Raw genomic sequence first — 57,671 nt, 5'->3', positions numbered from 1 at the left:
GCGCGGGAAAATCAATCATGCTGGGCGCGCTTGGGTTGCTGTTAGGCAATCGCGCTGATACCAAAGTTCTTTATAACGCTACCGAAAAATGCGTTATTGAGGGGACATTTGACATTTCCGGCTATATCATTGAAAATATATTCGAGGAAGAAGATCTGGATTATGAGCAAACCTGCGTAGTTAGGCGTGAAATTAGCACAACCGGCAAAACAAGAGCTTTCATCAATGATACGCCCGTCAACCTGGAGACGCTCCGACGCGTGACCAGCCAGATGATGGACATTCACTCCCAGCACGATTCTGTTCTGCTGGGATCCAATGATTTTCAGTTACAGATTGTCGATACCTACGCGCAAAATGACGAATTATTGCGTCAATATCGCGTTGATTACCGGGCATACCGCCAGAAACAGGAAGCCTACGACCAGTTGCTGAACGAGGCCTCCCAGATGAAGAAGGAGTTTGACTACAACAATTTTTTGTACGAAGAACTCGCTAAACTAACGCTACAACCCGACGAGCAGGAACAACTCGAGCAGGAATTGAATGTCCTCGAAAATGCCGAAGTGATTCGGGAGCGCCTTCAGCTATCTTATGATTACCTGGACAATGCCGAGCAGTCGGTGGTTGTTTACCTCAAAAGCGTAGTTAGCAACCTGAATTACATAAGCCGCTTATCGGATCAATTTGAGCAATTGCGCGACCGTGCTCAAAGCTCACTGATTGAATTAAGGGATTTAGCCGGTGAAATCAGCACAGAGCAAGAGGGCGTTGAGACCAATGAAACCCGCGCCGAAACCGTCCGCGAACGCCTGAATCTGGTCTATAATTTACAGACAAAACACCAGGCAAAAACCGTTCAGGAATTGCTTGCCATTCAGGCCGAACTGGAGCGAAAGGTTAGTAAAGTATTAAATCTGGATGACGAAATCGCCGCGGCCAAAGCCAGTGCGGACGATGCCTTACAACAATTGACTCAAAGTGCGCAAACGCTGTCGAACTCACGTAAAGAGGTGTTGCCACTAATTGAAAAAGAAATTGGCAGTTTGCTGAATGATCTGGGCATGCCAAACGCCTCTTTGGCTATCTCGTCGGAAACAGGCAAGCCGACAACCAACGGAATCGATACTATTTCGTTTCTTTTCAGCGCGAACAAAGGCGTAAAGCCCCAGCAGCTCAAAAATGTTGCCTCTGGAGGTGAATTCTCCCGCTTGATGATGGCGATTAAATACATTCTCGCTAGCAAACGCTCGATGCCAACCATTATCTTTGACGAGATCGATACTGGCGTGTCCGGTGAAATCGCGATCAAAATGGGAAATATGATGCAGGATATGGCGCACAATCACCAGATTATTGCCATTACGCACCTGCACCAAATCGCCGCGCAGGGTGCGGCTCACTATTTTGTTTACAAAGACCATTCTGGCAATAAAACAGTTAGCCAGATTAAAAAACTGAACTTCGACGAACGGGTTCAGGAGATTGCGCAGATGATTGGCGGAAACAACCCCTCGAAAAAAGTCATCAGTAACGCGCGTGAAATTTTGTCAGCCGCCCCTAAAACGCGCTGACGGTTTAGCTTACTATATCTATGAAAAAAGTAACCATCACCGTAACCTGTTTTGCCCTTTTATCTTTAGCCGCCTGTAAATCAGAAAGTAAAGAAGGAGTCGAAAAGTTAGAAGCTGAAGTTATGGCCGTTCACGATGAGGTCATGCCGCGCATGGAAGAGCTTATGCAGCTCAAAGGCCAGATTAGTGAGCAGCTTATCATGATAGATAGTACTGCCAAAACCAATAAGCTGACCGTTCCGTTACAGGATCGGATTAACGAGGGGATTATGATAAACCAATCGTTGGTTGAAGCCGATAGCTTAATGTCGGAGTGGATGTATCAGTACAAAGCGGATACCCTCAAAAGTCTGGACGAGTCTAAAGCGACAGAATACCTGAATCTGGAAAAGCAAAAGATTTCGCGGGTTAAGGAAAAAACCAACCAGAGCATTGACCGGGCGAAAAAGTACCTGGAAAGCCAACCTTAAGCGGAACGAAAGCAGCCATTAGCTTGTCTTTTTTAAGGTAAGATCCTCTATTTTATGAAAATTGTCAGTAAATTTTTTAGTACTGTAGTACTGGCCACCGGTCTGTTTGCCTGTTCATCGTCTGACGATCGATTGCCTATTTACGGAGAGCGCGAAACCACCACCAAAGAAGTGGATGGAAAAACTGTAGTTGATACCATTTATCACGAAATTCCAGCCTTTGAATTTACCAACCAGGATAGCCTGCCCGTAACCAATAAAACGCTCGATGGCAAAATTTACGTGGCTGATTTCTTCTTCGTCTCCTGCCCGACCATCTGCCCTAAAATGAAAACGCAGATGAAACGGGTTTACGACAAATATAAAGATAATCCCGACATCATGCTTTTGTCACATACTATTGATCCACAGCATGATACACCAGCCGTTCTAAAAGAATTTTCGGATGGGCTAGGCATAAAAAGCGCACAATGGCAATTTGTGACGGGCGACAAAGAGAAGATGTTTGCGCACGGCAAAAACTACATGGTGGTTGCTCAGGAAGACAAAGGCGCTCCCGGTGGTTTACTTCATAGCGGCCATTTTGTGCTCGTTGATAAAGAAAAGCATGTTCGTGGCATGTACGATGGCACTACAGAAGAGGGTGTTGATAAGCTGATGAGGGATATGGATCGGTTGCTGGCCGAGTATAAAAAATGAGCTATTTCACCACACAAAGTCAAAATATACGCAACAAACAAGGGCTGATAAAGTCTCTTCTTTTTCGCCCTTGTTTGCTGCCTTTGTACTTCTGCCTACCGTTCCTGCTTGCTTGCCAAAGTGAGGAAGAACTGAAGCGGGAGAAATATTTTGTTGCTGGTCAACAGCTTTACAAAGAGCATTGCAGCAATTGTCATCAAACCGATGGCAAAGGGCTGGCGGCCCTGTACCCACCCATTAATGGCTCTGATTACTTACGGAATAAGGAAAAAGTAATTTGCCTGATCCGGCACGGTCTAAGTGATTCTATTGTCGTCAATGGACGCCCCTACAACCGTCCCATGCCCGCCAATCCACAACTGGCAAACATCGAAGTTGCGGAGATTGTCACCTACATTTACAACGAATGGGGCAACGAGAAAACCATCTCAGAGGTTAAAGATGTCGGCAAAGTGCTGGATCAATGCGTGCCTCAAACGCCTTAAGTGGCTAAATACCAGTACCGGGCTCGATTCGAAAAACGCCTCGCGGCTGTCGGATGGAATAATCCGAAAAATCCTGATTTGAGTCTAATCCGTCGCCGTCAAGACGCTCACCCGTATTTTTCAGCAGGATATTCACGCGCTTTTCGGTATACACCTTTTTCGTTACCGGATTCCAGTTCAACTCGTCGGTTTTGAGCTGTTCGTTTTTTGCCTTGTTGACAACTACCACGTTACCCATCACCTTGTACATGTTTTTATCATTCATGTACCGGCCTGAATCCGCCCGCAGGGTAGTCATTACCTCTTGGTTGGGACCATAAAACTCAATGTTCACCGGTTTAGGATAAATCAAATCCTTACTCTCGTACTTTAACTGCAAAGGCGTGGTCATCTTTACTTTTAACAAACCAGCTTCGCTGTACAGTACCTGCACGTTGTTGATCTCTTCCAACGGCCCGGTATATGGCTTTCCTTTCTTAACCGCCTGTTTATCCTCGCAGGCCGTCAGCCCGACCAGGAGACTTACCGCTGCTATAGTGAAAAGTTGGTGTAATTTCTGGCTCATAGTCTCATACAAAAAACGCATTCTGTCTTCTAAAACAGAATGCGCTCTACCTGGGTTCACTTAAAAATCTTAATAAACGTTAATCAACTTTATAACGCTGGAACCAACGGTCGTTAAGCGACAGGCTCAATCCGATTTTTCCATAGCGTTCCCGGATCTGGTTATCCGTTAGAACGCCCCGCTGACCTGCCATAACGGACAACGTTATTGAATTGACAAAGCGCCCTACTGGCAACGAGAACCCTAAGCTCCCTCCCATATCCGTCAATTGTTTTCCATTGACAACGTTAGGCAATTGGGTATAATAAGCCCCCAGGCGGTAACTAATTAGATTGAGGTAGTTGCTTGAGGTTACGTTTGGCAGAAATTCAAGGCCGGCAGCGACCGAGTAGCTATCTTTCAAATTCCCCGATTGTCCGCTCAGCGTTTGGTATTTTGACCATTGCTGGTACGTTACGTCGACGCCAACCGTCAGCTTAAGTGCTTTTTCGAAGGAAAATCCGGCTCGCATCTTGGAGGGGAGCGTCAGGCGACCGCCCTGGTTCGAACGTACCGTGTCTGCCAATGACAAAGGTGTTTTCGCCCCTGTGTCACCCGAACCGGGCAAAAATTGCTGGTAGGTATCTGTTTCGCGGCCGCGAATTTTAGTCTGCGGCTCCAGAGTAGCGCCAACATTCAAATACCAGTCTTTATTTAGCTTTGGCCGCCACGCAGCGCCCAATCGCCAGGAAACATCGCTGTAAGTCGTTTGCGTAGATCGGGTTACAATAACATCATCAATCAAATTAATCAGTAACTGCGATTCCGAATCATAAGTGGCATTACCAAACAGGAAAGCGCCTTCAACCCCTGCATAGAAGTTTTTACCCAGGTGAAAACCGTTGGTGAATGTGGCTTTATTAAGAGCCCCGCGACCGATGTAGGAAGAACGGGAGTCGTAAATTGTTCCCGGTACGCGCTGATACGTAGTTGTGTTGTAATCCACAAAACTGTAAGGCCGCAGGCTAATTCCCATTGACCAGCGGTTTTTTACCGGAAAGCCCAAGGCGAGATAACTTAAATTGGCTCCAAAATCCCGTTGCGACTGGACTTGATCGGCAATTGACTTTACCTGTCCCAGCAAACCTACTTCAAAAACGGTGTTCCGGTTTCGGGCCAGCAAAGCCGGATTAGACGTATTCAAGTGGAAACCATTGGCATTGGATACTCCAATACCGCCCATTCCCATGTTCCAGATATTATTATCTCCGTAAAGTTCTCCGATGCCTTGCGAGGTGTAGGGGGAGTTGCCGAGTCCTTGCCCTTGCGAAGCGAGTGGACTTAAGCCGATCAATAACAGACTGGTATAGAAAAGTGAAGAAACGCCTTTACGACAAGTTGACATTAGATTTGAGCATGTTACGCTGTTGTATCAATAAGCTCCTTTACAGCGCGTTACGGTAAAAATTACAGTTCGACTATTTGTATACTAAATGATTTGATACCGAGTCATATACCTGTAAACGCGGGTAAAGAACCCAAAGTATAGGTTTCGGCGTACAAAGGTAATAAAAAAGCCGGACTCGGTTTAGAACAGTACTCCGGAAACCGCGCCAACGATGCAAAGCCTATTGAATTCGTTAGCAAAAAAGGAAAGAACCGAAGCAGCCCACGGTTTAATGCCTCCAATTTTGCTAATTTGTGCATTAATTAATTTGACCGATGACAGGCGGGGAAAAGCCATTCGAAGAAGATTTAACAACGGCTAATGAACGGTTTGAGCTTTTGGCAAAAGCGACACATGATGCCATTTGGGATTGGAATCTAGAGACCAATTACGTCTGGTGGAATCCCGGCTTCAAGGCCATATTTGGCTATGACATTCGGACTCATGCCGACGCCTGGTATGAAAACATTCATGCGGATGACCGAGATCGGGTTGTTCATGCCATTCATACAACCATTGACCACGGCGGAACAAACTGGGCCGCCGAATACCGTTTTCGGCGAGCCGACGGCACTTACGCGCACATTCTTGACCGGGGCTACACCATTCACAAAGACGGGAAAGCCATCCGGATGGTGGGCGCCATGATGGATATTTCCGAACGCATCCGTCAGCAGCAACTCCAGAAAGAAAGTGAAGACCAGCGGCTTCTGGCCTTGGAAGCTGCCGAAATGGGTACCTGGGACCTTGACCCCATCCGACATACAGTTAATTGGGATCGCCGCTGTCAGGAACTTTATGGTTTTTCGGCCAACCATCAGACTAATTATGAAAACGTTTTACAACACATTCACCCTGATGACCAGGAGCTTGTTAAAGAGGCTGTAGATTGGGCGCTTAATCCTGCTTCGGATGGCAACTACGATCTCGAATTTCGAACCATCGGTGCCGAAGACAAAAAACTGCGCTGGGTCCGGTGTAAAGGAAAAGCCTATTTTAATGAACAGGGCGTAGCCTACCGCTTCGCCGGAACGGCCCTCGATAACTCCGAAATAAAACGCAAAGACGCCGCCCTGAAAGACGTTGAACGCCGTTTCCAAACCGCCTTTGACAATGCGTCGGTCGGAATTGTTATTACGGATGTTCAGGGTCATTATCTACTTACCAATAAAGCCTATAGTACCATTGTCGGGTACACGCCGGAAGAACTTTATAACCACAACTCAACGGCTATTTCTCACCCAGAAGATATTCCCCGGATTGCCGTTCTACTGCGCCGTTTGCTGGAAGGTAAAATTCCTTCGTTTACTGTCGAACGGCGCTATTTGCGCAAGGATGGCAGCACCATCTGGGTTAAAGCCGATGCTTCGCTAATCCGCAGCGAGGACGGTATTCCAGAGAGCGTTATTGCTATCGTTCAGGACATTAACGATGAAGTCATCGCCCGTGAAGAGCAACAGAAGCTTATTTCGCTGGTTGAAAACAGCTCTGATTTTATTAGCCTGTCCGACCTTGATGGCCATGTCTCCTACCTCAATGCCTCTGCCAAACGCATGGTAGGCCTGGACGATTCCGACGAAATCCGGCGAATAAACACCGAATTTGTCATGCCCGAAGAAGTAGACAGGGTGAAAAACGAAGTTAGTACCAGTTTACGCGAGCAGGGCAAATGGTCGGGCGAAATTTTATACCAGCATTTTAAGACGGGTAAGGCCATTCCTGTACATGCCAACTCGCTCATTATTGTTGATCCGGTAACGAAAAATCCACTCGGCAGAGCCACGATATCCCGGGATTTAAGACCGGAAAAAGAAGCACGGAAGGCGCTGATAGAAAGCGAAAAACGGTTCCGCAATATGATTACCCAGGCACCGGTTGCCATCGGCATCGTACGAGGAGACAACTTTGTGGTTGAGTCGGCAAATGCCATGTTGCTGGAACTCTGGGGTAAATCCGAGTGGACTATTGGCAAACCCATTCTGGATGCTTTGCCAGAACTAGCTGGTCAGCCATTTCCCGAGTTGCTGCGGTCTGTTTACAAAACGGGCATTCCATACTATGGCTTTGAGACCCCGACGCAGTTAAAGCGAAATGACCAGTTAGAAGACCATTATTTCAATTTTGTCTATTCTCCGGCGCGGGAAAGTGATGGAACGGTAAGTGGCGTCATCATCATGGCCACTGAAGTAACCGCGCAGATCAAGGCCAAAAAGGAGCTGGAAGAAAGCGAAAGACGGTTCCGCCAACTGATTTTGGAAGCGCCGATGGCCACCGCTCTTTATGAAGGAGAAAATATGACTATCCGGCTGGCAAACGAAGCGATGGTCAAGTTATGGGGTAAAGATGACTCTGTGATTGGTAAATCGTTGCGAGAAGCTTTACCTGAGTTGGATGGCCAGCCATTCTTACAGTTACTGAAAGACGTTTATACCACAGGTGTTACGTATCAAACCGACGAAAGTAAAGCCGACCTTGTTGTTGACGGCCAGCTGCAATCATTCTATTTTAATTTTACATACAAGCCCTTGCGAAACGCCGAGGGAACAGTTTTTGCCGTCTTAAACATGGCAACCGATATCTCTACGCAGGTTTATAGCCGCCAAACCATCATTGAGGCGGAAGCTGGCCTACGGAACGCCATTGAATTAGCGAAGCTGGGTACCTGGAGCCTTAATCCAGCAACGGGCAGGATCATTTTTTCCACTCGGATGAAGTCGTGGTTTGGCTTTTCTGAGCACGAAAATAGCTTCGAAACCATGCTTCAGGCCATTGATGTGGCCGACCGCCCCCGCCTCATTCACGCTTTAGAGCAAGTTTTGGTGCCAGAGCAGGAAGGTAGTTATGACCTTGAATACATTGTTACGAATCGGCAAACGGGTCAGCGCCGCATCATTCATTCGCAGGGGCAGGCTTTTTTCAACGAGCAAACGAAGGCATACCTTTTCAATGGAACGGCCCAGGACATTACGACCCAGAAGCAAGTCGAACAGGAACTGGAAAAACTGGTCCAGCTGCGCACCGAAGAGTTAAACAGCGCCAACCTGCACCTTCAGGAGGTCAATCTGCATTTGCAACAATCCAATCAGGAGTTGGAGCAATACGCCTACGTGGCCTCGCACGACCTTCAGGAACCTTTGCGGAAAATTCGCCTTTTCTCCGAAATGCTTAACAACACATCCACCCTACCTCAGGATGTCAAAGCAACATTGGCAAAAATCATTGGGTCTTCTGAGCGCATGTCTCTGTTAATAAAGGACTTGCTGGAATTTTCCCGACTACTAAAAGCGGAACGTAATGTGCGACCTACGGATTTAAGCGTGACGATTCAGAATGTAATCACTGATTTTGAACTGGCGATTGAGGAAAAAGGCGCGCAGGTTGTCGTTGGGCCATTGCCAATTATCGAAGCGGTTCAGCTTCAGATGAATCAGCTATTTTATAACTTGCTAAACAATGCCCTCAAGTTTACGAAAGTAAGCGACGAAGGAACTCCGGTAGCTCCACTCATTACGATCCAGTCCCGTGAATTAACGTCTGAAGAAGCAAAATCCTACAATCTGTTGCAGGTAGAGGGCATCTATTACGACATTACGTTTACCGACAACGGCATTGGGTTTCAGGCGGAGTATGCCGAACGCATTTTTGAGGTTTTCAAGCGGCTACATACGCGCCATATTTACCCTGGTTCGGGCATTGGTCTCGCTTTGTGCCGGAAAATAGTCCAGAACCACCAGGGCGTGATTTACGCCGAATCCGAAGAAAATGTAGGCTCCATATTTCACATTATTCTCCCAGTAACCCAACCGATAGAAGAAAATAATTAAGACATAAGGTTATAAGTCAAAATACGATTCAGGCCAATCAGTACGAGATCTGGCACGGTAAAAAGAGAAGGCTTCAGGCTAGCCTCAAAAAATGGAGCATCGCCACCGCACAGCAATACTTTGATGGCTGGCTTTTCCCGCCGGTGCTTTTCCAGAATACCGTTGAGTTCGGCCTGTAAACCATTGATAACGCCCGCCTGCATGGCCTGGCGCGTGTTTTTGGCCAGAAGCGGCGGCTGTTGTTCTTCGGGCTCGACTAGCGGTAGCCGTTCAGTAAACGCATTCATGGCCTGAAACCGCATCCGAAATCCCGGCGAAATCATACCGCCTTGAAATACAGAAGCTGCATCAACCACATCATACGTAATGCAGGTACCCATGTCGATGACCAGGCAGTCTTCATCTGGAAATAAGACTTTAGCGCCAACCGCCGCCGCCACGCGATCAGCGCCAAGGGTATGCGGCGTATCATAATGTTTTTCGAGCGGAACCGGCGTTGTTCCTATTAGGGTAAGCAGCGGAAAGTCAGTCGGCAAATCCAATTCCTCCCGCAATGCTTCGCCTGGCCGGTTGGTAGATGAAACAATGATCGCCTCGGCTGGACTATCCATCAACAAACGTTTAAGCTCACTCAGGAGTACCTTATGCCGTGCCTGCACCAGTTGGTTTTGGTCAAACCAGGCGACTTTTATGGATGTATTCCCCCAATCAATAGCTACGTTCATACTTACCAATAAAATTATTTTAAAGTCGCTTTTATTTTTATCGACTGAAAACGACGCCGCAAAAATTGTAAATCCAAGCGGCATTGCAGAATTTTGGCAGAAAAAAGCACGCCGCTTCTATTCATGCAGACGTTGGAACAATGGTTCAGCCCCCAGATTCTGGAGAACTCTATTGGTACTATTCTTTTGTTCTCCGGCCTAATTCTGGCTGTTACCTTGCTCAAAAAACACGTCTCCACGATTTTGAGCAAGACGTTTTATGGTTTAATGCGGTCTAAAACCAGTGCCGTTCCGCTCTCGGAATTTATCCGTCTGGTTCGCAAACCCATTGAAATTTTGCTGCTGCTTGTTGTTGTTTACATCGCCTTCAGCCTTCTTTCTATTCCCTCCACCTGGGAGTGGCCACCCATTACCCAGTTTGGCACTCGCCAGATTGTGGCCCGTCTTTACCAGACAATCATTATGCTGGTGCTGATCTGGCTGGGCGTTCGAACCATTAAATTCTTCGCGCTAATTTTTCAGCGCCGGGCCGAACTGACCGAGACCAAGCTGGACGATCAACTCGTGCCTTTCCTGCGCGACCTGATTATTTTGAGTGTCTGCATTATCGGTGGTTTTGCCACGCTGGGCCTGGTATACGGCGTTAATGTGATTGGCTTAGTTACCGGACTTGGTATTGGCGGTTTGGCCATTGCGTTGGCAGCCCGCGAAACGCTCGAAAATTTGTTTGCTTCTTTCGCTATTCTGCTTGACCGTCCTTTTGTTACCGGCGATACCGTTACGGCGGGAACGGGCGTTAATCAAGTAACCGGAACCGTCGAAAAAATTGGCTTTCGGAGCACTCGCCTCCGCACGGATGAAGGCAGTCTTATTGCCGTTCCCAACCGGCTAATGGTTTCTCAATCGCTTGATAACCTGACTGAACGCAGACAGCGACGCGCGAAATTCCCCCTTCGGCTGGCTCTTGATACGCCGCCGGAAACGCTTCAGCGCATTGTGGAAGAGATTCGCCAACTGTTTGCGGATCACCCGATGACAAATGCCAATCCAGCCCTTATTTTATTTGATAGCTTCAACGAAAGTTCACTGGATATTTTGATTCAATATTACGTTTCTACTGCCGACTGGCGCGAGTTTAACCGAATCAAAGAAGAAATGAACTATCGGTTAATCAATATCGTTCACCATAATAACGGACAACTTGCATTTCCGACCCGGATGCTATATCTTCGCAACCAGTCAGAACATCCACTCGAACAATAGTCCGGGCCATAGGCAAATATTTTTGCCACCAGCCAAAACAATTTCTTTTCAAGGACGTTTTTTTTGTTGACAAATCAGGGGTTTCGTATTAACATTGTGGCAACAGTTCTTGTCATGAGATCAGCCGCAATTTGATCTACTCAGTAGTCTGACGCGTAACTACCAAATTACCACTTCTTTTTGTTAATTAACTGTCTTGTACTATACGTTTTAGTAGTCGTTTCTTTTAAGCATCAGAATATCCTCTTTGGTCAACACTCGTTCACAACACGCTCACTATCAATAAGTAAAGCACCTCTTTGCTTCTATTAGCCTTTATGTACAATATTGAAGAACTAAACAATATGCTATTGTCTGAGTTAAAGCCAATAGCCGAAAAATTCCAAATCCGCGACATTTCCAAGTATAACAAGAAAGAGCTGATTTACAAGATCTTAGACCAGCAGGCTATTGCACCTGAGGCTGCTCCGATCGCTGCTGATGGCTCTGCGGAAGCCGACGCGCCCGCTGCGGATAACCAGCGCCGTGGACGTCGCCCACGCGCCGAAGCTCCAGCGGATGCTGATAAGTCTGTTGACGCCCAACCCATTAGTAAACCCAGTGCTTCTGAAACTCGCCCAACCGAGCAGAAACGCAAAAACGAAAGTACAGGCAATCGTCCTGAACAACAGCGCCGTACCGATCGGCCCAATACCGATCGTCGTAACGGAGAAAATCGCAACCGGGTTAACCAACCGGTTTTAACAGAACCTAAAACCGAAGAATCGGTAGAGGCAACATCCGCTTCGGCACCGGCTTCGGCAGAAATAGACATTGACAATCGTCGGTCGCGGCAACGGATTCGGCGAGATGGTAGTGAACGTCCACAAGCGGAACAGGCCCCTGATTCTATCCAAGACGCCCCCGATGCTCCGGCTGAGGCGCCAGCAACCAAGCCTACGGCTCACGCACCTCGGCCTAACAAACGTTCACGGGAAGTTGAAGAAGCGGCTATTAACCTTGTATTAGAACCAGATACAGAGGAATTTTTTACCGCTCCTACTGAAAATGAACCACTTCAGGAAGCCTCAGCTCCAACGTCTGACTCGGAAGAAACAGCATCAGTAGCGGCCCAGCAGCCTGCTCAGCCAACGGTTCCGCAGCAACAACCGGAACAACGGCAGCCAGCCCGACCCGACGAATACACAAACCGGATACGCCGTCAGTATAACCAGCACATCCGCGAGTTTGACGGAATTATTGAGAACGAAGGCGTTCTGGAAATTATGTCAGATGGAGGCTATGGTTTTCTTCGCTCATCGGACTATAACTACCTCGCCAGTCCGGACGACATATATGTATCACCGTCACAAATTAAATTGTTCGGTTTGAAAACCGGCGATACGGTGCGGGGCCAGATTCGCCCCCCTAAAGAAGGTGAAAAGTATTTTGCACTTTTGCGCGTCTCTTCCGTAAATGGCAAAACAACAGAGGAAATACGCGACCGGATTCCATTCGAGTATTTGACTCCGCTGTTTCCCGAAGAAAAGCTGAATCTTAGCACGAAGCCGGACCAATATTCGACCCGTATTGTAGACCTGTTTGCACCGATTGGTAAAGGCCAGCGGGGCATGATTGTGGCCCAGCCTAAAACGGGCAAAACCGTTCTGCTTAAGGACATTGCCAATGCCATCACGAGAAATCACCCGGAAGTATACCTTATTATTTTACTGATTGATGAGCGTCCCGAGGAAGTAACTGACATGGCACGCAGCGTACGGGCGGAAGTGATTTCTTCTACGTTTGATGAGCAGGCTGAACGGCACGTTAAAGTATCGGCCATGGTTCTCGAAAAAGCCAAGCGCATGGTTGAGTGTGGTCACGATGTCGTGATTCTGCTTGATTCGATCACTCGTCTAGCTCGGGCTTACAATACAGTAGTTCCCTCATCGGGTAAAATTCTGTCGGGTGGGGTTGACGCCAACGCGCTTCACAAACCGAAACGTTTCTTTGGTGCAGCCCGGAACGTCGAAAATGGAGGTTCGCTGACCATTATTGCCACGGCTCTGATTGATACAGGTTCTAAAATGGACGAAGTTATCTTTGAAGAATTCAAAGGTACGGGTAATATGGAACTTCAGCTTGACCGTAAACTGGCTAACAAACGTGTATTCCCGGCTGTTGACGTAACGGCATCTGGTACTCGCCGCGAAGATCTGCTGCTTGATAAAGAAACGCTCCAGCGCGTCTGGATTCTGCGCAAGCACATGGCCGATATGAATCAAATGGAATCCATGGACTTCCTGCTTGACCGCATGCGGGGAACGCGTAACAACGACGAATTCCTGGTGTCCATGAATCGATAATATTTTAATCTTCAATAAAAAGCCTGACAATTTACATTGTCAGGCTTTTTTTATGACTGCTATTATTGAATGGTGGACTCAACCCAATTTGTTTTCTGGAAATAGCGAGACTTCGCGCATTCCTTAGCGTCAGAACGGAAACAAATTAAACATCCTTCCATGCTAACCAATAAAATGCCCTGGATCGTTTTGCTTTTACTATGGATGGGCGGTTCTGCCTATTGGCATGTTTGCCGCGTTAAGCAACTATGTCCAAATTTCGATACGCCTGCTCCTATGGCCTTTGCCAATTCTTCCGCACCTACCTTTATTAAACCAGCAGCCAGCCTAAACGATGGAAACAACTTCATTCTGAACTCACCGGATAACCTGGCTTTTGCGAAATCAGGTTCTTCTTTAGACATGAATACGGTTTCAACTGTACTCGATTCGCTAGCCACTTATTTGAAAAATAATCCAAACAGGCGATTACTGCTGACAGGCTTGTTTGGTGCTGACGAACAGAATTCTTCCAACGAGCCTAACCTTGGCATTGCCCGTGCAGAAGCGCTACGTGCTTTTCTAATTCGGCGGGGTGTTGCAACCAATCAACTGCTAATCCAGGGTAAACAAGCTACCGATTTAGTCTTTTCACCGAATGGAGATAGTCTTTACAATACCATGCGGTACACCTTTTTAGACGAATTGACAATTAAGGGCCAGAAACCCAGCGAGGAAGAGACTTTAGCAAAGGCTGAAAAGTACAGCTCTGTCTTTGAGCCAGTTAATCTTTATTTTAATACAGGTCAGACTACGTATATCGCTACTGAAGCCACCCGGACCTTCCTGAACGAAGCACAGCAATTTTTGAACGAACATCCTGACCAAAAGCTTCGAATCACCGGCTATACCGATAACGTAGGCACTCCAGGCATCAATCTTACCCTTTCACGAGTGCGGGCCAACGCCGTGAAAGAACAATTCATCAAAGCTGGTATTTCTGCCAGCCAGATTGAGGTTGCGGGAAAAGGAGAAGCTCAACCCGTGGCCTCTAATAACACAGCGGAAGGTCGGCGGGCTAATCGGCGGGCAACGATCGTAGTCATAAAATAATCCTTTCATTTCACCCAAATTCATCAGACGTATGTTTAACCTGAATCCTCTTCATTTGCCCGATGCAACGCTACACCACTTAATTATGTTGTTGGTTGCTTGTACGTTAGGTTTTATCATTGGTTACGTTAACCGAAAAAATCACATTCGTCAGCTAGAGCAAAAACTGCATAGCGTAGCTATAGACCTGCAAGAATGTCGTCAGTTCGGACATTAACCTGTTTACTGCTCAACTAGATTTATTTTCTAACGCTTAAGTTATTCACACCATACTTTAAAACTAAAAACGAATGTTCAACTTTGATCCTTTTAGCCAGGGTGTAGCTATCACCGAAATCCTGCTTTTACTGGCTTTCGCTGCCTTGGTTGGTTATTTAATTGCACATCTCCTTCTAAGCCGAAAGGCAACCGATTTACAAGAGCAATTAGAGGAGCAGGAAACAGCTTTGAATACCTGTCTCGAATACAAGCAAAAAATGGCTACCTTTTCCGCCATTGTACAGGATGATGATCATGCTGTCTTACAACGCATTGCAGCCCGCTCTAGTGAATTAAATTTCGACCGCATTGGCCGCGCATCTGTCTTGGAGGCAGATGATTTAAAAGACATTTCAGGGATTGGTCCTTTCTTTGAGAAGAAGCTGCACTCACTAAATATTTACACTTTCCGTCAACTGGCGAACTGTACTGCTGAAGACATCCAGAAAATCAACGAGATCACAGAATTTTTTCCGGGCCGCATTGAGCGCGAAGACTGGGTTGGACAAGCCCGCGCTCTGCACGAGAAAAAGTATATGAAAGCATTGTAAGACTTAACCTTCAAGCGCAACAACTACTTCTTAAAACGAGAAACCCCGACCAAGTTGGTCGGGGTTTCTCGCTTGTATCAGGAATCCTTACAAACCTTCTGCTGTACGGCGAACAAAAGCCGTCAGGTCAGCGCCAGAGAGCATTCCCTGGGTCAATTTTGCCAGATCCAGTAGTTGCTTAGCCAGTGTCTTCTGGGCGTCTTCATCTGCTTTCAGAATACGATCTACCAGCGGGTGGTTGGCATTAACGGCCAGGTTGTAGCTGTCAGGCAACGCGCCAAACATCATTTGATTTCCCCCACCCAGCGCCGACATGTCTTTCATCCGGCGGAAGAACTCAGGTAAGGTAATCGTTACTGGTAACTCATCGGTTGGCATTGCCTCGACCGAAACAGTCACAGCTTTGTCATTGGCTACCGCTTCAAACAAGGTTTTTAATTTATTTTGATCGTCTTCCGACAATACACTTTCGTTGGATACCCCCGAGTCAATCAACTTATCCAGCGTATCCGAGTCAACGCGTTTCAGGCTGATCTTTTCCAGTTTTGATTCCAGTGTGTTGATAAAATGCGGATCAAGAACGTTGTCCATCAACAACACTTCGTAACCCCGCTTCCGGGCAGATTCGATGAAACCGTCCTGTTTCTGACGATCCGTTGTGTATAACCACGTAACCGTTCCGTTTTTGTCAGTCTGGTTAGCCTGCACGGCTTCGCGGAATTCGTTGAACGTGTAGAATTTATTGTCTACTGTTTTTACCAGACTGAAATCTTTGGCTTTTTCATAAAACTTCTCGTCCGAAATTATACCATATTTGATAAACAGGCCTATGTCGTCGAATTTCTGCTCGAAGCTGGCCCGGTCATTCCGAAACATTTCGGCCAGTTTGTCAGCTACTTTCCGGGTGATGTAACCGTTGATTTTCTTAACGTTACTATCTGATTGCAGGAAGCTCCGCGAAACGTTCAGTGGAATATCCGGCGAGTCAATAACCCCGTGCAAGAGCATCAAGAAGTCAGGAACGATGTCTTTAACTTCATCCGTAATAAAAACCTGACGACTGTAGAGTTGAATTTTCTCCCGCCGAATCTGAAAGTCATTTTTGATTTTTGGGAAATACAAAACTCCTGTCAGATTGAACGGATAATCGACGTTGAGATGAATCCAGAAAAGAGGCTCTTCTGAGAATGGATACAGCTCTTTGTAGAAATTCTTGTAATCTTCGTCCTGCAGCTCCGACGGTGATTTGGTCCAGATGGGCGCTGTGTTATTGATTGTTTTTCCGTCAAATTCAATGCTAACCGGCAGGAATTTTCCGTATTTTTCGAGAATGCTTTGCAGCCTGGACGTGTCCAGAAACTCTTCTGAGTCAGGTGCAATGTGCAGAATGACATCTGTTCCATGCTCAGCCCGTTCAGCGGAGGTGATTTCAAACTCCGTTGAGCCATCGCACACCCAACGCGCGGGTTCGCTGCCCTCCCGGAATGACTTCGTAATGATCTCAACTTGTTCGGCTACCATGAACGCCGAGTAGAAACCTAATCCGAAGTGGCCAATGATAGCTCCTTTGTCATCAACCTTGTCTTTGTATTTTTCCAGAAATTCCGAAGCGCCGGAAAAAGCAATCTGGTTGATGTATTTTTTAATCTCTTCCGCCGTCATACCAATACCCTGATCGCTAACGGTAATGGTCTTGGCTTCTTTATCGAGCTTGACGGTCACTTTCAATTCGCCCAGTTCGCCATTAAACTCCCCAAAAGAAGCCAGTTTCTTTAGCTTCTGGGTTGCATCTACAGCATTGGAAACCAGCTCGCGCAGGAAAATCTCGTGGTCAGAGTAGAGAAATTTTTTGATAATTGGGAAGATGTTCTCGGTATGAATCGAAATCTGCCCTTTCTCGTGTTGGATTGCTTCCATATTTCAATGATAGACTAACTGAATACTAGTGATGATTGCCGCATTTTCAAATCTCGTTCCAAAAAACGCTATTCTGACAAACTGACAGACAGCCTTTTTTTGCAGCAACAGGAACCTCCCTTCAGAAAGTATGTTTTTGAAGTATGATGATGAAAACGTACACGGATATTTCAACTCAGGAATTGAACCAGCTCATTGAAAAACCCGCAACGGTATTGGTGGATGTACGCGATGAATGGGAGTTTGATGAGTTTAACATAGGTGGTCTGAATATCCCGTTGGCGGATATTCGCCAGCGTAAAAATGAATTGGTAGACTACCATAATGTAGTTGTCATTTGCACCAATGGGATCCGCAGCCGCGTCGCGGCCAAAGACCTATGCCGCCAGCCTGAGTTTCAGGAAAAGACTATCTACCACCTGCACGGCGGCATTCTGGAAACAGACGTATAATCAGTTAACGACCACGTAGTCAGTATGGGCTGCTTCTTTTTCGGCTACGGGTAGATGAAGCTGCAACAGATCGTGCACATTTATTCGAATCAGTTGAGACAGTTGATTTAAGGGCAGGTTATTACGCTCTAAACCAAATGGTTCTTCAATTTCTTCACCAATTATTTCCAGACCCACCAGCACGTAAGACGTTACCAAAACCGCTACGATGGTTAGATAGCCATAGGCTTCCAGAATAGAAAAAGGCAGTATGATCACATAAACGGTGATCAGAAACTTAATCATGAAGCTGTAAGAAAAAGGAATTGGCGTGCTTTTGATGCGCTCGCAAACGCCTGCCACGTTCAGGAAATCCATCACTGCATCATTCAGGTTGATTGACTGCGCATCGGATATGACGCCAGCGCGGTATAGCTCCTCAAGCCGTATTCGCATTTGCAGCACAATGGCGCCGGGTAAGTGCTCGCTGTGGTGAAGCATGTACTCCTTGCCGTCTTCCAGATCTTCTAGTTCCGTAACGTTAGCCATGTTGCGAAGATGATTGGCAAGTCCAAAAGCAAAATTGGACATAGCCTTAGCAAAAAATTTGCGGTTAGCCCGGTCTTCCTGGGGTAAAATACCCCCTAGCATGGCCGCCATATTTCGGCTGGTATTTACTAAAAGCCCCCAGGAGCTACGGCCTTCGTAGAAGCGGTCATAAGCGGTATTAGTACGAAATACTAGTAAAAGTCCTAGTAAAATTCCCAGAGCTGAAAAATACTCTGTTGTGGTGTTGGCCAGACTTAAATCAACAAATCGTAGTTCAACTATTGTTATAGTAGTCACATAAGCGGCAACAGCGATTAATCGTTTCCATAAAGAACGAGCTGCACCGCCTGTGTGGAAAAACCAGATGGCTTTCCACCAATCGTCTTTTTTGTACAAAATCATACTAACCCAAGCAAAATGTGTTCAGTTTCAGGATACTTATAGCATCCTTCCTAGAAACTGATTTTTGCTTAAACTGTTATGCTTCCTTCAAAAACTCGTTTGGCAGGGCCAATCAAATGAATGTTGTTGAACTGCTTGTCTCCTACTGATTCGAATGAAACCCGAAGATCGCCGCCCAGGGTTTTGATACTTATAGGACTACGCATGCCTAGCTGGCGATGCGCCACCAGAGCGGCGGCTGTCACACCAGTACCGCAGGAATAGGTTTCATCTTCCACGCCTCGCTCGTAGGTCCGCACGAACAAAGCATTTTCACCAATGGGCTGAATAAAATTGACGTTTGTTCCTTCCGGAAATAGATCGGCGTCGTAGCGAATCGGTCGTCCGGCACCCACTACATCCAACGACTCGATATCCTCCACCAACTTAACTACGTGCGGAGAACCTGTATTCAGAAATGCATAGTCGGGGTGTTGCTCCATCCCACTCACATCACTCATTTTCAACGCGACTTCAGTCGGAGAAGCTGTGGCTTCGTGCTCGCCGTCTACGGCCAGAAACCGGGCTTGACTTTCGAATATGCCCAGATCATGCGCAAATTGGACAATGCAGCGGCCACCGTTACCGCACATGCTTCCTTCGGCTCCGTCAGCGTTGAAATAAACCATCTGAAAATCGTATTCCGCGTGATTCCGGAGCAAAATCAACCCGTCGGCACCAATGCCAAAGCGGCGGTGGCAAAGTTGGGCAATGTGGCTCTGCGAAACAGGAAACTGGCCTTCCCGGTCATCAATCATGACAAAATCGTTTCCCGTGCCCTGGTATTTATAAAATGGTGTCATGCGCCTGAAAGCTATAAAAAAAGCCATCCTTGCGGACAGCTTTTCAAGATTTTTCGTAAAGATCCGACCGCGGACTTATGCCTGTGCAGTTGCTTTTGGCTTACGCTCTTTGATACGAGCGGCTTTGCCTTGACGACCACGCAGATAGAACAAGCGTGCCCGACGCACTTTACCTAAGCGGATTACTTCTACTTTCTCGATGTTTGGAGACAATACCGGGAAGATACGCTCTACGCCGATACCGTTTGATACCTTACGCACGGTGAAAGTTTCGCCGTTGGTATTTGGGTTACGACGTTGGATAACGGTTCCCTGGTATACCTGAATACGTTCTTTATTTCCTTCGCGGATTTTTACGTGTACGTTGATCGTGTCGCCTGCTTGAAACTCCGGAAAATTGTTCCGGCGCTGAGCATTATCGGCTTCGACCAGTTTAATGAGCTCGCTCATGACTAGAGTATAATGTCGAGGTGATTTTTGCCAAATGAGCCGCAAATATAGTAATTTGTCTCCGTACTATAAAAAAACGGCCAAAATAAATTGCAGAACTTGCTAATAGTTGGATTCTTAAACGGTTTTTAAGTATTTAGCCTCCCTTACACTAATAGTTTCCTGGCCCTTTTTGCGTTTAGGTATTCTATTGGAAACACCTTCTAGTTGCCAAATTCTGACTATTTCTACTCTTCGCCAATGAAAATCCTGGACGTTGACCAAATCCGTGCGCTCGATCAATATACGATTCAACACGAACCCATTGCTCCTATCAATCTCATGGAACGGGCGGCGCAAGCCTTCGTTGACTGGTATACGGCTCGCTTCGATAAAGGCCGCCAGGTTCGAATTTTCTGTGGTCTGGGAAATAACGGTGGCGACGGTCTGGCCATTGCCCGGCTACTGCTGCAACTGGACTATACGGTTCATACCTACATTGTCCGGTATGCTCCCCGCGAGTCGGAAGATTGCATGATCAATCACAAACGTCTCAAGTTGATTGCAACGGTTAACTACCTGGAAAATGATAATGATATTCCCGTTATCCGCCACAATGATGTAGTTATTGACGCGATTTTAGGTTCTGGTTTGTCCCGCCCTACCGAAGGCATTATCCGCACTGTCATTGAGGCGCTTAACTTTAGTCCGGCCACCGTAATTTCCGTTGATATAGCCAGTGGGTTAAACGCTAATGCTCCTAATGGCGCAGGCACCACCATTGTGGAACCGGATTATACCGTTACGTTTCAGTTGCCGAAACTAGGCTTTATGCTTCCAACCAACAGCCGGTTTGTTGGCGAGTGGCATGTGGTGGATATTGGCTTAAGTCGGCAGTTCATGGACCGGGCTAATACAGTGTATTATTACACAACGACCAAAGAAATTCGTCATCTGCTCCGCCATCGTGACCGCTTTTCCAACAAAGGCACTTTTGGTCACGCACTCATTTTCGCGGGAAGCTACGGAAAAATTGGGGCGGCTGTTCTTGCCTCGCGCGCTTGCCTGAGGTCAGGGGTAGGCTTGTTGACGGTCCATAGTCCTGGCTGCGGTTATTCTATTCTACAGACAACAGTTCCCGAAGCCATGTGCCGCCCCGACGACCATGCTGAACTGTTGACGGGCTATTCAAAAGTAAAAGGCACTGAGCCAGAAAAATACGATGCCGTTGGCATAGGTCCAGGTATTGGTAAAGCCCCCGAAACGCTGTCTATGCTGAAGAATCTACTGGACAAGGTTAAAAAGCCAATGGTTATAGACGCCGACGCCCTCAACCTGCTGGCCGAAAATCGTGACCTTATCCCCAAACTGCCTAAAAACAGCATCCTAACTCCCCATCCCAAAGAATTTGAGCGCCTCACACGCCGCTGGACCAGCGACTATGACAAACTAGGTATTTTGCGGGAATTTACGCAGCGCCACCACGTGATTGTCATTCTGAAAGGAGCTCATACGGCCGTGGCATTGCCTGATGGCAGCGTTCACTTCAACTCAACCGGGAATCCTGGCATGAGCACCGGCGGTACTGGCGATGTGCTGACTGGCGTTTTAACTGCTCTCCTCGCTCAAGGTTATGATCCTGTAGAAGCAGCCGTCTTAGGCGTCTATGAGCACGGCCACGCGGGTGATCGGGCGGCAAGTCGGCGCGGGCAGGTTGGGCTTACTGCTCTGGACCTTGTCGATGGCCTTCGCTGGGAATAGCCTATCATAACTTGCCTATAAATTCATGGCTTGTCTTACAACGCTTTTTCCAAAAAATGAGTCATTATTGGTGTGGAGAAAATGGACAGCCTATTGGGGAAGTATTTCCCCAATTTCCACATTGCAGCTCAGTCAAAGTAGACATTAAAGCTGTCTAACGAAAATCTTATCTATTGTAACAATTTCATCTATAGCCTATTACCACTTCTCCGTCGTGAAGTTGTAGTCTTAAAATAGCTTGGAATAATTTTTGGGTAAAAGTAGTTAGGAGCCGGTTAACTGGCCAACTCCGTAGAATTACCCAAAAAATTTATCGCGTACTACTACGCTTATATTTTTAACCTTTTTTGTGGACTTTTGAGAGACAATCTACACCACACCATTTTACTATGAGAAACGCTATTCACAAAGATTGGAGAGGCAGCCGGAGTCAGCGTCGTTTTCGTTTTGATATCGATCAAATCTCGTTCATGGGTGTTCTGACCGTCATGATTTTCGCTTACATCCTGTTCCATTTTATCTACCCTATGATCTCTAAAGGTCTGCTTTGGTAAGCATTTCCTTTTTCTGCTATTTCATTAGCTGATAAACGATAAAGGCTGATACATAGGCTAGTGCCGACATGTAGAATAACTGAATTGCCGGCCATTTCCAGCTTTTCGTTTCGCGGTAAACAATTGCTATGGTGCTCATGCACATCATCGCGAAAACGTAAAAAATCAGCAATGAATAGGCAAGTGCCGGCGTATACATTGGCTGCCCTGTTTCAGGGTTTATTTCTGTTTTCAGTCTCCCCTTTATGGTTGATTCATCGTCTGCGCTATCGCTTCCAATGCTATAGATCGTAGCGATTGTTCCAACGAACACTTCCCGCGCGGCAAACGAAGCAATCAGCGCAATTCCAATTTTCCAGTCGTAACCCAGCGGTTTAATAACTGGCTCAATCAACTGCCCAAAGCGACCTGCATACGACGCCTCCAGCCGCGCCGATGCCACCTGATTTTCTACAACATCTGCTGAAGCGGTCGAGCTGTTTTGGCGCACTCGTGCTTCCGCCTGATCCAGACTGTTGCCCGGACCATAGGAAGCCATCACCCAAAGAATAATTGAGATAGTAACAATAATTCGACCCGCCTCCCAGACAAACGCCCGTACGCTTTCCCAGATCGTTAGTCCAACGTGGTTCCAACGCGGCAGCTTGTAGGTTGGCAACTCCATAATAAACAGGCTCCGTTCCTTAGCGTTGACGAGTTTTTTGAAAACGTAGGCCGCTAGCAACGCTGCGATCAAACCCAACAGGTATAAAGCCATCAACACAATACCTTGCAGATTAAAAATACCCAGCACCCTTTGTTCGGGCACAACCAGCGCAATCAGAATGGTGTAAATAGGCAACCGGGCGGAGCAACTCATGAGCGGCGTTACCATGATGGTAATCAAACGCTCCCGCCAGGAGCTAATGGCACGCGTTGTCATGATAGCAGGCACCGCGCAGGCTACGCCCGAAATCAGCGGCACGACACTACGTCCGTTCAAACCAAAGTGCCGCATGAGGCGGTCCATGAGTACCATTACCCGCGACATATAACCCGATTCTTCCAGCAACGCAACCAGCAAAAACAGGAAGGCAATCTGGGGAATAAAAATAACAACCCCGCCAATTCCTGCAATGACACCATCAGTGAGCAGGTCAGTTAAGCTGCCCGATGGCAAGTTGTCTTTGAGCCAGGTATTTAAATTGGCAATTCCGGCGTCAATCGCGTCCATCGGCAGCGATGACCACGCAAAAATGGCCTGGAAAATAAGAAAGAGGATTGCCCCGAAAATCAGATAACCCCAAACCGGATGCAGCAGCAAAAGATCTAGTTTCTGACTCCAGGTTGGCTGATCAAGCGGACGGCGATCTACAACGGCTTCCTTCACCACGTCGCCAATGTACTTGTAACGCTCAATGGTTTCGTGAGCCTGGTATTCCTGCTCCACGAACTGGTGCTTGTCAATCAGCCGATCCAGCGCAACGCGCTTGGGCGTATCCAGAAAAGAAAATCCATCGTGCTGAATAACGTATTGCAAAGCCAGGTAATTATTCTGAAGCTGGTATTGGCTTTTTACATCACCTACTAAAGCTTGTTGGTCTGTGGCGGGGTCAAAAAATAGCTGGCCAGTAACGGTTGGTTTTTCCAGTTGCTGCAAAACTGCTTTTTTCAGCAGCCCTAGCCCTTCGCCAACACGGGCGTTGATCCGTACAACCGGCACACCGAGCTTCATCGACAAGCGCACTGCATTAACTTCCTGTTGTTGTTGCTGCGCCACATCAAGCATGTTCAGCGCCAGGATGACAGGTACACCTAAATCGGCAATCTGCGTAAAAAGCAGCAAATTACGACGCAGGTTGGACGCATCGACAACCACGATGGCAACATCCGGGTAGTCTGGGTGAGCCGGATTTGCCAGAATATCCGTGACGATTTGCTCGTCTAATGACTTGGGATAAATGCTGTAAACACCTGGGAGATCAACAATCAGGGCTTCGATGGAATCGCCCAGTGAGCTGGGGCCTGATTTTTTCTCGACCGTAACGCCCGGAAAATTTCCCGTTTTCTGGCGCAAGCCGGTCAATTGATTAAACAACGAAGATTTTCCGGAATTGGGATTTCCGATAAGGGCTATAACAGGTTTCGATTTCAACGGTCAGGTGGCTACTTGGCAGGTACAACAGACACGCTTCACCAGAGACTTCTCAACGCCCTTACTCCACAATGATGACCGCTGCTTCCGATTTCCGCATTGACAGGCAATATCCTGCAACATTTATGCAAATTGGGTCGCCTAGCGGAGCCTTGCAGTGCAAACAAACTTCTGTACCGGGCAAACAACCCATTTCAAGCAATTTCAACGACAGCCATTTGTCACTGAACGCTTTAATAATGGCTTTTTCTCCAATCTTTAAATCAGCTACACTACGCTTACTCATGGGTGGGCTCGATGATTCGCCGGAGCGATTTTTCTTGCTGTACCTTATTTAGACTCAGTACAAACTAACGCAAGTTTACGGCAAACGGTTCGGTTTTGCAATATTTTATGGTAAAAACATCCATCGGTCAACTACTCAATCATCACTTTTGTTAACAAAAATCACAGAAACTTTCGGGGGGAACTGGCGTTTGTGTCGTAATTTTGTAGCTTATTAAACAACCCGAACTCCTGTTGTCTCGGCAACAAGCAACGGGCAAATCTATGTTGCGACAGATTGGTGTATTGATGGAGAAAGAGTTTCGGCTCGAGTGGCGGCAGCGTTACGCGTTGAACGGAATGCTGTTGTATATCGTCAGTACGGTCTTTGTTTGCTATCTGTCTTTCAGCATGCGCCGCAATCAGCTAACCCCCATGGTCTGGAACGCCCTGTTCTGGATTATTTTGCTGTTTACGGCGATTAACGCGATTGCCAAAAGCTTTGTTCAGGAGCGTGCCGGGCGGCTGTTGTATTACTACACGCTGGCCAGCCCACAACTCATTATCATCTCTAAAATCCTTTACAATACCATTTTAATGCTGGTATTGGCAGGTCTAGGATTTGGTTTTTATGCGTTTGTGATGGGCAGCAAAGTGCAGGATCTGCTGCTTTTTATCGTTAATCTGTTTTTAGGGGCCATCGGCTTTGCAGCTTCGCTGACGCTGGTAGCCGGTATTGCGTCGAAAGCCGAGAACAGCGCCACGTTGATGGCCGTTCTCAGCTTTCCTGTTGTGTTGCCGTTGCTGTTGATGCTCATCCGGGTCTCCAAGAACGCCATTGATGGTCTGGATCGCAGCGTTAGTCTTGACGAAATTGTTACGCTTCTGGCTATTGACGCCATTGTGCTGGCGGTTTCGTGGATGTTGTTTCCGTTTTTATGGCGGAGTTAGTGTACTATCCTTAAATTATATACGGGCCAGCGGTTCGTTATTTATTTATGAAGAAAAATTGGTGGAAAGCCCTTACCGTCGTCATCATGACGTACGTTATCCTGGCTGGCTTAATGGGCCCTGTGCCGCGTCAACCCATCCTGAACGAGAGCATTCGGAATGTTTATTTCCACGTGTCGTTCTGGTTTGCCATGACGACCCTTATGCTAACCTCGATGATTTATTCAATTCGCTACCTGCGTCATGGCCGGTTTGGCGATGATTTAATTGCCGTTGAGTTTGCCAATACCGCTATTTTGTTCGGTATTCTGGGTTGCGCAACGGGCTCGCTTTGGGCGTCTGTTACCTGGGGTGATCCCTGGCCAAATGACCCGAAATTAAACGGAGCAGCCATTGGGATGCTGATGTATTTTGCGTACCTGATTCTGCGCGCTTCATTTGACGATGAACAGCGCCGTGCCCGGATCTCGGCCGTCTATAACATCTTTGCGTTTGCCGTATTCATTCCGCTCATTTTTGTGCTACCGCGCATGACTGATTCGCTTCATCCCGGTAACGGCGGAAACCCTGCCTTTGGACAATATGACATGGATAACCAGGTACGCCGGGTTTTTTACCCGGCGGTTATTGGTATGACCTTGCTGGGTGTCTGGATGACGCAGTTGCGTGTACGTCTACGCCGCCTGCAAGAGATTACGGAAGATCATTTTAATCAGCGGGCAAATGCGCGCACCACGGCGGAATGATTGCCCGCTTTTTCTTGTTACACTGATACCGAGCCGCCGAAGTGGCTAATTTTACCTATGTTTCGCACATTTCTTTTCTTTTTTTCACTACTACTAACGTCGTTTAGCGTATTGGCCCAGGAAGCTGCCGCCCCTATAGAGATGGCTGACCGCCTGCGAGCCGATGGCAAAATCTGGGTAGTAGTGGCTGTTATCGCTGTTGCCTTTTTCGGAATCGTTGCCTATTTAATTCGCCTCGATAGTAAAATCAGTAAGTTGGAAAAAGACCTCAAAAAATAAATGAAAAAGCTTCACATAATCGGTCTGCTTGTCATTGCAGCCGCTATCACGATTATCATTTCGACGGCTGGTGATGCCAGCTCTTATGTAAACTTTGTACAGGCTGAATCACTGGCCAAAAACGGTGAATCGGACGCTGTCCACGTTGTTGGTAAGCTCAAGAAAGATCCGCAGGGACAGATTGTCGGCATGAATTACCAACCACAGGTTGATCCTAACCACTTCGAGTTTACGCTGGTTGACAACGACAACCGCATTGAAAAAGTGGTTTACCGGGCACCTAAACCGCAGGATTTCGACCGTTCGGAGCAGATCGTTGTCATCGGCTCTATGCAGGGTGATCACTTCCAGGCGGATAAGATTCTGCTCAAGTGCCCATCGAAATACCAGGATGGCAAGCTGGAAGAAAAAACCTATGAAGCCGCCAAAACGGCCCAATTATAAGTAAGCGGCGGGCGGTTGGTTTGTTCAGCTGCCTGCTGATACCTGTGAATGAATAAATCATGATACATACCACCGTTGGAAACTTAGGTCATTTCTTTGTCATTTTATCCTTTATTACCGCACTTGTTGCGACGGTAGCCTATCTGAAAGTGTCGCTTAGCCAAGCTGATCGCCACCAACTCGATGATCCTGAAATAACCCAATGGCGGCGACTTGCTCGCGGCACATTTTATGTTCACGCGGCGGCTGTCTTAGGTGTTGTTGTTACGCTTTTTACCATCATTTATAGCCATTACTACGAATACCATTACGCATGGAGTCACTCTTCCCGGGCGCTACCAACCTACTACATGATTTCCAGCTTCTGGGAAGGTCAGGAAGGTAGCTTTCTACTGTGGCTTTTCTGGGACGCGGTACTGGCTATAATCCTCATCAATACCAACCGGAAGTGGGAAGCAACCTTGATGACGATTTTTGGTCTGGTACAGGCATTTCTGGCATCCATGATTCTAGGGGTTGTCTTTTTTGATACGTTCAAGCTGGGTAGCTCGCCGTTTCTGCTGTTGCGTGAAGCAATGGCTGACGCACCTATTTTTGCTACCCAACCGAATTTTATTCCAGAAGATGGCAACGGTTTGAATCCACTGCTTCAGAACTACTGGATGGTTATTCACCCGCCGACCCTTTTCCTCGGCTACGCAACGACCCTCATTCCTTTTGCATACGCCATCGCCGGGCTTTGGCGGAACGAACCAATCGCCTGGATGCGGCCAGCGCTGCCGTGGGCGTCGTTTTCAGCAGTAGTGCTGGGCGTCGGTATTCTGATGGGCGGTTACTGGGCTTATGAAACGCTTAATTTTGGTGGTTATTGGAACTGGGACCCCGTAGAAAACTCGGTCTTTGTGCCCTGGTTAACCCTCGTGGCGGCCATCCACATGATGCTGATTGCGAAAAAAAGCTCAACGGGTCTGAAAGGAGCGATTATTCTGAGTGTAGCCACGTTTTTACTTATCCTGTATTCGACTTTCCTAACCCGCAGTGGGATTCTGGGCAATGCTTCGGTTCACTCGTTTACGGATCTAGGCCTATCGGGGCAACTGCTGGTTTATTTGCTGGTTTTTCTGGCGCTTTCCATTGCGCTGATGGTCTGGAAATGGAAAATTCTTCCCAAAGATGAACAGGAAGCTTCGGCTTATTCACGGGAGTTTTGGTTATTTCTAGGAGCAATTATTCTCTGCCTGGCTAGTTTTCAGGTATTGGCAACAACATCTATTCCGGTTTATAACAAAGTAGCGGAGTTGTTTGGCGTTGTCTCCAACTTGGCCCTTCCGGTTGATCAGGTGGCGCACTATAACAAGTTTCAGATTTGGTTCTTTTCCATCATTGCACTCTTTACCGGCGTTGGCCAGTATCTCTGGTGGAAAAAAGTAACGGGTCAGAAAGACATCAATTCACTGACAACGCCGCTTTTGGCGACGCTGGTTTTCAGTGCGGCGTTGATCTTGGCGGGTGGTATTACCAAACCCACTTACATGATTTTGCTAACTGCTTCGGTCTTCGCGATTGTGGCTAATAGCAGCATTTTGTGGGGCGTTTTCCGTGGAAACTACCGCCTTTCGGGAGGTTCTGTGGCGCATATCGGGGTGGCGTTGATGTTGATTGGTATTTTATATTCGTCGGGGTATTCAAAAGTTGTTTCGCTAAACAGCACGGGAATTTTAATTTCCAGCAGCGAAGACTTTACCCGAAACGATAACCGGGAAAATAAGGAAAACGTCATTCTCTGGCTGAATCAGCCGCAACCCATGAGTGGGTATTTGCTCACTTACCGGGGCAAACGAATCGAAGCGCGTGATGTGCCAGGTTACCTGCCCCAGAGCTGGGTTGAGGTCATTGAAGGAGACTATCACGGGGTGGCTTTGCGGGATATTGAACAGGAAGGGAAAGTGTATTACAAGAAGGGGGATACCCTCGCTTTGTATCCTGAAAACACTTACTTTGAAGTTGATTACCGGGAGCCAAACGGCAAAATCTTCACCCTTTATCCTCGGGTTCAGGTTAACAAGAAAATGGGAGCGGCCTTTTCACCGGATATCCGCCGGAATGTGGATCGGGATTTGTACACGTACATTTCGACCGCACCAGACCCAAGCAGCGAGACGACCTGGAGTAAACCTGAAGTTCACTCAGTGGCGCTAAAAGATACTTTCTTTATCAATGATTACGTCGCAATTCTGGACAATGTTGTTAGTACGAAAGAAGTTGAAGGTATGACACTCGGCCAGAATGACGCCGCCGTGAAAGCCATGATTCGGATTCTGGATAAAGAGCGTGAATACATCATGTCGCCCATTTTTATCATCAAAGATCGAATGGTTGGTCGTAAGCATGACACGAGCGAAGAATTAGGCCTACGCATTCAGTTGAACGAAATTGATCCGCGTACGGGTAAATTCACATTCTCTACCAATACCACCCAGCGCGACTATATCGTGATGAAAGCGATGGAAAAGCCCCTCATCAATGTGCTTTGGATTGGAACGTTTGTGCTGGTTATCGGTTTCGTGCTGTCGACTGTTCGCCGCTATCAGGACTTTGCCAAGATGCGTAACAAAGGCATGGCCTAGTCTCTTACCGTTTACCACTTATTGACAAAGCGGGCAAATGACTTTGCCCGCTTTTATGCTAATTACGAATCATTATTGCATGAAAAGTTTAAAAGAAACCCTTTTGATTTCCGCTTCCATCGGTAGCTTTCTGATCTGGTTTCTGGAAACCCGGACAACGGGAAATTTTACGGAAAATTACTGGCTTCTTATGCTGTGTCTGGCTTTTCTGCTGGGTTTTCAATATTTTCGGTATCAACGCAAGCATAAGGCAGGCGACCAGCCCGCCGTTCCGCTTCGCGATAAGCCCGTTCCGGGAAAGGGAAAGCGCCCGAACAAAAAGCGGCGAAAATGAGTCATAGAATCCATGGAATCGTATAGTGTTCTTCTTGGCGCGTTTGTTGCCCTGGTCCTGGCTGGTTTTTTCTCAGCAGTTGAGATGGCCTTTGTGTCGGTTAACCGACTGTATTTTGAGCTGCATAGCAAACAGGGACCACTGAGCGAAAAGCTGGTTTCTAAATTCCTGAAACAGCCTATTTTATTTGTCGGGACAACGCTAACCGGTAACACCTTGTTTCTGGTGCTTTACGGTGTTCTGGGCGTTACGGCGCTCAATCCCTTGCTGGATGCTTATTTTCCGCCGTCAATTAGCAATCCGATTTTTCTGATTGCTGTTGAAACGCTTATCCTGACGCTTCTTTTTTTACCCTTGGCTGACTACCTGCCCAAAAGTCTGGCATTAATCCATCCCGATGCCTTTTTGGAACGTTTGGCGGTTCCAATCTGGATTATTTATCAGGCGATCGCGCCGATTGTGCGGCTGATGGTAGGCATCACTAAAGTATTCAACAAAACAATTCTGGGAAGCCACTATTCGGAAATTCGTCCGGTGTTCGGGTTGACTGATTTAAACCACTACATCGATCAGATCAATCAAAAAACGGATGACAACAACCAGGAAATCGGTATTGATACCGAGATTCTGAACAATGCCATTGAATTTCGTTCGGCTACGGTTCGCGATTGCCTTATTCCCCGCACCGAAATTGCAGCCGTGGAGATTAATGATAGCGTCGAAGAATTAAAGCAGGCCTTTCAGGATAGCGGCCACTCCAAAATTCTGGTTTACCGCGAAACAATCGACGACATCATTGGCTATTGCCACGCCATTTCCCTATTCAAAAAGCCAACGAGTATTGAAAGTTTGGTTACACCCATTCGCGTCGTGCCCGAAAGTATGCCCGCTCGCGACTTACTCGAGAAATTTCAGAAAGAGCGCCGAAACATTGCCCTGGTTGTGGATGAGTTTGGCGGTACTGCCGGGCTGGTTACGGTTGAAGACTTGGTAGAACAGATTTTCGGCGAGATTCAGGACGAATACGATACCAATGAGGATTGGGACGAAAAACAACTGGATGCCAATACCTGGCTGCTGAGCGCCCGCAACGAAATAGAATACCTTAACGAGAAATATAACTGGCAAATTCCGGAGGGCGATTACGATACGTTGGGTGGCCTGCTGCTTTCCATTAATGGCAATTTGCCGGATGTTGACGATGTTATTGAGCTATCCCCTTTTACGTTTATTATCGAGTCGATGAACGAAGCTCGCATTGATTTGGTACGCGTATTGGTTGACGAACGACGCAAGGAAGAAGAATAAACCAGCGATTTCCTGAAAGTCAGTAAAATGCCTTTGCGCAGCCAATACGAAACCTTCCCAAAAAATTAACAAACAATTGCCGTGTGCCCGGGTTTTGTCATTATTATAGATCAAACTCAGCACATACCATGATTAAGAATGATGATCTCGTTGATTCACTCAACGATCTAGTCCGCATCAACAATGATCGGATTCAAGGATTTGAGAAAGCGATCGAGGACAATGAAGATCCACAGTTGGATGATATTTTCCGGCATATGGTTATCCAAAGCCAGGAGTTTCGCAGCCAGCTGGCGGACCACATCGTCCGCATTGATGGCACAGGCGTATCAGATGCTACGACTACGGATGTATCCAGCAAATTACACCGCGCCTGGATCGATATTAAATCCGCGCTTAGTGGCAAAGACCGCGATACCGTACTAAGCTCAGTCGAGTTTGGCGAAAACGCAGCTGTCGAAGCCTACGAAGAAGCTATCGAGAAAGATCCTATTCCAGCTTATATCAAGGAAGACTTACAGCATCAACTGGCCCAACTGAAAGAATCACTCAATCGGGTGACCAGTTTGCGGCAGTAGTATTTTAGCAATAGTACCAAAATCGGACGGGCAGCTCAAATTTGTCCGTCCGATTTTAGTTTATCCCCTCCTATTCTTATGCAAAACGAAGACATTGTTGATATTCTCAATGGTCTTGTTTTAATTAACAACGACCGCATTAATGGCTATGAGAAGGCCGCCGCTGATATTGAAGATCCACATTTGGCAACTATCTTTCTTAATCTAACTTCCCAGAGCCGAACGTTTCGGAGCGAACTAGCCGACTTCGTTGTTCGAATGGGTGGCTTCGTGCCCGATCTAACACAAACCAGCACGTCCAGTAAGTTGCACCGCACCTGGATCGACATTAAATCGACTTTTACGGGCAAAGACCGCACTGCGATTCTGGGCTCCTGCATATTCGGTGAGAATGCCGCCGTCGAAGAATACGAAGAAGTACTGGAAAAAGAGAACTTACCGGCCTATCTGCGTGATACCATCAGCCAGCAACTCACCAGCCTTCGCCAGACTCGCGATCAGGTTGTCACGATGCAGCACAACAGCTAGCCTAACTCTTTTTTCTTCCTGCCATTACTGCCACGCCTTCCAACGCATCTGCCAGGCCTTGCAGTTTTTGGCTTAATGCCTCATTATCCGTTTCACCAGAACCTTTTTTTGCCAACTTCGCAAGGGAATGCAGGGACTCCCCAATGGGGAGCGGCTTGCCCTCAGCCAGGGCGTGTTTAAGTTGTTCCAGCTCGCTGGCCACATTATCTTCCAGCTCATGGCCAGCCCCCAACGCCCTCACCCACTGATCAATAAAACTATTTGCCATTGGCAAGAGATGATGCGGATCGGTACTTATTTCGCGTAGTGTAATGTCCAATAGTTGGTTAGTGTTATGGGCCTGGGTCATATTTTTTGATGAGTTTAGCTGAAAAATAACAAACCTTACCCGCGCAATGTACTAAGAATGTCGAGTAATCCAGGTGTACTTTACTAATTTTTGCCTTTGCTAAATACTATATTTTCTTTTTTAGAGATAAATAAAAGAACCTACTTTCTTAAAACAAAACAAGCCCATCGATGTCGATGGGCTTGTTTTGCGCGGTAATAATCACCAACTAATATTCGTAGCGGATCAATCCTGGTCGCATTGCACAAAGCAACGGATTGACCACTTTTGTTTCTTCACTCACAAGCCGTCCTTGCGCATCATAATTTTTTTCAATCATGGCAACACGCTCCTGGGAGCTAGGAATGTACTCGTTTACTTGACGGGCATGGCCTTTGAACATGTGCTCAAAAAGGCGGATCGACTTATTGTCCGCATCATACCAGGTTTCGGTTGTCAATACGTTTTTCTGATAACTGAACGTTATGCGGTTAATTAACTTCTTCTTCGCATCGTATACCTTCTCTTCGACCTTATTACCATTCTTGAATATATACTCCGTTAAACCAGTTAACACCCTAACATCGGGATTCTTCTGATTAAAATAGCGGTCTTCGGACTTTAAAACGCCTGCTTCGTAGTGATAGTCACTCTCATCGTAGGGGACAAAGCCAGCTCCCGCATATTTTCCATAACGGATCTTACTGACTAACTGACCTTCCTGATCATAATCATATTCTGTGTAGCCATATAACTCCAATTTGTTGGCGGTGGTCAGGCCCAGGTAATTGATGCGCGTTAGCTGACCAGCGGCGTTGTATTCATACTGTTCCTCGTTCGCGGGCTTATCGCACCTGGCAGAATTGCAGTAAAGTCGCTTCTTAATAGCCCCATTGTCGGCATAGGCCAGATCACCGGGAACAGAATCTGGGGCAACGAAAATATCGTTCTGACAACCCAGCCACAGCAGTAACGGAAGTAGAAATACGTATTTTTTCATAGACCAAGGCTTTGCTTTTCGTTCTATCGACTGGATTCTATTTTTTTCGAAAACGTTGGAAATTAAGTTAAATTTCCCTTTTGAAAGGCCAATTAAGAAAAAACTAAAATTCCCTTTTACGCCCTCGGCCGATTGATACCGAAGTACCTATTTTAGCGTTTTTCAATTCCTTCCAGCACACGTCTGATTTCATTAGCCCGGTTCATGTAGTCAAACGAAGCCTGGGTATCCTGCTGGTCAATAAAGGCCTTGAAGCGTTGTAGCAGCTCGATGTAATCGGCCAGCGCCTGGGATACATTGCCACGATTCTGATTGAAAATCGGTGTCCACATATGCGGCGAACTTTTTGCCAACCGTACTGTCGAACTAAACCCAGTACTGGCCATGTCGAAAATAGCCTGCTCGTCCTTTTCCTTTTCCAGTACCGTTAGCCCCAGGGCAAAGGCGCTGATGTGACTCAAATGCGAGACATAAGCCAAATGCAGATCGTGTTCTTCGGGAGTCATGTAGAAAATTTTCATCCCAATATCCCGAAACAAAGCTTCTACGAGTTTCAGGCTATCCGCATTGCTTTTCTCCCGGTCGCAGATAATGAGGTTTTTGCCGGGTAGTAACTCCCGGAACGCCGCTCCCGGACCAGAATTTTCAGTCCCCGCCATGGGGTGAGCTGCCACAAACTGTTTCCGCTTGGGATGCGTACTAACCAAGCCGCAAATTAGTTCTTTGGTGGAGCCTAAATCAACAATCGTTGCGCCTTCCGGTAGCTGATCCAGGATGGCTGGTAGCAGTTCGAGAATGCTATTAACGGGCGTAGCCAATAAAACCAGATCGCTTTTTGCCACTGCCTCGGCCAGCGGTTTGACTTCATCGACAATGCCTTTGGCCAAGGCAAGCTGCCCATGAACGATTGAAGCATCGACCCCGATGAAATGAATTTTCGGGTATTTTTCCCGCACGGCCAGGGCAAATGAACCACCCAATAAGCCTATACCGATAATTGATACAACCATATACGACCTTCCGCCTTTCTAATTTTTCAGCGGCTGCACTGATTTATACGTGGTACTGTTTTAAGCTGCTGCAATCAAGTAGGTAGACAACGAAGCCACCCATTGGTTGTATAATTCCGTTTCAATGGCAACGGCTTTTTCGGCGTGCGGATGCCAATCACTGAAGAACATTTCCATTTGACGAAGCATCTCGGCCAGGTGACCTTCTTCTTCGACGATAATGGATTTCACCTGCACCCGGCTTCCCGTTGCGGTCAACGCATCCTGATAGATTGGATAAAGCTCATCGGCTCGCACTTCAATGGCGTAAGTAACCAGCAAGTAGGCCGCATATTTCAAAGTTGTGCCTTCGTAACCAAATGTTTTCTTTAGGTAACGGCAAATCTGCACATCCAGCCGGTTCAGATAGGCATGGCTTTCAGTTGGAGCGATTAGATAAGCTGGTTCGTACGTTGGGCAGGCAGCAGTATCTATCTTCTGAATTTGTTTCTTGAGGTAATACGCATGACGGGACTCCTCGGCGGCGTGTTTCAGCATCAGCAGATCCACCAAAACCTTGTCTTCGGCTGCGGCGATTTTACGAGCCCCGGTGTTTTCCATCATCGACAACGTATTCAGCCAGCGGGCATGCAGATCGTTATCGGCTATAATTGAATCGATTAATTCGGTTAACTGCATAATTAGAGTGTTCAGTAAAGGCACAAAGATAGTCATCAAATTGCCTAAGGAGGTTGGCTATTCTCGGATAATAATCGAGAGATTTTATAGCTATTTTAATCTGTGCTGGCCTTTTTGACCTTAATTTTATTGGATATTTCTTAGAAACAAAATCGGATTGCGATGAAAGAAGCGAAGAAAAAGGAATTTTATGGATACGTTGCCATTCTAGCCATCCTGACGATTACACAGCTTTATAGCCTTTACCTGTCCTTTTCAGCCGCTTTGCCGCTTACGCTTCAGCATTACCTGGGGTTTGCCGCAACGGTTGTTTCTGGATTTGTTCTGGTGTTTCGCCCCGCCTGGGCCTTTTACTTCCTTGGTGTCACGCTAATGCTTGGCGTTGAAAATATTCTTGGCTTTACACCTACCATTGAATTTGTCAGTACCCGCCAGTTTATTGGTAGCTTTATTCTCCCGATTGGCTACCAGCAATTCTCTATTTATATGCTCTTATTATGGGCTTATTTTTCGCATAATCGCCTCCGACAGCTGGGCCAATCCTTGTTCGTAAAGCCTAATTAAGCTTTTGTCTTTTGTCAGGCAATTTCCTAGTGGGCAAAGTGAGCATAAAAACTCCCCTTTTGGGTATCTTTTTCTACATATGACTTTGAAGAAATAATAGGCAAAAAAAGCAAAAGCTGCTTAAACTGCCTCCAGGGCCACTTTTTAGCGAAAAAAACCGCTATGGCACATATTTTTCTAAAAGGTAAGTAGAATATTATTACTCAACTTTCAACATAAAAACGTCATGGGAAATCTGCTGTATACCATCGCGGTGGTTCTGATCATTATCTGGTTATTAGGTTTTTTAGGATTCAATAGCTTTGGCATGGGCGGCCTTATTCACGTTCTGTTAGTGATTGCCGTAATTGCCGTAATTCTGCGCTTGATTCGGGGACGAGCAGTCTGACGCACCCCCTCTTAGCCACACGTTATACATAAAAAAAGCACCCTTCTGGGTGCTTTTTTTATGTATAATGCTGCAACATTTAGGCTGGCAATTCCCAACCCTGGCGATACTCGCGTTTCACAAACTGATTCGCTTCGTCGAAGTTGGTAATCTTCATGTTCTTGCCATCCCACGCCAGACGCTGACGGCCTGGATAAGTGAATCCTTTTCCGTCGGCTTTCGGCGTCCGGAGCATGTAGCTGCGAATGGCCAGGTTACCCATTAGTACCGATTCAGTAAGCGGACCGGCAAAGTCAAATGAAGATGTTAGACCTTTGTGTTCTTTGCTGTTAAAACCAGCTTTGCAGGCTTCGGTCCATAAAATCTGGTGACCATTTTCCGGCCAGGGTTTTCCATCGACAGGCTTCGGTTTTGCGGGGGCTTCCATTTTCTTACCGTCTTTGGTGTACAGTTTCGGATCATCGCCGTACATACCACAGGCAATCAGGCCCTTATCGCCAACCATAAACATGCCGTTTTCGCCTCCTTCAGGATAGGCTTCGCCAGCAGGTAGAAAATCTGGTCGGAATGGACGGAGGCCGCCATCGGACCAAACCATTTTCACCTCTGATTTATTCTTAGCCGAAGCGGGGAACTTCAATTCAACGTGTGAAGCAGGAGGACAACCTTCGGGATTGTATTCCGGCGTCCAGTCTTTTAGGAACACCTGGCTAATGCTGGACTCCACTTCGGTCGGATAACCCAGGCCCAGAACCCGGAACGGAATATCCATAATATGGCAACCGATATCGCCGAGAGCACCCGCACCGAAGTTCCACCAACCGCGCCATTTGAACGGGTGGTAAGCTGGCGTGTACCCTACCTTCTGGGCAGGTCCTAACCACAAATCCCAATCCAGGTCGGCAGACGGTTCACCGGATGGTTGCGGAACCGGAATTCCTTGTGGCCATACGGGGCGGTTGGTCCAGATCTGAATTTCATGCACTTTGCCAATTAGTCCTTTATCGAACCACTCGACCATCGTTTTTTGCTGCGGATTTGAAGAACCCTGGTTTCCCATCTGGGTCACAACTTTGTATTTACGAGCCGCTTCAGTTAGCATCCGGGCTTCGTAGATATTATGGGTCAGCGGCTTCTGAACATAAACGTGCTTACCCCGCATCATGGCTGCCATCGCAATGACAGCGTGGGTATGATCAGCCGTTGATACGGTAACCGCATCAATTGTTTTGCCTTCTTTGTCGAGCATTTCGCGAAAATCCTTGTACCGCTTGGCTTTTTCGTGCTTCGCAAAGTTCTCTTTAACACGGGGCAAGCCCCAATCTACATCGCACAGGGCAACAACGTTATTCGCACCGTTGTTAAAGGAATTGTTGATATCACCGGAGCCTTTACCTCCAAAGCCTACAGCAGCCAGGTTCAGTTTATCGCTTGGCGCAATGAACCCTTTACCTAAAACATGACGAGGGACGATGAAAAAACTACTGGCCGCAAGTGCACCGGTCTGAAGAAACTGGCGCCTTGATGGCTGCGAAGATTTATCTGAAGATTGCATAAGATAAGGTAAGGACTATGGGTTAGTCACTAGATTTAAAGGCGAAAAATAAACTATTTACCTGAAAAGCGGATTCTTTCACGCCGGATTTTCAAATTTTTAATTTAAAAGGTTGGTTAAATGCCTATTTTGATTCTATGTACGCCTTTTTCTACACAATAGGCTAGTCAAAACGATCCGTTTCTTGGCTAAGTCCAGACTTGTCCAACTATAATCACACGAAAAAAGGGACAGCGAATAAGTCACTGTCCCTTTGTCCTATTGCTTCAAGAATTAACCCCGACGACCGTAGTAACCTCCGCGATCATAGCGACGGGATTGCTGGAAATCCATCAGCCTTTGACGTTGATATGGCGTTAATACCAGCATCATATCCTGATTTTTTTGTCTTACTAACCGATTATAAGCTTGTGGCGAACGGCGTTGCATGACCGCCAGCTCCCGGTAATCATAGCGATCTTCGATTCGTTTCAGTTCACGCTGCTGTTTCCGACTTAAATTCACAATGGCATCCAGGCGATCAATGCGGATATCTTCTTGTATGTCATCGTAGCGTGAATCGGGAGCAGGCTGTCTGTAAGGACCTGAATTATAAGGGCGTTGCGCCATTGCACCAGTCGATAATAAAGCCAGGGTTGCGAGAGCGATGATTGTCTTTTTCATGGTATTTCGTTGTTTATTGTTGTTTTATGATTCTTAGAGGTATACCATAGCCCATGGTTTAATTACTTTGTGTTACCGCTCGACTGATCGTATATTTTAATCGATGAAGGACGCTTTTTTACCGATCAATGGGCCTTTTAATGCTCTGCATAAGCTAGCTTTGAGATCGATTTAGGTGATTTTTTGATCCCTGATTTTATTTCTGAAATTGTACATTACATGCCAACTTGATTGCTATACTGTATGGCTAAACAAAGCTCTCTGGAGCGGCATTTTCGCAGTATTGAGCTAATTTTATCCCAATAAAAGCTGGTAGTTGCGCTACACTGATTACCTTTAAGAACTTTCGACCCCCATCACTTATTCATGAAACTTTTCGCAGGCTGTGAACTGCAATACACGATCCCGGAGCCTACGCCGGTGGTCCTGATGTTACGTCCTCGCTCTGGCTCCGGCCAGTGGATTATTCGAGAAGAATACGAATTGACCCCTCATCAACCTGTAAAGGAATATACCGACGTATACGGTAACCTTTGTCAGCGTATTATTGCACCCGCCGGATCGTTTCAGATTCGGACGGCTGTAACGGTCGATGCCTGCGACACCATTGATGTTGCTCCGGGCGCTCCTTTCGTTCCGGTTGAAAACCTGCCGGATGAAGTGCTGCAATTCCTGCTGCCGAGCCGCTATTGCCAGTCCGACCGCCTTGGCAAACTAGCTGGCGATATTGTAGGCAATGCGCTCCCCGGGTATGATCAGGTAGAAACCATTCGGCATTGGATTCATCGAAATGTTACGTATCAATATGGTACCAGTGATGCCACAACTTCGGCCGTTGAAACCGCCGAGAAGCGCATTGGCGTCTGCCGTGATTTTACGCACCTGGGCATTGCCTTCTGCCGTAGCCTGACTATTCCCGCGCGCATGGTTGTAGGGTATTTGCACCAACTCAAGCCCATGGATTTGCACGCCTGGTTTGAGGCTTTTGTGGGTGATCGCTGGTATACCTTTGACGCGACCCAGAAAGAGCCACTCGGCAATCGGATTATTGTCGCTTATGGCCGAGATGCGGCAGATGTTGCCCTGGCAACCCAGTATGGCCCCATGCAACTGGAGTCAATGAAGGTGTGGGTTAATGAAAGTGTTGATTAAGTTGTTATTCACAAATACATGAAAAAAGTAAACTACTCTTTTCTTCTTATATTCCTGCTGGCTATAGTTCATTATTCAGCGCACAGCCAGGATAGCCAGATTCCGCGTGGCACTGTCGAACGCATTAAGGTACATGGCAAAGGACTGGAAGGTAATTTATCCGGCGATTCACCAGACCGGGATGTATCGATCTATTTGCCACCCAGCTATAAGAAAGACACTAAACGGCGTTATCCCGTTGTCTATTTTTTGCACGGATATACCGACAGCGACGACAAATGGTATGGCTTTACCAAACACTGGATCAACCTGCCCGAAGTACTGAACAAAGCATTTGCCGATCCTAAAAACCGGGAAGTAATCGTAGTAACGCCGAACGCTTATAGCCGTTTTCAAGGAAGCATGTATTCCAATTCGGTTACAACAGGTAACTGGGAGGATTACGTAGCTAAGGAGCTGGTTGGCTACATCGACAGCCATTACCGCACCATCCCAAATGCCGCCAGCCGGGGCCTGACCGGGCATTCGATGGGGGGCTATGGCAGCATGCGTATTGGACAAAAATACCCGGAAATATTCTCCAGCATCTATCTTTTAAGCCCCTGTTGTCTAGCGCCCAATTCCAGAGTACCCAATGCCGAAGCAAGCGGTAAACTGGAAGCCATTCAGACGCAGGCGGATTTTGAAAAGGCAGATTTCGGAACAAAAATCTTCTTCGCTTCGGCAGCAGCCTGGTCGCCTAATCCGAGCAAGCCCCCTTTCTACCTGGACCTCCCAGTCGAAAATGGCCAGTTTAAGCCTGAGGTCACGGCAAAATGGACCGCCAACGCTCCCCTGGCCATCATCGACCAATACATCCCTAACTTGAAGAGCCTCAACGCCATCGCCTTTGACGCGGGCTCGAAAGACGCCAGCATTGCGGCCAGCATCAAAGTACTAGACGGCGTATTGACCAATTATAAAATCCAGCATACCTACGCGGAGTATGACGGCGACCACGTTAACCGAATTGGTGAACGAATTGAGAATTATGTACTTCCGTTCTTCTCGAAGAACCTCTCGTTTCAGCCTTCGAAGCGGCAGAAATAGAGACTCCTTTTAACGCAGAAAGCCACCCAATTGGGTGGCTTTCTGCGTTAAAACCAAAATCAAAACGGTTAATTCTGCTTCTTTGTGGAAGACGCACCGCCCATTTTAGCCGGACGGGAGTTTTCTTCTGCAACCGTAGCTTTGGTATTGACTACGTTGCCTTCTTTATCGAGTTCAACCAATTCATAGCCTAGCTTTTCCAGACCCGGTTTAATCGCTTGCTTATCCCCTACCACCGTAATAATCATGTTATTGATTGGTAGCCGTTTTTTGGCGATAGCGTCGATTTCCTTCTTGGTGATGTTGCGTAGAATGGTGCTCTGCTGTTCTGAGAAATTAGCGGGCAGATCGTACTGAATAATCTGGTTCAGGAAGAGCGCTTTCTGGAACGGCGTTTCGTATTTCAATGCATCGCGTTGTCCGACCGAGCTTTTCAGAAAAGTTAGTTCTTCCGCCGTGATACCTGTTTTGCCGTAGGTCGTGATTTCTTTCATAAACTCGACCACCGAACTATCCGTTGCGGCGGCTTTCACGCCGGCCTGAGCCGTAAACGCACCCGGCGTGCGCGTGCTGCTATAGCCAGAACGTGCCCCGTAGGTCCAGCCTTTGTCTTCGCGCAGATTCATGTTGATCCGGCTGTTGAAAGCGCCACCGAGGATGTAGTTTGCTAATCCTGTCCGGTAATATTCACCCGTTGCGTCGAAAGGCATATCGGTCAGGTAGCCAATCCGAATTTCCGACTGAGCGGCTTTCTCTTTGTCTACCACATAAATGCGCGTTTTGTCCGCTTTCTTAGCAACACCCATATCAGGCATTTTTACCGGCTTAGCCTCCCATTTGTTGAGGAAAGCCAGCTTTGGCAGCAGCGCTGCTTTCTCCACATCCCCTACAACAACCAGGTTCGTTACCGATGGCGAAATATACTTCTGATAGAACGCTTTCACGTCGTCCAGCGTGATGCTTTCAACCGTTTTTTCCGTTCCGCTCGTTGGTACCGCCCGGATGCTTCCCGCGCCGTACAGCAACTTGTTGTACGCCTTGTTAGCAATGACAACGGGCTGTGTTCCCTGGTTGGCAATGCCTTCCAGTTGTTGTTTTTTCAGGCGCTCAAAGTCCGCAGTGGCGAATTTTGGCCGGAACAGTTTCTCTTCAACCAGCGCTAGGGTAGCATCCAGATTTTTCGTCAATGATTCGACCGAAATACCGATTTCTTCCGTGCTGGCATAGATAGAAATGCTGCTACCCAGCTTCTCTAGCTTCGCGTTGATTTCCTCCGTTGTAAAGTTCTGCGTTGCTTCGTTCATCAACGCAGCAGTTAGCTGAGCAATACCCGCTTTAGATGGATCATTGGCCGATAGTTTATGACCGCCTTCGATGGAGAATAGCATCGTTACGGTTGGCACCTCATCATTTTTAGCACCAATCATTTTCAGACCATTTGGCATTTTCTCGGTCCAGAAAGGCGGTACTTTCACGGTTGGGCTTGCCCCCGAAGCCGGTTTTTTGCTGCGATCAAATGTATCCTTTGCTTTTGCGTAGGTTAAGCCTTTGTATCCATAATCGGGAGCTTTGTATCCTTCCGTGGCAATGGTGTAGTTGTCGGGACGCGTTACAATTTCCTTTTTATCTTTTGGATAAACGGTCAAAATAACGGCTTTTTTACCCTTAACATACTGGTTATACACCCGCATGATATCCGCTTTCGTCACGTTCTGGTAGCGCTTCAATTCCTGGGGCAGGTAGTTCGGCGTTCCGGCAAACGTCTGGAAAGAAGCCAACTGCGACACTTTGCCCGACACGCTGGACAACGCATGGATCAAATCAGACTCCCGGGTAGCTTTAAACTGCGCCAGATCATCGTCGGTTACGCCCCGTGATTCAAACTCAGCCAATGAGTTACGAATGATGGCTTCAACACTATCCAGGCGGAAATTCGGGAAAGGCAGCACAGTGAAGGTTAATTCGCCAGCCAACTCACTAGCCGGGTGCCCAACATTGGCCTGAACTGCCTTCTCAGCTTTCACAAAATTCTTGTAAAACAGCGAGCTTTTGCCACCGCCCAGAATTTCAGCCAGCGCGTCCAGCGGTGCTTCGTCGGGGTGGTACGTAGCAACCGTTGGGTATACAATCCGCAGCATTGGGAAGCGGACGTTATCTTCGTAAGATACGTAGCGATCCTGGTTCAGAATTGCAGCAGGAACCTGCGTCTTTGTAACCTCGGGGCCTTTCGGAATTGAACCGAAGTATTTTTCCGCCAGTTGCACCACTTGCTTGGCTTCTACATCTCCCCCAACGGTCAGGACAGCATTGTTCGGTCCGTACCAGCGCAGGAAGAAGTTTTTCAGGTCATTGACGTTTACCCGGTTCAGGTCTTCAATGTACCCAATCGTCAGCCAGGAATACGGGTGGCCATACGGGTAAAGATTCTTCGCCGTGTATTCGCTCACCAGCCCATAAGGCCGGTTATCGTAGTTCTGGCCGCGCTCGTTTTTAACGGTAGCCCGCTGAATTTCAAATTTTTTCTGCGTTACGGCGTCCAGCAAAAAGCCCATCCGATCCGCTTCCAGCCAGAGCGCCCGCTCCAATTGGTTGCTTGGAACCGTCTCAAAGTAGTTCGTCCGGTCGCGGTTGGTGGTTCCGTTCAGCGTTCCACCGGCTTCGGTTACCAGCTTAAAATGTTCGTCGTCGGCTACGTGGTCGGAGCCCTGGAACATCATGTGTTCGAAAAAGTGCGCAAATCCTGATTTACCAATTTCTTCACGGGCCGAGCCTACGTGATACGTGACATCAACGTGAACGACCGGATCGGAATGATCTTCGTGCACGATCAGCGTTAAGCCATTTGACAAAACATATTTCTGATAGGGAATTACCAGTTCATTCCCTTTTCGAGTAACGGTTTCCACCAGCTTGGTCTGCGAGTAAGCCATTGAACTGGCCACCAGGCTGAGGAACCCAATAAAGCGTACGGTTTTTTTAATCACGGTGACGTAGATTTTATAGACTAAGCAATTTACAAAATAATCTTCCGACTAATACTTCATAATCCCCAATTCTTTCTCCACGGCAGTCCGTCCATCTTTCATCCAGGCAGGCATTGGCGCATCTTTGAGATAGTGATCGAAGAATTGGTATAATCTAATACTCAAGTCTTTAGAATTATGGCGTTGCGTTAAATTGTGATCCTCGCCGTTATAAACCAGCATCCAGGTCGGTTTATTCAAGCGCCGCATGGCCGAATACATCTCAATGCCCTGATACCAGGGAACAGATCCATCGGCATCGTTGTGCATCATTAGCAGCGGTGTTTCGATGCGGTTGGCGTAAAACAAGGGCGAGTTTTCGATGTAATTCATGGGTTTATCCCAAAGTGTACCTCCAATCCGGCTCTGTGTTTTTTCGTACTGAAACATCCGGCTTAGGCCCGTTCCCCAACGGATTCCTCCGTAGGCACTCGTCATGTTTGCCACGGGAGCACCCGCCATAGCCGCCCGGAACAGATTCGTCCGCGTTATAAGATAAGCCGTTTGGTAACCGCCCCAGCTTTGCCCCTGCAAACCAATCCGGTCGCGATCCACAAAGCCCCGGTTGATGAGATTCAGCACACCCGGCACAATGCAATCGTAGGCGTTGGGTCCCGGCGCACCCGTTGTGTAGACGATATCCGGCACAAAAACCAGATACCCATTGGATACACAATAGGGCATGTTAATCGTTGAACGACTGGGCGTAGGCGCTTTGTAATCGTTCAGGGTTTCGGCATTTCGTTCGTAATAATAAACCAGCATGGGGTATTTCTTCGTCGAGTCGAAATCCTCGGGTTTATACAGCAAGCCTTCCAGACGAACGCCATTGGTTCCCAGCCAATTCACCAGCTCCACACTGCCCCAACGAATGCTGTCCTGCTGCGGATTAACCCGCGTTAGTTGCTCTGGATTGGCAAACGTCGTATCGGTGAGGTAAAGGTTATTAGGCTCCCGGAAATTGCCTTTGGAAAACGCCAGCGTCGGAGCATTTTTTGCCTTCGACAGGGACGAGAACCGGTAGGCTCCTTTGGTTAAAACAGTGGGTTCGGCGGCAGGTTTATCCATAGCTTTTTTCAGAATCCCCGTCGATTTGTCCTTTTCCCAGAACCCTGTAAGCCATAAATCTCCAGCTGTGGGAATGAATTTTTCGTCCACTGAACGGGCACCGAATGAGCCGCCACCACCGCGTCCTTGCTCCTCATCCGACGACAGATCGACATACCGTAGACGAACCCGATTTTTACGGCCATAACCTGCTGTTACATTTACGGGTTTTTCCTGTCCGGTCGGATCGATTCGCCAGATGTCGTACCGGTCGTTGATCAGTACATAGCGATCATCTTTAGTCCAGCCCACCGCGCCGTAGCTACCGGGAAGGTCGGGCGTGTCGTGTTCTTCGTCAAAAAACTTGGCGGCAATGCCCCGCGTAAGGTCAATCCGTTTGCCCGCCGCGATGGACCACGCCCGCCACAGTGAATCCCGTTCGTCATACCACCAGGCGTATTTTCCGCCCGGTGACAACTGCGTCTGTGAGACGCGCGCGTCATTGGCGATCTTGGTTTTCTGCCCTGTTTTAGCATTGATCAGGTACATATCCGACTGGCCCGGATCCCACATGCTTGAAATCTGGTACGGGACGTTGCTGAGGCCCAGCAAGTACGAATGATCGTATTTATAATCGACCTGAACATTTGGTATCTCGCGATTTCCCAGCTGCGTGATGGTTCCGGTTGCCAGGTCACACACGGCCAGAAAGCCGCGCTCTTTTTCCTGCTTCAACTGCTTGGCCTGCATCGGTTGCAGCATCGGATCTTTCCAGCCCCAGACATCCACTTTTACCCGCTCGTCATCCAATACCGTCGAATCCTTAATGGGCTGGGGTGGCAAAATCGAGGTCGCGAAATAAAGCCGTTTGCCATCAGCCGAGAAGGCCGGTGTCCGGTACTCGTTTACGCTCCACCCTTTCGGGTAGGCCTTCGTCAGCGTATCCGCCAAAACCGTAATGGCACCGCTGTTTCCGGCAAAGGTGGCGGTTCCACTCCGCTTCTTTGACTTAGCAACCGGAGCTAAATTTTTATAATATAGCGCGTAGGCCCGAACGTCGGCATTGGCGCTGTCGGCAGAAGAAAGCCAGACCAGTTGCGAACCTGTTTTATCAACGGCCAGGCCCTTGTAGACTTTCCGCTTTGCGTTGGTATCTACTAAAATCTCCGTTTGTTTCTGGGTATCAAACACATAAACGCCCGGTGTTTTCAGGGAATCATTGATGGCTTCTTTGTTGTAGAAAATGACATTTCCTTTATCGGCAATAGCGACCTGAGACACGTAGCGGAAGTTTTGCGTAGTGCCCGTAGCCATATTGATTAGTACCAGATCATCGCCCTTGGCCTTACTATCGCGACCGGCCGCACGGCGGTCTGATCGACCCGCTGTTCTCGGACGCGCTGATTTGCTCTCGGTCGAATCGCTCTTGGCCGTTCCTTTTGGCTCCTGATGTTCCTGTAATATTGCGCCCCACGATCCGCTTTCTTTCGGTAACGAATAGGACTTCACGTTGGCAAATCCCATCCGACCGCCCGTAGCCAGGTTGATCACCAGCAAGCTGTCTTTTGGTAACTGATCGGCTTTCTGCTTTTTCTTTTTGGCTTCCCGCGTCAGCTTGTAAGGCGCTTTCAGACGCATCACCAAAAACCGGCTGTCGGGCGTAAATTGTGCCATATAACCCCGCGCAAATGTCTGTTTACGCGCTCCTGTATTGAGGGCGTTCAATCCCGCCGGGGCGTTGGGACCGCCCGTTCTGGCTTCGGTTCTTCCCGTGGCTTGTGGCGTTGTATTTTTCCCCACCTGCACTAGTTCCAGGATTCCGTCGCCTTCCTGCGGATCAATCTGATAGCAGATCCAGCGCCCATCGTTCGAATGTTTTTCCGACCGGACGCTCTGCCAGCGGTCATAATCAGCGTGGGTAAGTGCCCGCTTTTTTGTCTGGGCAAAAACCGTCGAGGAGAGTAAGAATAAAAGTAGAAATCTCGCTTTAAACATGTACTTTATGGATTAGTTAGTTGATTTATTTTTCGGGTACAGTAACTTTTCCGCTCGAAACGGCCCGTCGGCTGCTTGTAGTAACTTCGCTTTTAGGCGTGGATTGTAAGAAGGGTAATCTTTCAGGAAGGTCCGCACAATGGCCGCCGACTCCGCTGATTGATAGGAACTTAAAATAGACCGCAGCCAGGATTCAGGAAAGAAAATATCGCCAGTGCGCTGAATCTCTTCCAGCAAATCCAGGCTTCCTTGCAGGTATTTTTCGGAAGTAGCCGCCCGCAACGGGTGGTGCAAATAGCCCAAAGCCGCCGTTACCCACGCCTCTCGCTCCCGGTTGGACAAGTTTTTCAAGGAAGCAAAAAAAGCGTCCCGCTCCTGAACCTGAGCCGACAACGCGGGCATCATAAACTGCAAGCGTTTCTTCCGATCCACATTTTTTATACGTCCCAACTGCTGATCAAGAATACCAGCAACCGGATAATCCCGAACGGCCAGGGCCAACGCCAGGGCGGTGTAATCGTCTTCCGTCAGCGTAACTCCCGTTGGTGCTTTTTCGTCTTTCCAGATGGCATACAAACGGTCTTTGGCTTCTATAGACAGGGCGATACTTTGATAACACCGGAAAAGCAGCTTCTTTTTGTTGCTGTTGGGCTCTTTTTGCAGGGCTTGCCAAAGGGCGTTTTCAAGCACGGCAGCCAGAGACGGACGCTCGGCGGGCTTGGTAAACCGCCAGAAAATATCAGCTAACTGGGTGGTTAATAACCGTAATGCCAATTCTTCAGGCTCATTCGCCAGCATCTCTTTGTAAATCGTGGCCAACTGGGTAGGACTTACCTCCCGACCACTCAGCATATTTTCGTAGAGATTGATGTACGCCGCCGCCCGACTTACCGGATTTTTCAGGGTTGCCAGTTTAGGCAGCATCGCCTGGTCCACCGGAAACAGTCCGTAGCCCTGCCCCGACGAATTGAAAACTACAAAAAGGGGCGCTTCTTTACCTACAGCTTCCTGAAGCTGTACCTGCATTTTGTCCATTTGCACAGTGAGTTCCTCCACGCGGTCGGGGTAGACCAGCGCCACTTCGAACGCCTGGGGCCATACGCGCGACGAACCATCTTCCCCCTTCTGCGAAACCGAAAACTGACTAATTTTCTGGTTGGCGATTTTGAGCTGATAGTCAAACTGCGGCCGCCCCGTTTCTGCCACCCAGACATGGTTCCAGCTTTTTAGGTCTGCCGCCGTGTATTTATCCAGAATCGCGATTAAGTCGGGCCAGGAAGCGTTGCTGTAGGCGTATTTTTTCAGGTATTCGCGCAAACCATCCCGCAATGCATCTTTGCCCATGAGTCGCTCTAACTGGCGCATCATGATGGGCGCTTTGTGGTAAATAATACCGCCGTATAACGTTCCGGCTTCTTTCAGATTGGCCAGTGGCTGCCCAATCGGATTTGCTCCCTGCGTACGGTCTACGTCGTAGGCTGCCGGAAAATGAGCGATCAGAAACTCCAGATCGTAGTTGCCGTCGGACATGCTGATCTGGACGATTTTATCCGCAATGAAGTTAGCGAACACCTCTTTGGTCCAGACATCGTCGAACCAGCGCATGGTTACCAGATCGCCAAACCACATGTGAGCCGTTTCGTGGGCCAGCAGCGTAGCCCGGCTCAGCTTCTGGTCGCGCGTGGCTCCGTTGTCCAGAAAAAGGCTGGCGGCTTTGTACTGAATGGCTCCCACGTGTTCCATCCCACCGTATTGAAAATCCGGAATTGCCGCAAAATCAAACTTTTTGAAGGGGTAAGGAATTTGCGTGTAATTTTCCAGAAACCGAAGAGCGTCCGCGTGAACGCTAAATATTGGCTCCATGCTGAGTCGGATTTTGGTCGTATCCGTTTCCCGGTGCAGAAAATGCATGGTCCGTCCGTCTACTTTCTTGCTTACCTGGTCAAATTTCCCGGCAACGAAAGAAAACAGGTAGGTACTAATCGTTTCGGAAGCTCCAAATCGGTAGGTTTTGCGTTCGCCCGACTGGCTCGAGTCCTGCAACGTTGCATTGGTCATGGCTTTCCAACTTTTCGGAACCGTCAGGGCGAGTTGAAACGACGCTTTCAGGTCTGGCTGGTCGAAGCAGGGAAATACCGTACGCGCCCGGTCGGGAACCAGCAACGTATAGAGAAAATCATCATTGCGATTGAGCGAAAGGTTACCCGCTGTAAACTGAATAAAAATCTGGTTTTTGCCCGATCTGAGGTATTGCGGATCAATCAGCAAATGCTCTTTTTCAAAGACAATAGGCACGCTTTTCTGATTTACCGATACTTTTTTCAGGTGATCGCGCTGTTCCTTAAAATCAATTTGGAGCGGAGCGGTAGTTGGCTGCCAGTCAAACGAGATGGTTTCCGAAGCGGCGATTGGCTGGTCTTTTTTGGCGGGAATATCAAATTGCAGGGCGTAGGCCAGTTGACGAATCGTTTGCTTCCGGTGCATTGCTAATTGCTGCGAAACACCTGTTTCTACGGGCGGCTTGCCGGGTTTAGCAGGGCCGGTAGATTGTCCATACGTGGTCATTGCCAGTGAGATGCCAATTAAACTTATCGATAAAAAAGGAAACGACCGGGTACTTTTCCAGATCATGGGTTGCCTGTTGATGAGAAGAATTAGTAATAGAACCCTAAAGTTAATGAATCGCCGCCCGGTCGCCAAACCTTTCCGCTGATGCTGAGCGAAGAAAATAAGCAAAAAACAACTCGCTTACGTGCGCACCTTTTATCGGACTAACCTTTTCTAGATCAGATACTTATTAACTACACAACTTCCTTTTATGCGTCAGGTACTCACTTCTTTTTGGCTGATCCTACTTTTTCACCTCGTCCCATTATCTTCTTTTGCCCAGCTAAACAAACTGCGACTGGCTACGTATACGTACGCGGATAATGATCGTCTGAAAAATATTAAACCTTTGGCGGATGTACTGAGTCAGCAATTGGGCATTCCCGTTGAGACAAAAAGCTATCAGAATGTTTCGGCATTTATCCAGGGCCTCCAAGCTGGTGAAGTTGACATCGCGCTCATCAGTACCTTTGGCTATCTGCTGATGACCAGCTGTGGCCTGAGTTCCTACACACCTGTTGCCGCTCTCAAGACCGCTTCGGGCAGCGGGGATAACTACAAAAGTGCCATCATTGCCCACGCGTCGTTACCGATTAACAACCTTGCTGATTTGAAAGAAAAAGCGAGTAATTACCGCATGACTTTTGTTAGTGAAACATCCACATCCGGTAACTTAATCCCGAGATCTTTCCTGTATTCAGCGGGTATTACGCAGCCGGATGAGCAATTTAAAGAAGTATCCTATAGCAAAACCCACGCTGCGGGGGTTGCCCAGGTGCTGAAACGCGAGGCGGATCTGGCGGCCTTTGGTAGTGAAGAATATTACAAGGCCATCCAGCAAAATCCACAGGTAAAAGACCAGATTAAACTGCTCTGGCTATCCGAAGAAATCCCTTTGGGTCCGGTTTTACTAAAAAATTCATTGCCAACTGATTTACAGCAAAGGATTACAAGCACCTTTTTGGCCCTTCACGAGACGCATAATAACGCACTCGTCGCCTTGCGTTCGGGCTGGTCGGAGGCGCGGCAGGCCGAAAAATTCAAACCCATTGATGATGCCTTTTATCAATCGTACCGGCAACACATTGGTGCCCCTATAGCCTTGATTCAACGTTTTGCCAACTTGATTCGCTAATCTGGCATATAAAAGTCTAAAGACCGCGCTGGGCTACCGGAAATTTCGGTCAATCCCACGCGGTCTTTAGACTTTTTAGTAGTAAATGTGAGTGGCTGTTACTGAGCAAATTGGTTGTTTGCGTGCGCTGCATCATCTGTTAGGGTCGTGAAAATAGATCGCGTCAGGTCGCTTTCGCTTTCCTTACCCTTAACGCGCTGTTCGCCGATGCCGCCCGGAGCGGGGAGCCAATTATTGACAACCGCGCTGAGTTCCGCCGTTAAACCGGGGAATAGGCCGTGGAAAATCGCGGTGGCTTTGGCAGGAAGCGTCAGAATAATCTCGGCTTTCCCATACCGACAGGCATCCACAATGGCTTTGGCGCTGTCTTCAGCACTTTTGGTGAAAAATGGCAGCGAATCGCCAATTTTAAACCAGGCGTATTCTTTCTCATTCTGTCCTTTGAAGATAGCATGCCGGGGACTTCCTGTCCGCATCAAACCGGGGCAGACCGTCGTTACGTGGATATTGTCTTTGGTAAGTTCAGCCCGCAAACCTTCAGAATAGCCAACCAGCGTAAATTTGCTCACCGAATACGGCAATAAGTGCGGAACAGCAACTTTCCCGCCGAACGAAGCAATATTGACGATACGGCCCCCGCCCTGCTCGCGCATGTGTGGCAATACGGCGTTAACCGCGTGAAAGGATGCCCAGAAATTAGTGTCCATCGCTTCCCGAAAATCCTCTTCCGTAGCGTGTTCAAGCGGAGTAACAATGATAGTACCGGCATTATTGACCAACACATCAATCGTCCCTAATTCCTGGCTAACTACTTCAATAAATTGATCAATATCGGCTTTGTTAGTAACATCACAGCGGTAGGTCAAAACGCGGGTTCCGTACTGGCGCAAATCAACTTTTGCTCGCTCCAGTTCCGCTTCGTCACGCGCACAAATGGCGATGTGCGCACCCTCTTTGGCAAACTGACGCGCCATCACCAAACCCAATCCGCGTGAGCCTCCCGTAATAACTACCGTTCTGTCGCGGAAGCGAATTTTACGCCGTTGATTCAGAACGGCTTTGGCCGCTAATACGGCACCAATTCCTGCCAGGCCCAAGCCCCAGGCCAGACCTGGCAGGTTTGAGTGATCTTTTTTGTTGGAAAAATTCATAACTATTCACCAGTTGTTGCCTAATCAACCGGGTGAATAGACAGAATGTTATAGATTCTTCTTGGTGATTTCTTTAACTGCGTAATCCACAGCGCGGGCCGACAGCGCCATATAGGTCAGCGACGGATTTTGCGTCGACGTAGACGTCATACAAGCTCCATCCGTAACGAATACGTTTTTACAGGCGTGCAGCTGGTTCCACTTATTGAGCAGCGATGTTTTCGGATCTTTACCCATCCGAACGCCGCCCATCTCGTGAATATCCAGGCCCGGATTCCGCTTGTCATCGCGCACTTTAATGTTTTTAAACCCGGCCATCGTGAACATTTCGGTCATCTGCTCCTGGTAATCCTTCACCATTTTGTCGTCGTTGTCGTCGTACGCCACCGAAATGCGAAGCTGTGGAATGCCAAACGGATCTTTCTGGTTTGAGTCCAACGCGACGTAATTGCTTTCTTTCGGAATGGTTTCGCCCATCATGTGCGAACCCACGTGCCAACCGCCTAATGAAGGATTAAACAGGTTTTCTTTCAGGTCTGCGCCAATGCCATCCTGGCTGGTCCGTGAGATTCGCCCAGCGGAGAATCCGGCGGCATAGCCCCGTAAAAAGTCGGTTTCCTGCTTGTATACGTTGCGGAAGCGAGGAATATACGGGCTATTCGGACGACGTCCATCCGTGGTTGAATCCAGGAAGCCATCGTATTCGCCCGAAATACCAGCGCGGTAGTTGTGAAACGCTACGTATTTTCCGAGCAGCCCATTGTCATTACCCAATCCGTTCGGAAAGCGGCTTGACGTTGAGTTCAGCAGAACCAAATTGGTGTTCAGAGCAGCGGCATTAACAAAAATGATGCGGGCATAAAACTCCATCATTTGCTTTGTTGTCGCGTCGATTACCCGCACGCCGGTTGCTTTGCCTTTTTTCTCATCGTAAATGATGGAATGGACCACCGAGTTAGGGCGCAATGTCAGTTTACCCGTTTTGGCCGCCCAGGGCAAGGTAGAAGCATTGCTGCTAAAATAACCACCAAACGGACAACCCCGCTCGCAGATCGTCCGGTGCTGGCACTGCGCCCGTCCCTGCTGCAAATGAACCGGTTGCGGCTTCGTGATGTGCGCACAACGGCCCATAATTACGTGCCGGTCTTTGTATTGCTTCGCTACCTGCTGACTAAAATATTTTTCGACGCAGTTCCAATCATGCGGTGGCAAAAATTCACCATCGGGCAAGGTTGGCAGGCCATCTTTATTTCCGGCAATCCCGGCAAATTTCTCAACGTAACTATACCACGGCGCAATGTCGGCATAGCGAATCGGCCAGTCAACGGCAAAACTGTCGCGGGCCGGACCTTCAAAATCAAATTCGCTCCAGCGTTGCGTCTGCCGCGCCCAAAGCAAGGATTTTCCGCCGACCTGATAGCCCCGAATCCAGTCAAACGGTTTTTCCTGGACGTAAGGTTGTTCGGCGTCTTTAACGAAAAAATGTTCGCTGGTTTCGTTAAAAGCGTAGCATTTGCTGATGATTGGGTTTTCTTCCCGCACTTTCAGCGGCAATTGGCCCCGGTGCTCAAACTCCCAGGGATTTTTCATGGTTGTTGGGTAATCAGTTACGTGTTTTACGTCCCGTCCCCGTTCCAGCACCAGCGTCCGAAGACCTTTGCCGGTTAATTCTTTGGCAGACCAGCCCCCACTAATTCCAGACCCAATGACAATGGCATCGTACGTGGTTTCTTTTACTGCATCGATCGCGAAATTTGCCATCTTTTATTTGGTAGGTTTTTGGGAAATGGTTTTGGAAGGAACTGGAACGCAACCGTGAAAGCGTCCAGGAATTAACTCATATTTAGTGATATTGGTCATGACGTACTCCGAGTTCATGTAGCCACGGATGGTCAGGCCTTTCACCAACGAAAAGAAGCCTTTTGCCGAAGCGTCCGCCGATTTGCTCATCTGGTTCAGGAGTTCGGTCCGTTGCTCGGCACTGCAATCAACAAACGGCTTATTGAATGTTTTCTGAGCCATTTCGTCCGTAATAGCCACGCCTTTTGTCAGGTTTTCCTGCGCACTAGGCTCGTAACAATCTGCTACCATTTTCTGGACAAATTCATGCACGCCCAGTTCTTTGGCCCCCGGCGTATTTGTCTTTGGAATAATGGTTTCTACAACCTCAGCCAGAATGGCGTTCGCGTTAAGGGTTAACGGGCTATTAAAGGACTGAACAGTGGCTTTATTCCAACCGTTAGCCCACGTTGGAAGGCTAATTAGGCCGCCAACAGCTACGGCCATACTTTTGAGTGCAGTACGTCTTTCCATGCAATGTCAGATCAAAAAAATCCAAGAAATTTACTAAGATTTCTCCTAAAAGACAAGCGGAAAGTCCTTTTTACTGTAAATTTAGGGTTCTCCCTAAGGATTTCTGCATGAAGACATTATCACTAGCTGGGTAGGGAGCGTACTTCAATCTGACTCTGGTGATAAACCCGCGAATAAGGCTCCACGCTTTCGGTTAGCCAGACGTTTCCACCGATGATGGAATCATGACCAATAACCGTTTTTCCGCCTAGAATAGTGGCATTGGCATAGATTACCACATTGTCCTCAATGGTTGGGTGCCGCTTCTTTTGGGCCATCGATTTCGTGACGTGCGTGGCTCCCAGCGTCACGCCCTGGTAGATTTTCACGTTATTGCCAATAATGGCAGCCTCGCCAATTACAACGCCGGTGCCGTGGTCGATGAAAAACGACTGGCCAATTTCAGCGCGCGGGTGAATGTCAATACCTGTCAGGCCGTGTGCATATTCGGTCAGCATGCGGGGCAACAGCGGCACATTTAAGTCCGAAAGCAGGTGCGCAAGTCGGTAGACAGCGATTGCGTAAAAGCCGGGATAAACTGCTAATACCTCCTCGACGCCCACCGAAGCGGGGTCGTTGGTAGCAATGGCCTGTGCGTCCATCAGCAACAGCTCATAAATTGCGGGAAGCTGATCGAAAAACTGTTCGTTAACCGTATGTCTGTCTGCTAACAAATTCGTTTCCAGAGGCAACAACAGGCATTCGAGTTGCTTTTTAAGATTATGGTACGAATCAGCCGTGCTTAGTTCAAGCAGTCGGCAATCCTGCGTAATCGGAAATAGAAAGCGAATCAGGTTATCAATAAATCGACCGACGTCGGGTTTAGAAGGCAGCCGATAGCGATAACTGGCATTCTGAGTTGCCAGACGTTCAAAAAACAACTGTTGTTCAGTAGTAGTCATTATCCACAACACTCCCCTGGGGAGAGACACATTCTATATCGATTTACTATAGTAGATTGCCCGCCCCATTGTGAGGAATCCGAACAACGATCAGGCCATTTTCTATGCGTACCATCAATAATTTACCTGTCCATAAATCACTGATACACAAACAGAAACACGCATGAAAAGAAATCAGTTCTTCTTTGGCGCATCCCTTGTACCTACGAAGGTAGAAAACTTCGTCCGAACTATGATGATGTACATAAAAAAAACGGCTACGACCCTGCTAGGCTCCTTGGCGGCTACGGCTATCTTCGCTTTTGTGGTGTCGATGGCCTGCCAGTCAAACGATGCGGAAAAGGCAGACGGCCCCGCCGCTGGAGGCGATGCTTCTTTCCAGTTGGAAAACGCTTTTCCAGCCCTGAATTTTGACCGCCCTGTAGAATTTACCCACGCGGGTGATGGCACCAATCGAGTATTTGTTCTGGAGCAACCGGGGCGGATTCGTCTTTTCGAAAATGATCCGGCGGTAAAAACAGCGGGCGTTTACCTGGATATACAAAGCCGCGTTTCTTCGGCGGGTGAAATGGGTTTGTTGGGGCTGGCGTTCCACCCTAATTTCAAGCAGAACGGCTACTTCTTTGTCAATTATACCAAGGATAATCCGCGCGAAACCATCATCAGTCGCTTTAAAGCGTCCACTGCCAATGCAAACCAGGTCGATCCGACCACCGAAACCATTCTCCTGCGCTTTCCTCAACCCTATGCCAACCATAACGGAGGTAAAATTGCGTTTGGACCCGATGGGTTTCTTTACATTGCTACGGGCGATGGCGGTAGCGGAGGCGACCCCCAAAACAACGCGCAGAATCGAACCAACTACCTCGGAAAAATCCTACGCATCGATGTCAATGCAACCACCAAGGGAGCATACGGCATTCCAGCTGATAATCCCTATGTTGGCAATAAAGACGGACACCTTGAAGAAATTTTTGCGTATGGTCTACGCAATCCGTGGCGCTTTAGTTTCGATAGCAATACGGGCCAGATCTGGGCGGGTGACGTGGGGCAAAATACGCTGGAAGAAATCGACATTATCACCAAAGGCGGTAACTACGGCTGGCGCCTGAAAGAAGGAAATAACTGTTTCAATCCAGCCAACAATTGCGACCAGGGCAATCTGGTAATGCCTGTTCACCAATACCCAAGAACGGACGGTTTGTCGATTACGGGCGGTGTTGTTTACCGGGGCACCAAAATACCCGCTTTGCAGGGCAAATATATATACGCGGATTACGTCAGTAAAAAAGTCTGGTCTCTTAATGTATCGGGTAGCACCGCTTCCAATAACCAACTCATTGCTAGCGACGCTGGTTCAGTATCCGCTTTTGGCGAAGATGCCAACAAAGAGTTGTACATTCTGGATCATACGGGTGGATCAATCAAACGATTTGTAGCGAAACCCTAATCATTTCTTAGACACTTCAAAAAAGGCAGGCCGTAGGGTTCTGCCTTTTTTGTGCTTTACCAAAATTTTCCTTAGATCTATTGTCTGTCACCGAGGTTAATGTATCTCATTTGTTCTAATTAATCTCTTTTATTGTGACTGAATTAATTAGAACAATTTTTACGCTAAATCGTTGAAATACAAAAATATTTATTGGAATAAAACCACAAACGTCTATGAAACTCTTTTTATCTGCTCTTTCCCCAAATCGCCTTCTTGCAAAGACAAGAGGTTTGGGCAGACTACCGATGCTGCAAGCAAAAAAAACAGCCTCAGCTCCAAGTTCATTAGCCGTAGCGACGCTTTTTGCCCTACTGGCTCCTCTGGCTTGTCAGTCGCCAAATCTGGACGAAACCAGCAGCGCCAAACCTAACGGGGCCCGCGCCAGTGCCATCCAGCTAGAGAATGCTTTCCCCAATATTACCTTTTCTCAACCCGTTGAAATGACGCACGCGGGCGACCGGTCGAATCGGGTGTATGTGGTTGAGAAAGGCGGTCGGATCCGTGTGCTTGAGAACAGCCCCGCCACCCAGTCTGCCAGTTTATATTTAGACATTCAGAACCGCGTTGCTACGGCGGGCGAAATGGGCTTGCTGGGTCTCGCCTTCCACCCCAACTTCAAGCAGAACGGCTACTTTTTTGTCAATTACGTCAAGGAGAATCCCCGCGAAACCATCATCAGTCGTTTCAAGGCATCCAGTACCACCGCCAACCAGGTGGATCCGGCCACGGAGGTCGTGTTGCTACGAATCCCGCAGCCCGCTTTTGATAATCACAAAGGAGGTAAAATTGCGTTTGGGCGCGACGGATTCCTTTACATCGCCACGGGTGATGGCGGAGGCGGTGGCGATCCACTGAACAATGCACAAAACCGCACGAACTTACTTGGAAAAATCCTACGCATCGATGTTAATGGAAACAATAAAGGTACTTACGGGATTCCAGCTGATAATCCTTATGTCGGAAACAGCAACGGATTTCGGGAGGAGATTTATGCGTATGGCCTGCGCAATCCGTGGCGCTTTAGCTTTGATTTCATTACCGGTCAACTATGGCTTGCCGATGTAGGCCAGGGCAAGTTCGAAGAGATTGATATTATCACCAAAGGCGGTAATTACGGCTGGCGGCTGAAAGAAGGAAACAGCTGCTACAATCCGGAAACCAACTGCGACCAACCGGGTCTGGTAG

Annotated in this window: 50 protein-coding genes (2 of these 50 running past the window's edge); 28 read left to right on the top strand and 22 right to left on the bottom strand. The window is 47.9% G+C overall.

Annotation, left to right across the window (positions count from 1 at the left end):
• The 4 genes in view from recN to L0Y31_RS12170 are tightly spaced (at most 54 nt apart) and all read left to right on the top strand, a layout consistent with a single transcriptional unit that may run on beyond the window.
• On the top strand, window positions 1-1,574 hold the 3' portion of the coding sequence (gene recN / locus L0Y31_RS12185) for a DNA repair protein RecN (protein WP_234733345.1). The gene continues 94 nt to the left of window position 1, outside the view; 1,574 of the gene's 1,668 nt are visible here — the last part of the coding sequence; its start codon lies off the left edge, out of view; the stop codon is at window positions 1,572-1,574.
• Window positions 1,575-1,594: 20 nt separating this feature from the next.
• Window positions 1,595-2,044: a hypothetical protein gene (locus L0Y31_RS12180; RefSeq protein ID WP_234733344.1), complete on the top strand. Its 450-nt coding sequence runs from the start codon at window positions 1,595-1,597 to the stop codon at window positions 2,042-2,044.
• Window positions 2,045-2,098: 54 nt separating this feature from the next.
• A complete protein-coding gene (locus tag L0Y31_RS12175; protein WP_234733343.1) occupies window positions 2,099-2,743 on the top strand; it encodes an SCO family protein in 645 nt (214 codons plus the stop codon).
• On the top strand, window positions 2,740-3,228 hold the full coding sequence (locus L0Y31_RS12170) for a c-type cytochrome (protein WP_234733342.1): 489 nt from the start codon (window positions 2,740-2,742) through the stop codon (window positions 3,226-3,228). Before L0Y31_RS12175 ends, L0Y31_RS12170 begins: the two co-directional genes overlap by 4 nt.
• Before the next feature lie 4 nt (window positions 3,229-3,232).
• Here the strand turns inward: L0Y31_RS12170 and lptC are convergent, their stop codons facing one another.
• Complete coding sequence (gene lptC, locus L0Y31_RS12165) at window positions 3,233-3,793, bottom strand: LPS export ABC transporter periplasmic protein LptC (protein ID WP_234733341.1); 561 nt, start codon at window positions 3,791-3,793, stop codon at window positions 3,233-3,235.
• A gap of 79 nt (window positions 3,794-3,872) precedes the next feature.
• The gene (locus L0Y31_RS12160) at window positions 3,873-5,177 is read right to left on the bottom strand and encodes a hypothetical protein (protein WP_234733340.1); all 1,305 of its coding nucleotides are present in this window, start codon (window positions 5,175-5,177) and stop codon (window positions 3,873-3,875) included.
• Window positions 5,178-5,494: 317 nt separating this feature from the next.
• Between L0Y31_RS12160 and L0Y31_RS12155 the strand changes: the two genes are divergently transcribed.
• A complete protein-coding gene (locus L0Y31_RS12155; protein WP_234733339.1) occupies window positions 5,495-9,043 on the top strand; it encodes a PAS domain S-box protein in 3,549 nt (1,182 codons plus the stop codon).
• On the opposite strand, the gene L0Y31_RS12150 is transcribed toward L0Y31_RS12155, so the two are convergent.
• On the bottom strand, window positions 9,040-9,768 hold the full coding sequence (locus L0Y31_RS12150; RefSeq protein WP_234733338.1) for a type III pantothenate kinase: 729 nt from the start codon (window positions 9,766-9,768) through the stop codon (window positions 9,040-9,042). The genes L0Y31_RS12155 and L0Y31_RS12150 overlap by 4 nt on opposite strands.
• A gap of 123 nt (window positions 9,769-9,891) precedes the next feature.
• On the opposite strand from L0Y31_RS12150, the gene L0Y31_RS12145 reads away from it, so the two are divergent.
• From L0Y31_RS12145 to L0Y31_RS12130, 4 genes are all read left to right on the top strand, one after another.
• The gene (locus L0Y31_RS12145; protein ID WP_234733337.1) at window positions 9,892-11,031 is read left to right on the top strand and encodes a mechanosensitive ion channel family protein; all 1,140 of its coding nucleotides are present in this window, start codon (window positions 9,892-9,894) and stop codon (window positions 11,029-11,031) included.
• Between the two features lie 317 nt (window positions 11,032-11,348).
• A complete protein-coding gene (gene rho, locus L0Y31_RS12140; protein WP_234733336.1) occupies window positions 11,349-13,376 on the top strand; it encodes a transcription termination factor Rho in 2,028 nt (675 codons plus the stop codon).
• A 159-nt stretch (window positions 13,377-13,535) separates the two neighbouring features.
• Window positions 13,536-14,468, top strand: coding sequence for an OmpA family protein (locus L0Y31_RS12135; protein ID WP_234733335.1), 933 nt, complete (start codon window positions 13,536-13,538; stop codon window positions 14,466-14,468).
• 290 nt (window positions 14,469-14,758) lie between these two features.
• Window positions 14,759-15,277, top strand: a complete 519-nt coding sequence (locus L0Y31_RS12130) for a hypothetical protein (protein WP_234733334.1) — start codon at window positions 14,759-14,761, stop codon at window positions 15,275-15,277.
• A gap of 87 nt (window positions 15,278-15,364) precedes the next feature.
• On the opposite strand, the gene htpG is transcribed toward L0Y31_RS12130, so the two are convergent.
• Window positions 15,365-17,194 (bottom strand): molecular chaperone HtpG, encoded by a 1,830-nt coding sequence (gene htpG, locus L0Y31_RS12125; protein WP_234733333.1) that lies wholly within the window; start codon window positions 17,192-17,194, stop codon window positions 15,365-15,367.
• Window positions 17,195-17,337: 143 nt separating this feature from the next.
• On the opposite strand from htpG, the gene L0Y31_RS12120 reads away from it, so the two are divergent.
• The gene (locus L0Y31_RS12120) at window positions 17,338-17,646 is read left to right on the top strand and encodes a rhodanese-like domain-containing protein (RefSeq protein ID WP_234733332.1); all 309 of its coding nucleotides are present in this window, start codon (window positions 17,338-17,340) and stop codon (window positions 17,644-17,646) included.
• Here L0Y31_RS12120 and L0Y31_RS12115 read toward each other — a convergent pair whose 3' ends face one another.
• From L0Y31_RS12115 to rplS, 3 genes are all read right to left on the bottom strand, one after another.
• Window positions 17,647-18,576: a bestrophin family protein gene (locus L0Y31_RS12115; RefSeq protein ID WP_234733331.1), complete on the bottom strand. Its 930-nt coding sequence runs from the start codon at window positions 18,574-18,576 to the stop codon at window positions 17,647-17,649.
• 68 nt (window positions 18,577-18,644) lie between these two features.
• Window positions 18,645-19,418 (bottom strand): diaminopimelate epimerase, encoded by a 774-nt coding sequence (gene dapF, locus L0Y31_RS12110; protein WP_234733330.1) that lies wholly within the window; start codon window positions 19,416-19,418, stop codon window positions 18,645-18,647.
• Between the two features lie 75 nt (window positions 19,419-19,493).
• Entirely contained in the window at window positions 19,494-19,868 is a 375-nt protein-coding gene (rplS, locus tag L0Y31_RS12105) for a 50S ribosomal protein L19 (protein ID WP_234733329.1), read from the bottom strand.
• Between the two features lie 240 nt (window positions 19,869-20,108).
• Between rplS and L0Y31_RS12100 the strand changes: the two genes are divergently transcribed.
• Both L0Y31_RS12100 and L0Y31_RS12095 read left to right on the top strand, forming a co-directional pair.
• Window positions 20,109-21,608, top strand: a complete 1,500-nt coding sequence (locus L0Y31_RS12100) for an NAD(P)H-hydrate dehydratase (RefSeq protein ID WP_234733328.1) — start codon at window positions 20,109-20,111, stop codon at window positions 21,606-21,608.
• 389 nt (window positions 21,609-21,997) lie between these two features.
• Window positions 21,998-22,162: a hypothetical protein gene (locus L0Y31_RS12095; protein ID WP_234733327.1), complete on the top strand. Its 165-nt coding sequence runs from the start codon at window positions 21,998-22,000 to the stop codon at window positions 22,160-22,162.
• 16 nt (window positions 22,163-22,178) lie between these two features.
• Here L0Y31_RS12095 and feoB read toward each other — a convergent pair whose 3' ends face one another.
• Together feoB and L0Y31_RS12085 are read right to left on the bottom strand one after the other, a co-directional pair.
• Window positions 22,179-24,296 (bottom strand): ferrous iron transport protein B, encoded by a 2,118-nt coding sequence (feoB, locus tag L0Y31_RS12090; RefSeq protein WP_234733326.1) that lies wholly within the window; start codon window positions 24,294-24,296, stop codon window positions 22,179-22,181.
• A 61-nt stretch (window positions 24,297-24,357) separates the two neighbouring features.
• Window positions 24,358-24,582, bottom strand: a complete 225-nt coding sequence (locus L0Y31_RS12085) for a FeoA family protein (protein ID WP_234733325.1) — start codon at window positions 24,580-24,582, stop codon at window positions 24,358-24,360.
• A 263-nt stretch (window positions 24,583-24,845) separates the two neighbouring features.
• Between L0Y31_RS12085 and L0Y31_RS12080 the strand changes: the two genes are divergently transcribed.
• The 9 genes from L0Y31_RS12080 to L0Y31_RS12040 all read left to right on the top strand — a co-directional run bounded on the left by L0Y31_RS12080 (window position 24,846) and on the right by L0Y31_RS12040 (window position 32,355).
• Window positions 24,846-25,511 (top strand): heme exporter protein CcmB, encoded by a 666-nt coding sequence (locus L0Y31_RS12080; protein ID WP_234733324.1) that lies wholly within the window; start codon window positions 24,846-24,848, stop codon window positions 25,509-25,511.
• A 47-nt stretch (window positions 25,512-25,558) separates the two neighbouring features.
• Window positions 25,559-26,257, top strand: a complete 699-nt coding sequence (gene ccsA, locus L0Y31_RS12075; RefSeq protein WP_234733322.1) for a cytochrome c biogenesis protein CcsA — start codon at window positions 25,559-25,561, stop codon at window positions 26,255-26,257.
• Between the two features lie 57 nt (window positions 26,258-26,314).
• Entirely contained in the window at window positions 26,315-26,536 is a 222-nt protein-coding gene (locus L0Y31_RS12070) for a CcmD family protein (protein ID WP_234733321.1), read from the top strand.
• Complete coding sequence (locus tag L0Y31_RS12065) at window positions 26,537-26,980, top strand: cytochrome c maturation protein CcmE domain-containing protein (RefSeq protein ID WP_234733320.1); 444 nt, start codon at window positions 26,537-26,539, stop codon at window positions 26,978-26,980.
• Window positions 26,981-27,039: 59 nt separating this feature from the next.
• A complete protein-coding gene (locus L0Y31_RS12060) occupies window positions 27,040-29,607 on the top strand; it encodes a heme lyase CcmF/NrfE family subunit (protein ID WP_234733319.1) in 2,568 nt (855 codons plus the stop codon).
• Between the two features lie 79 nt (window positions 29,608-29,686).
• Window positions 29,687-29,941 (top strand): hypothetical protein, encoded by a 255-nt coding sequence (locus L0Y31_RS12055; RefSeq protein ID WP_234733318.1) that lies wholly within the window; start codon window positions 29,687-29,689, stop codon window positions 29,939-29,941.
• 12 nt (window positions 29,942-29,953) lie between these two features.
• On the top strand, window positions 29,954-31,249 hold the full coding sequence (locus L0Y31_RS12050) for a hemolysin family protein (protein WP_234733316.1): 1,296 nt from the start codon (window positions 29,954-29,956) through the stop codon (window positions 31,247-31,249).
• A 128-nt stretch (window positions 31,250-31,377) separates the two neighbouring features.
• Complete coding sequence (locus L0Y31_RS12045; protein ID WP_234733315.1) at window positions 31,378-31,827, top strand: ferritin-like domain-containing protein; 450 nt, start codon at window positions 31,378-31,380, stop codon at window positions 31,825-31,827.
• A gap of 78 nt (window positions 31,828-31,905) precedes the next feature.
• Window positions 31,906-32,355: a ferritin-like domain-containing protein gene (locus L0Y31_RS12040; RefSeq protein WP_234733314.1), complete on the top strand. Its 450-nt coding sequence runs from the start codon at window positions 31,906-31,908 to the stop codon at window positions 32,353-32,355.
• Between the two features lies 1 nt (window position 32,356).
• Here the strand turns inward: L0Y31_RS12040 and L0Y31_RS12035 are convergent, their stop codons facing one another.
• The 4 genes from L0Y31_RS12035 to L0Y31_RS12020 form a co-directional block, all read right to left on the bottom strand.
• Window positions 32,357-32,704 carry a hypothetical protein gene (locus tag L0Y31_RS12035; protein WP_234733313.1) on the bottom strand — a complete coding sequence of 116 codons (348 nt, stop codon included), beginning with the start codon at window positions 32,702-32,704 and terminating at the stop codon, window positions 32,357-32,359.
• A 208-nt stretch (window positions 32,705-32,912) separates the two neighbouring features.
• Complete coding sequence (locus L0Y31_RS12030) at window positions 32,913-33,683, bottom strand: hypothetical protein (RefSeq protein WP_234733312.1); 771 nt, start codon at window positions 33,681-33,683, stop codon at window positions 32,913-32,915.
• 152 nt (window positions 33,684-33,835) lie between these two features.
• Complete coding sequence (locus L0Y31_RS12025) at window positions 33,836-34,693, bottom strand: prephenate dehydrogenase (RefSeq protein WP_234733311.1); 858 nt, start codon at window positions 34,691-34,693, stop codon at window positions 33,836-33,838.
• Between the two features lie 60 nt (window positions 34,694-34,753).
• Window positions 34,754-35,371 (bottom strand): hypothetical protein, encoded by a 618-nt coding sequence (locus L0Y31_RS12020; protein ID WP_234733310.1) that lies wholly within the window; start codon window positions 35,369-35,371, stop codon window positions 34,754-34,756.
• A gap of 162 nt (window positions 35,372-35,533) precedes the next feature.
• On the opposite strand from L0Y31_RS12020, the gene L0Y31_RS12015 reads away from it, so the two are divergent.
• Window positions 35,534-35,935 (top strand): hypothetical protein, encoded by a 402-nt coding sequence (locus L0Y31_RS12015; protein WP_234733309.1) that lies wholly within the window; start codon window positions 35,534-35,536, stop codon window positions 35,933-35,935.
• Window positions 35,936-36,161: 226 nt separating this feature from the next.
• Window positions 36,162-36,323 carry a lmo0937 family membrane protein gene (locus L0Y31_RS12010; protein ID WP_234733308.1) on the top strand — a complete coding sequence of 54 codons (162 nt, stop codon included), beginning with the start codon at window positions 36,162-36,164 and terminating at the stop codon, window positions 36,321-36,323.
• Window positions 36,324-36,402: 79 nt separating this feature from the next.
• Here L0Y31_RS12010 and L0Y31_RS12005 read toward each other — a convergent pair whose 3' ends face one another.
• Both L0Y31_RS12005 and L0Y31_RS12000 read right to left on the bottom strand, forming a co-directional pair.
• Entirely contained in the window at window positions 36,403-37,878 is a 1,476-nt protein-coding gene (locus L0Y31_RS12005; protein WP_234733307.1) for a Gfo/Idh/MocA family protein, read from the bottom strand.
• Between the two features lie 273 nt (window positions 37,879-38,151).
• On the bottom strand, window positions 38,152-38,541 hold the full coding sequence (locus L0Y31_RS12000; RefSeq protein ID WP_234733306.1) for a hypothetical protein: 390 nt from the start codon (window positions 38,539-38,541) through the stop codon (window positions 38,152-38,154).
• Window positions 38,542-38,907: 366 nt separating this feature from the next.
• On the opposite strand from L0Y31_RS12000, the gene L0Y31_RS11995 reads away from it, so the two are divergent.
• A complete protein-coding gene (locus L0Y31_RS11995) occupies window positions 38,908-39,693 on the top strand; it encodes a transglutaminase family protein (protein WP_234733305.1) in 786 nt (261 codons plus the stop codon).
• Window positions 39,694-39,711: 18 nt separating this feature from the next.
• Entirely contained in the window at window positions 39,712-40,782 is a 1,071-nt protein-coding gene (locus L0Y31_RS11990; RefSeq protein WP_234733304.1) for an alpha/beta hydrolase, read from the top strand.
• A 68-nt stretch (window positions 40,783-40,850) separates the two neighbouring features.
• Here L0Y31_RS11990 and L0Y31_RS11985 read toward each other — a convergent pair whose 3' ends face one another.
• From L0Y31_RS11985 to L0Y31_RS11975, 3 genes are all read right to left on the bottom strand, one after another.
• The gene (locus L0Y31_RS11985; RefSeq protein ID WP_234737167.1) at window positions 40,851-43,712 is read right to left on the bottom strand and encodes a M16 family metallopeptidase; all 2,862 of its coding nucleotides are present in this window, start codon (window positions 43,710-43,712) and stop codon (window positions 40,851-40,853) included.
• A 102-nt stretch (window positions 43,713-43,814) separates the two neighbouring features.
• On the bottom strand, window positions 43,815-46,847 hold the full coding sequence (locus tag L0Y31_RS11980; RefSeq protein WP_234733303.1) for a S9 family peptidase: 3,033 nt from the start codon (window positions 46,845-46,847) through the stop codon (window positions 43,815-43,817).
• Window positions 46,848-46,859: 12 nt separating this feature from the next.
• Window positions 46,860-49,478 carry a M1 family metallopeptidase gene (locus tag L0Y31_RS11975; RefSeq protein WP_407084032.1) on the bottom strand — a complete coding sequence of 873 codons (2,619 nt, stop codon included), beginning with the start codon at window positions 49,476-49,478 and terminating at the stop codon, window positions 46,860-46,862.
• Between the two features lie 187 nt (window positions 49,479-49,665).
• Here L0Y31_RS11975 and L0Y31_RS11970 point away from each other — a divergent pair, with 187 nt between their 5' ends.
• Window positions 49,666-50,589, top strand: a complete 924-nt coding sequence (locus L0Y31_RS11970; protein ID WP_234733302.1) for a phosphate/phosphite/phosphonate ABC transporter substrate-binding protein — start codon at window positions 49,666-49,668, stop codon at window positions 50,587-50,589.
• Window positions 50,590-50,687: 98 nt separating this feature from the next.
• Here L0Y31_RS11970 and L0Y31_RS11965 read toward each other — a convergent pair whose 3' ends face one another.
• The 4 genes from L0Y31_RS11965 to L0Y31_RS11950 all read right to left on the bottom strand — a co-directional run bounded on the left by L0Y31_RS11965 (window position 50,688) and on the right by L0Y31_RS11950 (window position 54,994).
• Window positions 50,688-51,740: an SDR family NAD(P)-dependent oxidoreductase gene (locus L0Y31_RS11965; protein ID WP_234733301.1), complete on the bottom strand. Its 1,053-nt coding sequence runs from the start codon at window positions 51,738-51,740 to the stop codon at window positions 50,688-50,690.
• 48 nt (window positions 51,741-51,788) lie between these two features.
• Complete coding sequence (locus tag L0Y31_RS11960; protein WP_234733299.1) at window positions 51,789-53,501, bottom strand: GMC oxidoreductase; 1,713 nt, start codon at window positions 53,499-53,501, stop codon at window positions 51,789-51,791.
• Between the two features lie 3 nt (window positions 53,502-53,504).
• Window positions 53,505-54,053, bottom strand: a complete 549-nt coding sequence (locus tag L0Y31_RS11955) for a gluconate 2-dehydrogenase subunit 3 family protein (RefSeq protein WP_234733298.1) — start codon at window positions 54,051-54,053, stop codon at window positions 53,505-53,507.
• A gap of 122 nt (window positions 54,054-54,175) precedes the next feature.
• Entirely contained in the window at window positions 54,176-54,994 is an 819-nt protein-coding gene (locus L0Y31_RS11950) for a serine O-acetyltransferase (RefSeq protein WP_234733297.1), read from the bottom strand.
• A gap of 232 nt (window positions 54,995-55,226) precedes the next feature.
• Here L0Y31_RS11950 and L0Y31_RS11945 point away from each other — a divergent pair, with 232 nt between their 5' ends.
• Both L0Y31_RS11945 and L0Y31_RS11940 read left to right on the top strand, forming a co-directional pair.
• Entirely contained in the window at window positions 55,227-56,444 is a 1,218-nt protein-coding gene (locus L0Y31_RS11945) for a PQQ-dependent sugar dehydrogenase (protein ID WP_407084077.1), read from the top strand.
• A gap of 287 nt (window positions 56,445-56,731) precedes the next feature.
• Window positions 56,732-57,671 carry the 5' portion of a PQQ-dependent sugar dehydrogenase gene (locus L0Y31_RS11940; protein ID WP_234733296.1) on the top strand. 281 nt of this gene lie beyond the right edge of the window, so only the first 940 of its 1,221 coding nucleotides appear in the window; it begins with the start codon at window positions 56,732-56,734; the stop codon falls past the right edge of the window.

Source organism: Tellurirhabdus bombi, from assembly GCF_021484805.1.
Taxonomy (GTDB): Bacteria; Bacteroidota; Bacteroidia; order Cytophagales; family Spirosomataceae; genus Tellurirhabdus; species Tellurirhabdus bombi.
The sequence above is the reverse complement of the archived record's forward strand: the minus strand, read 5'-3'. Positions and strand labels throughout refer to the sequence as shown.

Coding starts and splice junctions, on each gene's coding strand:
- L0Y31_RS12095 (WP_234733327.1), top strand. CDS start 21,998: ATGAGAAACGCTATTCACAAAGATTGGAGAGGCAGCCGGAGTCAGCGT.
- L0Y31_RS12030 (WP_234733312.1), bottom strand. CDS start 33,683: ATGAAAAAATACGTATTTCTACTTCCGTTACTGCTGTGGCTGGGTTGT.
- L0Y31_RS11975 (WP_407084032.1), bottom strand. CDS start 49,478: ATGATCTGGAAAAGTACCCGGTCGTTTCCTTTTTTATCGATAAGTTTA.
- L0Y31_RS12100 (WP_234733328.1), top strand. CDS start 20,109: ATGAAAATCCTGGACGTTGACCAAATCCGTGCGCTCGATCAATATACG.
- L0Y31_RS12170 (WP_234733342.1), top strand. CDS start 2,740: ATGAGCTATTTCACCACACAAAGTCAAAATATACGCAACAAACAAGGG.
- L0Y31_RS12145 (WP_234733337.1), top strand. CDS start 9,892: ATGCAGACGTTGGAACAATGGTTCAGCCCCCAGATTCTGGAGAACTCT.
- L0Y31_RS12115 (WP_234733331.1), bottom strand. CDS start 18,576: ATGATTTTGTACAAAAAAGACGATTGGTGGAAAGCCATCTGGTTTTTC.
- rplS (WP_234733329.1), bottom strand. CDS start 19,868: ATGAGCGAGCTCATTAAACTGGTCGAAGCCGATAATGCTCAGCGCCGG.
- L0Y31_RS11985 (WP_234737167.1), bottom strand. CDS start 43,712: ATGGCTTACTCGCAGACCAAGCTGGTGGAAACCGTTACTCGAAAAGGG.
- L0Y31_RS11955 (WP_234733298.1), bottom strand. CDS start 54,053: ATGGAAAGACGTACTGCACTCAAAAGTATGGCCGTAGCTGTTGGCGGC.
- L0Y31_RS12080 (WP_234733324.1), top strand. CDS start 24,846: ATGTTGCGACAGATTGGTGTATTGATGGAGAAAGAGTTTCGGCTCGAG.
- L0Y31_RS11970 (WP_234733302.1), top strand. CDS start 49,666: ATGCGTCAGGTACTCACTTCTTTTTGGCTGATCCTACTTTTTCACCTC.
- htpG (WP_234733333.1), bottom strand. CDS start 17,194: ATGGAAGCAATCCAACACGAGAAAGGGCAGATTTCGATTCATACCGAG.
- L0Y31_RS11980 (WP_234733303.1), bottom strand. CDS start 46,847: ATGTTTAAAGCGAGATTTCTACTTTTATTCTTACTCTCCTCGACGGTT.
- L0Y31_RS12055 (WP_234733318.1), top strand. CDS start 29,687: ATGAAAAGTTTAAAAGAAACCCTTTTGATTTCCGCTTCCATCGGTAGC.
- L0Y31_RS12060 (WP_234733319.1), top strand. CDS start 27,040: ATGATACATACCACCGTTGGAAACTTAGGTCATTTCTTTGTCATTTTA.
- L0Y31_RS12155 (WP_234733339.1), top strand. CDS start 5,495: ATGACAGGCGGGGAAAAGCCATTCGAAGAAGATTTAACAACGGCTAAT.
- L0Y31_RS11950 (WP_234733297.1), bottom strand. CDS start 54,994: ATGACTACTACTGAACAACAGTTGTTTTTTGAACGTCTGGCAACTCAG.
- L0Y31_RS12065 (WP_234733320.1), top strand. CDS start 26,537: ATGAAAAAGCTTCACATAATCGGTCTGCTTGTCATTGCAGCCGCTATC.
- L0Y31_RS12120 (WP_234733332.1), top strand. CDS start 17,338: ATGATGATGAAAACGTACACGGATATTTCAACTCAGGAATTGAACCAG.
- L0Y31_RS12010 (WP_234733308.1), top strand. CDS start 36,162: ATGGGAAATCTGCTGTATACCATCGCGGTGGTTCTGATCATTATCTGG.
- dapF (WP_234733330.1), bottom strand. CDS start 19,418: ATGACACCATTTTATAAATACCAGGGCACGGGAAACGATTTTGTCATG.
- L0Y31_RS12035 (WP_234733313.1), bottom strand. CDS start 32,704: ATGACCCAGGCCCATAACACTAACCAACTATTGGACATTACACTACGC.
- L0Y31_RS11960 (WP_234733299.1), bottom strand. CDS start 53,501: ATGGCAAATTTCGCGATCGATGCAGTAAAAGAAACCACGTACGATGCC.
- L0Y31_RS11945 (WP_407084077.1), top strand. CDS start 55,227: ATGATGATGTACATAAAAAAAACGGCTACGACCCTGCTAGGCTCCTTG.
- L0Y31_RS12000 (WP_234733306.1), bottom strand. CDS start 38,541: ATGAAAAAGACAATCATCGCTCTCGCAACCCTGGCTTTATTATCGACT.
- L0Y31_RS11990 (WP_234733304.1), top strand. CDS start 39,712: ATGAAAAAAGTAAACTACTCTTTTCTTCTTATATTCCTGCTGGCTATA.
- L0Y31_RS12085 (WP_234733325.1), bottom strand. CDS start 24,582: ATGAGTAAGCGTAGTGTAGCTGATTTAAAGATTGGAGAAAAAGCCATT.
- L0Y31_RS12135 (WP_234733335.1), top strand. CDS start 13,536: ATGCTAACCAATAAAATGCCCTGGATCGTTTTGCTTTTACTATGGATG.
- L0Y31_RS12005 (WP_234733307.1), bottom strand. CDS start 37,878: ATGCAATCTTCAGATAAATCTTCGCAGCCATCAAGGCGCCAGTTTCTT.
- L0Y31_RS12175 (WP_234733343.1), top strand. CDS start 2,099: ATGAAAATTGTCAGTAAATTTTTTAGTACTGTAGTACTGGCCACCGGT.
- rho (WP_234733336.1), top strand. CDS start 11,349: ATGTACAATATTGAAGAACTAAACAATATGCTATTGTCTGAGTTAAAG.
- L0Y31_RS12015 (WP_234733309.1), top strand. CDS start 35,534: ATGAAAGAAGCGAAGAAAAAGGAATTTTATGGATACGTTGCCATTCTA.
- L0Y31_RS12160 (WP_234733340.1), bottom strand. CDS start 5,177: ATGTCAACTTGTCGTAAAGGCGTTTCTTCACTTTTCTATACCAGTCTG.
- L0Y31_RS12150 (WP_234733338.1), bottom strand. CDS start 9,768: ATGAACGTAGCTATTGATTGGGGGAATACATCCATAAAAGTCGCCTGG.
- L0Y31_RS12050 (WP_234733316.1), top strand. CDS start 29,954: ATGGAATCGTATAGTGTTCTTCTTGGCGCGTTTGTTGCCCTGGTCCTG.
- L0Y31_RS12070 (WP_234733321.1), top strand. CDS start 26,315: ATGTTTCGCACATTTCTTTTCTTTTTTTCACTACTACTAACGTCGTTT.
- L0Y31_RS12130 (WP_234733334.1), top strand. CDS start 14,759: ATGTTCAACTTTGATCCTTTTAGCCAGGGTGTAGCTATCACCGAAATC.
- L0Y31_RS12040 (WP_234733314.1), top strand. CDS start 31,906: ATGCAAAACGAAGACATTGTTGATATTCTCAATGGTCTTGTTTTAATT.
- L0Y31_RS12045 (WP_234733315.1), top strand. CDS start 31,378: ATGATTAAGAATGATGATCTCGTTGATTCACTCAACGATCTAGTCCGC.
- L0Y31_RS11965 (WP_234733301.1), bottom strand. CDS start 51,740: ATGAATTTTTCCAACAAAAAAGATCACTCAAACCTGCCAGGTCTGGCC.
- L0Y31_RS12180 (WP_234733344.1), top strand. CDS start 1,595: ATGAAAAAAGTAACCATCACCGTAACCTGTTTTGCCCTTTTATCTTTA.
- L0Y31_RS12020 (WP_234733310.1), bottom strand. CDS start 35,371: ATGCAGTTAACCGAATTAATCGATTCAATTATAGCCGATAACGATCTG.
- L0Y31_RS11995 (WP_234733305.1), top strand. CDS start 38,908: ATGAAACTTTTCGCAGGCTGTGAACTGCAATACACGATCCCGGAGCCT.
- ccsA (WP_234733322.1), top strand. CDS start 25,559: ATGAAGAAAAATTGGTGGAAAGCCCTTACCGTCGTCATCATGACGTAC.
- L0Y31_RS12025 (WP_234733311.1), bottom strand. CDS start 34,693: ATGGTTGTATCAATTATCGGTATAGGCTTATTGGGTGGTTCATTTGCC.
- lptC (WP_234733341.1), bottom strand. CDS start 3,793: ATGAGCCAGAAATTACACCAACTTTTCACTATAGCAGCGGTAAGTCTC.